This is a genomic window from Micromonospora sp. NPDC049175 (assembly GCF_043197345.1).
Lineage (GTDB): Bacteria > Actinomycetota > Actinomycetes > Mycobacteriales > Micromonosporaceae > Micromonospora.
Window position 1 is genome coordinate 1,407,411 of record NZ_JBICSY010000002.1, and the last position, 55,227, is coordinate 1,462,637.

General features: G+C 71.9%; 54 protein-coding genes (2 of these 54 running past the window's edge). 24 read left to right on the forward strand and 30 right to left on the reverse strand.

The genetic code is table 11. The features are described from left to right. The 4 genes from ACGFH8_RS13515 to ACGFH8_RS13530 form a co-directional block, all read right to left on the reverse strand. Positions 1 to 440: the 5' portion of a macro domain-containing protein gene (locus ACGFH8_RS13515; RefSeq protein ID WP_393366815.1), read on the reverse strand. 103 nt of this gene lie to the left of the window's left edge; the window shows 440 of its 543 coding nt (coding positions 1–440); its start codon is at positions 438 to 440; its stop codon lies off the left edge, out of view. Between the two features lie 85 nt (positions 441 to 525). Then, positions 526 to 1,491: an aminoglycoside phosphotransferase family protein gene (locus tag ACGFH8_RS13520; protein ID WP_393366817.1), complete on the reverse strand. Its 966-nt coding sequence runs from the start codon at positions 1,489 to 1,491 to the stop codon at positions 526 to 528. After that, entirely contained in the window at positions 1,488 to 2,948 is a 1,461-nt protein-coding gene (locus ACGFH8_RS13525) for a helix-turn-helix domain-containing protein (protein WP_393366819.1), read from the reverse strand. Before ACGFH8_RS13525 ends, ACGFH8_RS13520 begins: the two co-directional genes overlap by 4 nt. Before the next feature lie 112 nt (positions 2,949 to 3,060). After that, the gene (locus tag ACGFH8_RS13530; RefSeq protein WP_393366821.1) at positions 3,061 to 3,579 is read right to left on the reverse strand and encodes a flavoprotein; all 519 of its coding nucleotides are present in this window, start codon (positions 3,577 to 3,579) and stop codon (positions 3,061 to 3,063) included. 219 nt (positions 3,580 to 3,798) lie between these two features. Between ACGFH8_RS13530 and ACGFH8_RS13535 the strand changes: the two genes are divergently transcribed. The 3 genes from ACGFH8_RS13535 to ACGFH8_RS13545 all read left to right on the forward strand — a co-directional run bounded on the left by ACGFH8_RS13535 (position 3,799) and on the right by ACGFH8_RS13545 (position 7,093). Then, a complete protein-coding gene (locus tag ACGFH8_RS13535; RefSeq protein ID WP_393366823.1) occupies positions 3,799 to 4,905 on the forward strand; it encodes an FAD-binding oxidoreductase in 1,107 nt (368 codons plus the stop codon). A 269-nt stretch (positions 4,906 to 5,174) separates the two neighbouring features. Further along, positions 5,175 to 5,621, forward strand: a complete 447-nt coding sequence (locus ACGFH8_RS13540; RefSeq protein WP_393366824.1) for a hypothetical protein — start codon at positions 5,175 to 5,177, stop codon at positions 5,619 to 5,621. A gap of 107 nt (positions 5,622 to 5,728) precedes the next feature. Further along, positions 5,729 to 7,093, forward strand: a complete 1,365-nt coding sequence (locus ACGFH8_RS13545; protein WP_393366826.1) for an HNH endonuclease — start codon at positions 5,729 to 5,731, stop codon at positions 7,091 to 7,093. A 66-nt stretch (positions 7,094 to 7,159) separates the two neighbouring features. Here the strand turns inward: ACGFH8_RS13545 and ACGFH8_RS13550 are convergent, their stop codons facing one another. After that, positions 7,160 to 8,041: a fibronectin type III domain-containing protein gene (locus ACGFH8_RS13550; RefSeq protein WP_393366828.1), complete on the reverse strand. Its 882-nt coding sequence runs from the start codon at positions 8,039 to 8,041 to the stop codon at positions 7,160 to 7,162. A gap of 176 nt (positions 8,042 to 8,217) precedes the next feature. Here ACGFH8_RS13550 and ACGFH8_RS13555 point away from each other — a divergent pair, with 176 nt between their 5' ends. Then, positions 8,218 to 8,715, forward strand: coding sequence for a peptidase inhibitor family I36 protein (locus ACGFH8_RS13555; protein WP_393366830.1), 498 nt, complete (start codon positions 8,218 to 8,220; stop codon positions 8,713 to 8,715). A gap of 2 nt (positions 8,716 to 8,717) precedes the next feature. Here the strand turns inward: ACGFH8_RS13555 and ACGFH8_RS13560 are convergent, their stop codons facing one another. Continuing rightward, positions 8,718 to 11,213: a hypothetical protein gene (locus tag ACGFH8_RS13560; RefSeq protein ID WP_393366832.1), complete on the reverse strand. Its 2,496-nt coding sequence runs from the start codon at positions 11,211 to 11,213 to the stop codon at positions 8,718 to 8,720. Positions 11,214 to 11,598: 385 nt separating this feature from the next. Between ACGFH8_RS13560 and ACGFH8_RS13565 the strand changes: the two genes are divergently transcribed. After that, positions 11,599 to 12,489 carry a hypothetical protein gene (locus ACGFH8_RS13565; RefSeq protein WP_393366834.1) on the forward strand — a complete coding sequence of 297 codons (891 nt, stop codon included), beginning with the start codon at positions 11,599 to 11,601 and terminating at the stop codon, positions 12,487 to 12,489. 312 nt (positions 12,490 to 12,801) lie between these two features. Here the strand turns inward: ACGFH8_RS13565 and ACGFH8_RS13570 are convergent, their stop codons facing one another. Continuing rightward, on the reverse strand, positions 12,802 to 13,638 hold the full coding sequence (locus tag ACGFH8_RS13570; RefSeq protein WP_393366836.1) for a hypothetical protein: 837 nt from the start codon (positions 13,636 to 13,638) through the stop codon (positions 12,802 to 12,804). Between the two features lie 180 nt (positions 13,639 to 13,818). On the opposite strand from ACGFH8_RS13570, the gene ACGFH8_RS13575 reads away from it, so the two are divergent. Next, positions 13,819 to 14,448, forward strand: a complete 630-nt coding sequence (locus tag ACGFH8_RS13575; protein ID WP_393366837.1) for a hypothetical protein — start codon at positions 13,819 to 13,821, stop codon at positions 14,446 to 14,448. A gap of 25 nt (positions 14,449 to 14,473) precedes the next feature. On the opposite strand, the gene ACGFH8_RS13580 is transcribed toward ACGFH8_RS13575, so the two are convergent. The 5 genes from ACGFH8_RS13580 to ACGFH8_RS13600 form a co-directional block, all read right to left on the reverse strand. Then, entirely contained in the window at positions 14,474 to 14,842 is a 369-nt protein-coding gene (locus ACGFH8_RS13580; RefSeq protein WP_393366839.1) for a DUF4180 domain-containing protein, read from the reverse strand. After that, positions 14,835 to 15,284 carry a helix-turn-helix domain-containing protein gene (locus ACGFH8_RS13585; protein WP_393366841.1) on the reverse strand — a complete coding sequence of 150 codons (450 nt, stop codon included), beginning with the start codon at positions 15,282 to 15,284 and terminating at the stop codon, positions 14,835 to 14,837. Before ACGFH8_RS13585 ends, ACGFH8_RS13580 begins: the two co-directional genes overlap by 8 nt. Positions 15,285 to 15,396: 112 nt before the next feature. After that, positions 15,397 to 17,196 (reverse strand): FtsX-like permease family protein, encoded by a 1,800-nt coding sequence (locus ACGFH8_RS13590; protein ID WP_393366842.1) that lies wholly within the window; start codon positions 17,194 to 17,196, stop codon positions 15,397 to 15,399. Position 17,197: 1 nt separating this feature from the next. After that, a complete protein-coding gene (locus ACGFH8_RS13595) occupies positions 17,198 to 17,914 on the reverse strand; it encodes an ABC transporter ATP-binding protein (RefSeq protein ID WP_393366844.1) in 717 nt (238 codons plus the stop codon). Beyond that, the gene (locus tag ACGFH8_RS13600) at positions 17,911 to 18,450 is read right to left on the reverse strand and encodes a PadR family transcriptional regulator (protein ID WP_393366846.1); all 540 of its coding nucleotides are present in this window, start codon (positions 18,448 to 18,450) and stop codon (positions 17,911 to 17,913) included. The genes ACGFH8_RS13595 and ACGFH8_RS13600 overlap by 4 nt, the downstream gene beginning before the upstream one ends. A gap of 103 nt (positions 18,451 to 18,553) precedes the next feature. On the opposite strand from ACGFH8_RS13600, the gene ACGFH8_RS13605 reads away from it, so the two are divergent. Then, positions 18,554 to 22,090, forward strand: a complete 3,537-nt coding sequence (locus ACGFH8_RS13605; RefSeq protein WP_393366848.1) for an AAA family ATPase — start codon at positions 18,554 to 18,556, stop codon at positions 22,088 to 22,090. 109 nt (positions 22,091 to 22,199) lie between these two features. Here ACGFH8_RS13605 and ACGFH8_RS13610 read toward each other — a convergent pair whose 3' ends face one another. The 3 genes from ACGFH8_RS13610 to ACGFH8_RS13620 are packed head-to-tail and all read right to left on the reverse strand — an operon-like array spanning position 22,200 to position 24,653. After that, a complete protein-coding gene (locus tag ACGFH8_RS13610; RefSeq protein WP_393366849.1) occupies positions 22,200 to 23,057 on the reverse strand; it encodes an ABC transporter permease in 858 nt (285 codons plus the stop codon). Continuing rightward, positions 23,054 to 24,067, reverse strand: a complete 1,014-nt coding sequence (locus ACGFH8_RS13615; protein WP_393366851.1) for an ATP-binding cassette domain-containing protein — start codon at positions 24,065 to 24,067, stop codon at positions 23,054 to 23,056. The genes ACGFH8_RS13610 and ACGFH8_RS13615 overlap by 4 nt, the downstream gene beginning before the upstream one ends. Positions 24,068 to 24,095: 28 nt before the next feature. Continuing rightward, a complete protein-coding gene (locus ACGFH8_RS13620) occupies positions 24,096 to 24,653 on the reverse strand; it encodes an NADPH-dependent FMN reductase (RefSeq protein WP_393366853.1) in 558 nt (185 codons plus the stop codon). A 132-nt stretch (positions 24,654 to 24,785) separates the two neighbouring features. Here ACGFH8_RS13620 and ACGFH8_RS13625 point away from each other — a divergent pair, with 132 nt between their 5' ends. Next, positions 24,786 to 25,301 (forward strand): GNAT family N-acetyltransferase, encoded by a 516-nt coding sequence (locus ACGFH8_RS13625; protein ID WP_393366855.1) that lies wholly within the window; start codon positions 24,786 to 24,788, stop codon positions 25,299 to 25,301. A gap of 24 nt (positions 25,302 to 25,325) precedes the next feature. Here ACGFH8_RS13625 and ACGFH8_RS13630 read toward each other — a convergent pair whose 3' ends face one another. Beyond that, the gene (locus tag ACGFH8_RS13630) at positions 25,326 to 26,312 is read right to left on the reverse strand and encodes an aldo/keto reductase (protein ID WP_393366857.1); all 987 of its coding nucleotides are present in this window, start codon (positions 26,310 to 26,312) and stop codon (positions 25,326 to 25,328) included. Between the two features lie 83 nt (positions 26,313 to 26,395). After that, on the reverse strand, positions 26,396 to 27,148 hold the full coding sequence (locus tag ACGFH8_RS13635) for an SDR family oxidoreductase (protein ID WP_393366860.1): 753 nt from the start codon (positions 27,146 to 27,148) through the stop codon (positions 26,396 to 26,398). A gap of 102 nt (positions 27,149 to 27,250) precedes the next feature. On the opposite strand from ACGFH8_RS13635, the gene ACGFH8_RS13640 reads away from it, so the two are divergent. Then, complete coding sequence (locus ACGFH8_RS13640; RefSeq protein ID WP_393366861.1) at positions 27,251 to 28,093, forward strand: helix-turn-helix transcriptional regulator; 843 nt, start codon at positions 27,251 to 27,253, stop codon at positions 28,091 to 28,093. A gap of 67 nt (positions 28,094 to 28,160) precedes the next feature. On the opposite strand, the gene ACGFH8_RS13645 is transcribed toward ACGFH8_RS13640, so the two are convergent. Both ACGFH8_RS13645 and ACGFH8_RS13650 read right to left on the reverse strand, forming a co-directional pair. Continuing rightward, positions 28,161 to 29,012, reverse strand: coding sequence for an aldo/keto reductase (locus ACGFH8_RS13645; protein WP_393366863.1), 852 nt, complete (start codon positions 29,010 to 29,012; stop codon positions 28,161 to 28,163). A gap of 99 nt (positions 29,013 to 29,111) precedes the next feature. Next, positions 29,112 to 30,071 (reverse strand): LysR family transcriptional regulator, encoded by a 960-nt coding sequence (locus ACGFH8_RS13650; protein WP_393366865.1) that lies wholly within the window; start codon positions 30,069 to 30,071, stop codon positions 29,112 to 29,114. Positions 30,072 to 30,122: 51 nt separating this feature from the next. Here ACGFH8_RS13650 and ACGFH8_RS13655 point away from each other — a divergent pair, with 51 nt between their 5' ends. Next, the gene (locus ACGFH8_RS13655) at positions 30,123 to 31,109 is read left to right on the forward strand and encodes a serine hydrolase (RefSeq protein ID WP_393366867.1); all 987 of its coding nucleotides are present in this window, start codon (positions 30,123 to 30,125) and stop codon (positions 31,107 to 31,109) included. A gap of 155 nt (positions 31,110 to 31,264) precedes the next feature. Beyond that, entirely contained in the window at positions 31,265 to 32,242 is a 978-nt protein-coding gene (locus ACGFH8_RS13660) for an MBL fold metallo-hydrolase (RefSeq protein WP_393366868.1), read from the forward strand. Positions 32,243 to 32,281: 39 nt separating this feature from the next. Here the strand turns inward: ACGFH8_RS13660 and ACGFH8_RS13665 are convergent, their stop codons facing one another. The 3 genes from ACGFH8_RS13665 to ACGFH8_RS13675 are packed head-to-tail and all read right to left on the reverse strand — an operon-like array spanning position 32,282 to position 34,667. After that, positions 32,282 to 32,821 carry a DUF1697 domain-containing protein gene (locus ACGFH8_RS13665; RefSeq protein ID WP_393366869.1) on the reverse strand — a complete coding sequence of 180 codons (540 nt, stop codon included), beginning with the start codon at positions 32,819 to 32,821 and terminating at the stop codon, positions 32,282 to 32,284. Between the two features lie 29 nt (positions 32,822 to 32,850). Further along, positions 32,851 to 33,519 carry a response regulator gene (locus ACGFH8_RS13670; protein WP_393366871.1) on the reverse strand — a complete coding sequence of 223 codons (669 nt, stop codon included), beginning with the start codon at positions 33,517 to 33,519 and terminating at the stop codon, positions 32,851 to 32,853. Next, a complete protein-coding gene (locus tag ACGFH8_RS13675) occupies positions 33,516 to 34,667 on the reverse strand; it encodes a sensor histidine kinase (protein WP_393366873.1) in 1,152 nt (383 codons plus the stop codon). The genes ACGFH8_RS13670 and ACGFH8_RS13675 overlap by 4 nt, the downstream gene beginning before the upstream one ends. A gap of 169 nt (positions 34,668 to 34,836) precedes the next feature. Between ACGFH8_RS13675 and ACGFH8_RS13680 the strand changes: the two genes are divergently transcribed. The 3 genes from ACGFH8_RS13680 (at position 34,837) to ACGFH8_RS13690 (ending at position 39,221) form a co-directional block, all read left to right on the forward strand. After that, positions 34,837 to 35,604, forward strand: a complete 768-nt coding sequence (locus tag ACGFH8_RS13680; RefSeq protein WP_393366875.1) for an ABC transporter ATP-binding protein — start codon at positions 34,837 to 34,839, stop codon at positions 35,602 to 35,604. Continuing rightward, positions 35,598 to 38,027: an FtsX-like permease family protein gene (locus ACGFH8_RS13685; protein WP_393366877.1), complete on the forward strand. Its 2,430-nt coding sequence runs from the start codon at positions 35,598 to 35,600 to the stop codon at positions 38,025 to 38,027. Before ACGFH8_RS13680 ends, ACGFH8_RS13685 begins: the two co-directional genes overlap by 7 nt. Positions 38,028 to 38,222: 195 nt before the next feature. Next, positions 38,223 to 39,221, forward strand: coding sequence for a hypothetical protein (locus tag ACGFH8_RS13690; RefSeq protein ID WP_393366879.1), 999 nt, complete (start codon positions 38,223 to 38,225; stop codon positions 39,219 to 39,221). 60 nt (positions 39,222 to 39,281) lie between these two features. Here the strand turns inward: ACGFH8_RS13690 and ACGFH8_RS13695 are convergent, their stop codons facing one another. The 4 genes from ACGFH8_RS13695 to ACGFH8_RS13710 are packed head-to-tail and all read right to left on the reverse strand — an operon-like array spanning position 39,282 to position 42,320. Continuing rightward, positions 39,282 to 39,845 (reverse strand): SOUL family heme-binding protein, encoded by a 564-nt coding sequence (locus ACGFH8_RS13695; protein WP_393366881.1) that lies wholly within the window; start codon positions 39,843 to 39,845, stop codon positions 39,282 to 39,284. 32 nt (positions 39,846 to 39,877) lie between these two features. After that, positions 39,878 to 40,627, reverse strand: a complete 750-nt coding sequence (locus tag ACGFH8_RS13700) for a hypothetical protein (protein WP_393366883.1) — start codon at positions 40,625 to 40,627, stop codon at positions 39,878 to 39,880. A gap of 2 nt (positions 40,628 to 40,629) precedes the next feature. Then, complete coding sequence (locus ACGFH8_RS13705) at positions 40,630 to 41,427, reverse strand: ABC transporter permease (RefSeq protein WP_393366885.1); 798 nt, start codon at positions 41,425 to 41,427, stop codon at positions 40,630 to 40,632. Next, positions 41,424 to 42,320 (reverse strand): ABC transporter ATP-binding protein, encoded by an 897-nt coding sequence (locus tag ACGFH8_RS13710; protein ID WP_393366886.1) that lies wholly within the window; start codon positions 42,318 to 42,320, stop codon positions 41,424 to 41,426. The genes ACGFH8_RS13705 and ACGFH8_RS13710 overlap by 4 nt, the downstream gene beginning before the upstream one ends. A 132-nt stretch (positions 42,321 to 42,452) precedes the next feature. Between ACGFH8_RS13710 and ACGFH8_RS13715 the strand changes: the two genes are divergently transcribed. From ACGFH8_RS13715 to ACGFH8_RS13730, 4 genes are all read left to right on the forward strand, one after another. Next, complete coding sequence (locus ACGFH8_RS13715; protein ID WP_393366888.1) at positions 42,453 to 43,706, forward strand: sensor histidine kinase; 1,254 nt, start codon at positions 42,453 to 42,455, stop codon at positions 43,704 to 43,706. Next, positions 43,685 to 44,458 (forward strand): response regulator, encoded by a 774-nt coding sequence (locus ACGFH8_RS13720; RefSeq protein ID WP_393367107.1) that lies wholly within the window; start codon positions 43,685 to 43,687, stop codon positions 44,456 to 44,458. Before ACGFH8_RS13715 ends, ACGFH8_RS13720 begins: the two co-directional genes overlap by 22 nt. Before the next feature lie 101 nt (positions 44,459 to 44,559). After that, a complete protein-coding gene (locus ACGFH8_RS13725; RefSeq protein WP_393366890.1) occupies positions 44,560 to 45,984 on the forward strand; it encodes an ATP-binding protein in 1,425 nt (474 codons plus the stop codon). A gap of 145 nt (positions 45,985 to 46,129) precedes the next feature. Further along, a complete protein-coding gene (locus ACGFH8_RS13730) occupies positions 46,130 to 46,483 on the forward strand; it encodes a hypothetical protein (protein ID WP_393366892.1) in 354 nt (117 codons plus the stop codon). A 93-nt stretch (positions 46,484 to 46,576) separates the two neighbouring features. Here ACGFH8_RS13730 and ACGFH8_RS13735 read toward each other — a convergent pair whose 3' ends face one another. Next, complete coding sequence (locus ACGFH8_RS13735) at positions 46,577 to 47,356, reverse strand: D-Ala-D-Ala carboxypeptidase family metallohydrolase (protein ID WP_393366894.1); 780 nt, start codon at positions 47,354 to 47,356, stop codon at positions 46,577 to 46,579. Between the two features lie 314 nt (positions 47,357 to 47,670). On the opposite strand from ACGFH8_RS13735, the gene ACGFH8_RS13740 reads away from it, so the two are divergent. Both ACGFH8_RS13740 and ACGFH8_RS13745 read left to right on the forward strand, forming a co-directional pair. After that, positions 47,671 to 48,309: a DUF6642 family protein gene (locus ACGFH8_RS13740; RefSeq protein WP_393366896.1), complete on the forward strand. Its 639-nt coding sequence runs from the start codon at positions 47,671 to 47,673 to the stop codon at positions 48,307 to 48,309. 42 nt (positions 48,310 to 48,351) lie between these two features. Continuing rightward, a complete protein-coding gene (locus ACGFH8_RS13745; protein WP_393366898.1) occupies positions 48,352 to 48,816 on the forward strand; it encodes a PPOX class F420-dependent oxidoreductase in 465 nt (154 codons plus the stop codon). Between the two features lie 33 nt (positions 48,817 to 48,849). Here the strand turns inward: ACGFH8_RS13745 and ACGFH8_RS13750 are convergent, their stop codons facing one another. Next, entirely contained in the window at positions 48,850 to 50,082 is a 1,233-nt protein-coding gene (locus tag ACGFH8_RS13750) for a serine hydrolase domain-containing protein (RefSeq protein WP_393366900.1), read from the reverse strand. Between the two features lie 98 nt (positions 50,083 to 50,180). Between ACGFH8_RS13750 and ACGFH8_RS13755 the strand changes: the two genes are divergently transcribed. The 3 genes from ACGFH8_RS13755 (at position 50,181) to ACGFH8_RS13765 (ending at position 52,303) form a co-directional block, all read left to right on the forward strand. Further along, positions 50,181 to 50,774 carry a pentapeptide repeat-containing protein gene (locus ACGFH8_RS13755; protein WP_393366902.1) on the forward strand — a complete coding sequence of 198 codons (594 nt, stop codon included), beginning with the start codon at positions 50,181 to 50,183 and terminating at the stop codon, positions 50,772 to 50,774. Positions 50,775 to 50,974: 200 nt separating this feature from the next. Continuing rightward, positions 50,975 to 51,871: a hypothetical protein gene (locus tag ACGFH8_RS13760; protein ID WP_393366904.1), complete on the forward strand. Its 897-nt coding sequence runs from the start codon at positions 50,975 to 50,977 to the stop codon at positions 51,869 to 51,871. Positions 51,872 to 51,973: 102 nt separating this feature from the next. Beyond that, the gene (locus ACGFH8_RS13765) at positions 51,974 to 52,303 is read left to right on the forward strand and encodes a hypothetical protein (protein WP_393366906.1); all 330 of its coding nucleotides are present in this window, start codon (positions 51,974 to 51,976) and stop codon (positions 52,301 to 52,303) included. Between the two features lie 45 nt (positions 52,304 to 52,348). On the opposite strand, the gene dacB is transcribed toward ACGFH8_RS13765, so the two are convergent. Both dacB and ACGFH8_RS13775 read right to left on the reverse strand, forming a co-directional pair. Continuing rightward, positions 52,349 to 53,935 (reverse strand): D-alanyl-D-alanine carboxypeptidase/D-alanyl-D-alanine-endopeptidase, encoded by a 1,587-nt coding sequence (gene dacB, locus ACGFH8_RS13770; RefSeq protein ID WP_393366908.1) that lies wholly within the window; start codon positions 53,933 to 53,935, stop codon positions 52,349 to 52,351. Positions 53,936 to 53,998: 63 nt separating this feature from the next. Then, positions 53,999 to 54,715: an MIP/aquaporin family protein gene (locus ACGFH8_RS13775; RefSeq protein ID WP_393366910.1), complete on the reverse strand. Its 717-nt coding sequence runs from the start codon at positions 54,713 to 54,715 to the stop codon at positions 53,999 to 54,001. A 108-nt stretch (positions 54,716 to 54,823) separates the two neighbouring features. On the opposite strand from ACGFH8_RS13775, the gene ACGFH8_RS13780 reads away from it, so the two are divergent. After that, positions 54,824 to 55,227, forward strand: the start of a protein-coding gene (locus ACGFH8_RS13780; protein WP_393366912.1) for an NAD(P)-binding domain-containing protein. It continues 670 nt past the right edge of the window; the window shows 404 of its 1,074 coding nt (coding positions 1–404); the start codon lies at positions 54,824 to 54,826; the stop codon falls past the right edge of the window.

Consider the following 55,227-nt stretch of genomic DNA (forward strand, 5'->3'; position numbering starts at 1 on the left):
AACACCAGCACCCGTACGTGCGGGAGGGCAGCGAAGGCCCGTTCTATCAACGGTCGGATGTCGTCCCAGTCGAGGCCGCCGTTACCGCAGCCCAGCGCCGGCACCGCGACCGAGGAGATGTCGTGCGTGCGGACAACGCGGACGAGGTCGCTGAGCCCGGCCTGCACGTCTGTCACCTTCGAGCCGGTACGCCAGTGGCCCTTCGTCGGAAAGTTAATCACGTAGCGGCCTGATCCTGGACGAGCCGAATCAAAGAGAAACATTTGACCGAGCTTCACCTCTTTGGCAGCGCATGCTGCCCGGTAGGCGGCGTAGTTGGCCGGGTAGGCGCGCTTGAACTGGAGAGCGATCCCCTTGCCCATCACACCCACGGTGTTGACCGCGTTGACCAGAGCCTCGGCGTCAGCGGTCAGCAGGTTGCCCTGCGCGATGATGATCAAACTCGTGCCTTCCCCATGGTGATCCTTGGTACCAGTTGGGTCTGACATCGACGAGCACGGCGTTGAGGCTCGCGGCAGCCACGTCTCAGCACGTGCTGGAAAGGCCTTCGCCCTCAGGTGGTGATATCGGAGAATTCCGCTCGGGCTGAGGCGTGACGAGGTCGGCGAATGGCCGCCAGGGCTGGGCGTGGCTCCCTTTCTGCACTGAGTTGAGGCGGTTGACGAATTCCGCAGCCACGGCCGTCGAGGTCGTCAGGAGCGGCACCGCGGCTGCGATCATCTTCAACTCCCGTGCTTGCCGCAGAAGCGGCCAGGACGGGTCCGAGGTGACGTCGAAGCCGTACGTGGTGGCCAATGCGCGGTGTCCCCCTGTTCCTCCGAACCTTGCCTCGCCGACCGCAACCGCTGCTAGATCGACCTGCCAGGGGCCGATGCATGTCGCGTCAAAGTCACACAGGACCGTTCGGCCCGACGTCTCTCTGAGCAGGTTGCCTGCGTGGGCGTCCCCGTGGATCAGCGTCTGCGTCCCGCCCTCGATGAGGGTCGTGACTTGTGGCTCCAGGCGGTCACACCAGTCGACCAGGAAGTCCCGCTCGGGCTTGCTGAGCCCGTCGGCGTCGGCCAGCCTTCGCCGTGCGTCGCCAATTGGGTCCCAGATGGGCAGCGGGAAGGGTGGCACGCCGAGTGCGTGAAATTCACGCAGGACCGTGCCAAGGTCCTCCGCCGTGAGGGTAGGTGGTTGCGGCGGGAGGTATTGCCAGACCGAAGCGACGAGATCCCCGACTTCGATTGGCTGCTCGACGTCTCGCGCGAGACGGATCGTCGCGGCGTCGATCTCGGCGAACCAACGCGCAAGCCGGACCACCTTCCGCACCCTGTCCTGAAGCTGATGGGTCCGTGCGATACGGATGACGATTCCGGCCCGGGGCAGCGCGAAGACGGCATTGTTGGTCAGTCGCAGCAATTGTGCGCCGTCGGCCGAAACGCCCAGGGTGCTGGCGATGTGCCGCATAGCCGCCGTCATCGCCGCCTCGGAGAACCGTCCGCTCATGCGCCCAGCGCAGTCGCTGGGCTGAGCGAGCGCTCGAAGGTGGCCACCTCAGGAAGCGTTCTGTGCCGAGTGAGATCACGACGCAGGTTGACCACCCGATCAAGTACCCGCTTGGAGCTCATCGCCCGTGCCTGCGTCAGCACCCGCGCACCCACGGCGAGCGCCTGCTCAGGTTCATCGGCCAAGAACAGCGCGCTACACAGTCCGACCTCGTTGAGTACGGTGCTGCGGACGTTCGCGGCACCGAATGCCGCGACCGAATCCCTACCCCAGCGCACGGCCTCGGATGCGTGCCTGCGATCCCGCCGTGCCATGTCTCGATATACGCGCCCGTACTGAGCGAACAGCTCACCGCGGTCGTAGAAGCCCATCCACGCAGGCTCACGATCTTTGTTGATGCGCTCGAATTGGTCGCTAGCCTTTCCCAGGGTTCTCACGGCCGTCTCGTGGTCGCCGAGTGCCGCGATGGAGGCTGCCTCCGCGCCCCAGAGCAGGGCCTTGGCCGCCGGGGTTGCGTGCGGCCCCAACTGTGCGTGCGTGAGTTGCAGTGTCGCGAGGGCATCCCGGTTCTGCCGAAGGTGTTGGAGCTGCTTGGCCTGTGCGTATCGGATCATTGCGACCAGCGGCGCGTTTCCAGCAGTCAACGCCGCCCGCTCCCCGGCGACGAAGTGCCGTTGCGCGTCGCCGTGTCTGCCCGCGTCGAGCGCGGTCCAGCCAGCCAGTTGTCGTGCGGTCGCCACCGCCGCGATGAGGGGCGGCGTGAGCCCAGTCGGGTGCGACCAATCAAGCATCCGATATACCGACTCCGCGAACCGGGCCACCTCCCGATACAGCAGGCCGCCCCCGGTCTCGCGGTCCACCGACCGATAAAGCTCCAGCACCGCGTTCAGTCGAACGATGTCCGCCGTGCCGATTCTTCGGGGCTGGACCCGCTCGCTGCCGCCGAGCAGACCTGCTCCCGCAGCGACGGCGGCGATACCGGCCAGCAGGGCCCGCCGCCCCTCGTCCGGCTCAGCACCCTGTGGACCGGTTGCGGTGCGGGCGCTCTCGGCCTTGCCCATTGACCGGTGCGGCTGTCCAGGGAGGGCGAACCATAGGCAGGGACCTGGTATCCCGAGAAGCTGTGCCCAGTGCGCCAGTCGATCCAGGTGCACCAGCGGCGGGCCGTTCTCCACCCGACTGAGCTGCGCCTGCGTGATCCCCAGCCACCCCGCCACCACGCTCTGCGGCAACGCGACCCGACCGTGGTACGGGTGGCAGCGGTACGCCCGGATTACCCGCCCGAGATGCCGCTCCAACAGGGCAAGTCGCACCGGCTCGTGCTCCCAGAAGCTCGCCGGCACGACCGGCGGCGCGCTCAACCGGTCCCGTTCGGCGGCCTGGCACGGCGTACACCGGCCGCTGTCGTTGTCCCGGGCCAGCCGTCCGCCGCACCGGGGGCAGTTCGCGTGGGTCACCGGCGGCTCCGTCCGTCTAGCCTGATCGAGCCTATCCATTGAACACGCTGCGTGCAGCGCTGGTATACGCACGACGCATATCCCAAGGACCGCCCAACAAGGGAGCAGATGCTCAGGCGGGACGAAGCAACCGCAGCGCCTCGATGACCATGGCCCACCGACCCTTCTCATCCATCGGGTCGAGCACCTTTCCCTTGGCGACGATCACACCGGCGCCGCGCAGCACCGCCAGGTGACCCGCGTACGCCGGATGGGCGGCCAACTCCGCCTTCACGTGGGGAAACACAAGGATCGGCAGTCCCGCCCCCAGCGACTCGTTGAGGACACCGAGCGCCAACGTGTCGTTGATGCCCAGCGCCCATTTCGTCACCGTGTTGAACGTGATCGGGGCGGCCACCACCACATCCGCCGGGGGGTGGGGCTCCGGGTCGCCGGGCATGCGCCACTCCACGCGTACGAGATGGCCGGTCTTGTCTTGCAACGCCTCCCGGTCGAGCCACGGGGCGGCGGTCGGGCTGACGATCATGCACACCCGCCACCCGGCGGCGATCAGCAGGTCGACCAACTCGTCGATGTGTTCCGCCGGCCCCGCGGCGCAGACGACCAGATACAGCACCGGACGTTCCGTCATGCCCGCAGTCTGCCCGACGGGGATGACGTCATCGACCGCATACCTGCCGCGCATGCTGCCGACGATCACCACGGCATGCCGTTGTCCCTGGTCAGCCGCGAGAGTCGACGCATGGCCCGGGGCGGGTGCCTTGTCCCGGAGTTGCGCCGGCCCTCAACGGCGCAGCTCCGTCCCCGCCCGCCCCGGTGCCGCTCGATCCGTCAACGTCTCGGAGCCGGCATGCCCACCCTGATCGACGACGACCATCCGTCTCCCGCGAGCCTGGCCGCTGCCTGGGCGTCGGTCGACGTGCGGGCTGCCGGCGACTTCTGGTGCACGCTCGAAGACCGCCGACCCGGCCTGCTCCGGCACCGCGACGCGCCACTGTTCTTCACCGCGCTGGGCCAACTCATTGTCGGCGGCGACGACCCGGCGGGCCGATCCGCGCTGCTCAACGTGCTCGGCCGCGCGTACCGTCACTTCGACCTGCTCCCGCACTCCACCACCATCGGCGACGCGCTGCTCGCCACCGTGGCCCGGCACGCCCGCCCACTGTGGACACCACGGCTCACCCTTGTCGCGGAGCGCGCCCTGTGCCGCGCCACGCATGCCGTCCGCCAGGCCGCCGCGCGGGTCGGCGACGGCCGGGCCTGGTGGCACGTCCAGGTGATCGGCCACGAGCGGCCGTCGCCCGACATCGCCATCCTGACGGTACGTCCCTGGCGGCGACTGCCCTTCCAGCCAGGTCAGGCGGTCCCGGTGTGCACGCCGCGCCTGCCGGGGCGTTGGCGCTGGCTCTCACCGGCCAACGCCCCGCGCGCCGACGGCACCGTCGAGCTGCACGTCCGTGCCGTCCCCGCCGGCACCGTCTCCCACCGCCTGGTCCACGAGGTACGCCCCGGCGAGCAGCTCTGGCTCGGCCCACCCGGCGACATCGGGCTGAGCCTCGACCCGTCGCGCGCGAACGATCTGCTGCTCGTCGCCGGTGGCACCGGGCTGGCGCCGCTGCGCGCCCTGGTCGAACAGGTCGCCGCCGCACCGGACGGCAGGCGGGTGACGCTTGTCGTCGGTGCCCGCAGTTTCACCGACCTGTACGACGCGATCACCCTCGACAAGCTGCAATGCGCCCACCACTGGCTGACAATCGTGCCGGCGTTCTCCGCCGATCCCTGCGCGGAGCCGGCCGAGCAGGGCGACGCCCTGACCATCGCCCTCGACCACCACCGGCCCGGCCAGGACATCTACCTGTGCGGCCCACCCGCGATGCTGGCCGGTGCCCGGTCACGGCTGCTGGCCCTCGGCATCCCCGCGGCTCGCATCCACCTGCCCAGAGGCTTCACCTACTGATGGCTGCGCCTTCTCATTGATCGATCGACATGAGAGGCTTAAACGCCTGAGCGTGTTCGTCTCAGTGCGGGGGGTAAGCAGTGGGTGATGCTGGCGGTCCGTCCCGATGGTCAGTAGAGAAGTTTGGGCTGCCGCTGGCAACCACCCTGCGCACCGCGATCCCAGCGGCGTTGCGCCGCGCGGTCGAGCTTGCACAGGACGCTCGCGATGCATCGGAGTTGGACACGGACCATGCCTTCGGCCCTGTCCGATGGAAGCAGCAGTACGAGGTGCTGCACGAGTACCTGCGTGACCTCCCCGACGTGGCGGACGTACATCCACCGGGTGCCCAGGTGCGGGTCACCATTTGCAGGGGGCATCTTCTGTTGCCTTGGCGATACGCGACCCGGAGCGACCTTGACATGCGCGACGCCCGCCCCGGAAGGGACCTCAACCGGCTGATCCGAGACCTGTTGATCCTCTTTGGGCCTGAGCCAGGTCATGAGGAGGTCACTCTGCCGCTGATGCCGCTCACCCCGGAGGAGGCCCGCGACCGGTCAGCTCTTCGGGAGGCTGTGGAGCAGTTGGCCGACGAGCCGAGGGTGCTGCTCGTCGGGTTCGCCTGCAACTCCGACGAAGGCCTGCTGCGGGTCTCGTGGGGTGAGGCGGCTCTGCTGGGCGGAACCGAACTCAAGTGGGGCCACGTCGAAGACCTGCCAGTCGCAAGAGCACGATGATCCTCGACCGGCCTGGGCGCGCAGCGTGGGGGTTGCACGGTGAGCAGCGGTGCCCCTGATAGCTCCGCGGTACCGCGAAAAATGATTCAGGTCAGTAGCGTCTGGGCGTGTCCGACACTCCCTCCGGTGATCCGCTGTCCGGCTTCAGCCCGGCTCGGCCCTACACACGGGACGCCGCCCGTGCCGCTCCGCCAACGCCCGGTGTGCATGTGGTTGTCGAGAAGGGCGTGGTCGTTTACGTCGGTTCGACTGGGGATCTACGTCGGCGTCTGCGCCAGCACCTGACCGGCAATCGGGGCTCATCGGTACTGCACGACCAGGTCGGCCGGCTGCTCGACCAGGGCGGTGCTCCGGCGGCGGCTGCTGACATCGCCGATTGGTTGGCTCGCTGCGACCTCCGCTGGCTCAGGACCGACGATGCGCAGGAAGTGAAGGAGGCGCTGGTCGCGACCCTTGGACCTCGATTCAACAGGCATGTGCCGAAGGAGTCGGAGTTACCCGAGGTCTCCGCAAAGCAGCGGCAGTTCGATCGCCTGAAGTCCGGCCGATACTACGGCGGGGTGCTCGACGCGGTCCGCGCGTACTTGCACGTCTCCGTGCCCGATGCCGCTGACAAGGAGCGGAAATACTGGGCGCTGTCCTGCCTGCCGGCCACAACTGCGGGGAGGCTCGCCGCAGTCAGCATGAAGCGGATGGAGACGTTCGTTCTGGCCGAGCCCGCCGAGCCGGCTGAACACTCGCTGATCGCCGGGTTTGTCATTGTCAGCTGGTCTGCCCTGCGTCAGCACTGGCCGACGTTCCAGGCGTTCACTGACGCCTTCCCTAATCTGACCATCCACCACTCCGACTATGCGGATCCGGGGCCGGACCAGGCCCGGGTCGATGGCTGGCACCACGACCTGATGGCGGCTTTCCGCGACGAACGCTTCGCCGCAGCCGTGCGTGATCTCACCGAGCCGCTGCTTAAAGTTCGAACGCTGCATGCCGCGGGACACAACGACCAACTCGCCGAGCAGGTGTTGAAGGTCGACGACCTGCCGAAATTCCCGGACGACAGCGGGGCGATCGAGCCGGAGCCCGCGTCCGAGGGGCGGCGAAGGAGGCTAGCCGAGGTCACCGCGCGGCAGGGGCAGGCGGACTTCCGTAGCCGATTGATGAAGGCGTACGGCAACCGCTGCGCTATCACCGGCTGTGATACCGAGGCCGCGCTCCAGGCTGCACACATCGACCCGTACGACGGGCCGGCCACCAATCAGGTCAACAACGGCCTCCTGCTCCGCGCTGACCTGCACAACCTGCTCGACCGAGGGTTGCTCTGGATTGACGAGTCGTACGTCTTGCATGTGGTGGCGGGCAATGCGCACTACTCCAGCTATCACGGCCAGCGAATCCGCCTACCGGCGAGGACCGAAGACCTGCCAGACCCGGAAGCGCTGCTTCGGCACCGACGGGACGTGGCACGCATTCCTTGACGTCGTGGGACGCCACGAGCCAGAGCCCGGCCCGATGCCCGCTCGCGCCGGTTGGTCGTCGTGCGGTCAGGAGACGTCGCCGAACTCGCGTACGCCGTCGACGTCCAGCGTGATCCGGGTGTTCTCGGCCCACTGACTGGTGGCGGCGAGCCAGCTCGGGTCGTCGCGCTCGTCGATGTCACTCCAACTGTGCCGGTGATGCCGTAGTTGGATCGGCCCGGTCGACTCGCCCGGCTCCAGCGTGCCGTCGGTGAAGGTCAGCTCGACCCAGCCGAAGACCGGCGTACCCGGGATCGGGTAGCCCGGTGGTGTGGGTGTGGTCAGCGGGGGCGGCCCGGCCGGTGGGATGAAGAACTGCACGGTCTGCCGGATCCGGTCGCAGCCCAGGACGGCCCAGTCGCAGTTGGGCACCAGCGAGGTGTTGGCGCCCTCGAAGCGCAGGTGGTATCGCACCCGCGCGGTGCTCAGGTCGAGCGGCCCGGTGCCGGTGTTCGTGACGTTCAGGGTGTGCTGGATCTGGTTGTTGGTCGGGGACCAGTCGAGGTTGAGGTAGCTGACCGTCGCGCGGCCGGTGGCGGTGCGCACTGTGGTGACGGGCGAGGGGTCGGAGAAGCCGCCGAGCGCGCGGGCGGCAACCGCGATCTGGTACGTCGTGCCGGGGGCCAGGTCGGTAAGCGTGATCGTGGTGTCGGTCGACGTGCCGAGCCAGCGGTACGTGTGCGGACCCAGCGGAACCTGCACCTCGTAGGTGATCGGCTGCTCGGCGGCCGGATCGCCGATCCAGGTGGCGGGCGCCCAACTGAGGGTGAGCTGGTGTGGTTGGTTGACCATCACCGTGGGGCTGCCGGGGGTGCTGATCGCCGGGCCGTCGGCGCGGGCGGTGTCGACGGCGAGCAGGCTCGCCAGCGCGGCGAGGGCGACGACGGCGGTCAATCGGCGAGCAGGCATGGCCGAATGGTAGCGGCAATGCATGCGGATCAATGTAATGTCTCACGTGCTGGCGGGGGATGCGGTGCGGCGCGTCCCAATAGCGCATTGTCAGGATTCTGCATCTATTCGCGCTGGCGATCAATCTGGTGCCCTCAATACGCTGAGCGGGCGGTCCATCCATCGCGAGGTGTCGAATGGTCATTCCCCGTCCCGTTGTCGCGGCGCTCGCGGCCGTACTCTGCTGGTTTTTGATCGTTTTTCCGACGCCTGGTCCGGCCGGCGCTGCCTCGTCGGGACGTCAGGAAATAGCCGATTATCTGGCAACCCATCCGGGCGGCAAGGCGATCAACGACAACGAGATCAGTTACGACGGTGGGGCGTTCGTCGTGACCCTGCGAAGGCCGATCGGGACGCTCGCCGTCGCCGACTGTCCGTCGGGGTGGTACTGCTTCTACGAGTGGCCCAACTACGGTTATCCCCGGGGTCGGCTCTCCGACTGTGGGCGGCAGAGCCTCGCCACCTGGTACTGGCAGTTCCGCGTCGAGTCGGCGCACTACAACCTCACGAGCGGTTCGGTCTCGTTCTACTACTACGACACCAGGCTCTTCGACGTCGGCGCGGGAAACCGGGTCCGCGGCGACGCGTCGCCCTATCGCAACTGGCCGAACTACGTGCAGCGTCGCTGCGGGTGACGTCAGGCGCAGCCGTTCCCGGTGGTCCGGTCGGCCCGCTCCTTGCGCACGAACAGCACATAGTCGAGGGTCTGGTTGTCGGTCACCGTGGTCGTCGCGTGACTGAGCAACTCGCCGGTGTGCGGGTCGAACTGCACCGTCTCCCGGCGGTCCTGGGCGTCGGCGCTGAAGGCCAGCCCGGGTCGGTCGCCCCAGTCCGGGTACGCGCCCCGGTCCTGGATGCCCGGTGTCGCCGCCAACTCGAACAGCAGTGCCGAGATCTGGCCCGGGCTGAGCAGGTGGTAGCGGAAGACTCGACTGACCACGTTCACCATCCCGGCGGCGGTGCGCAGCTCCGGCGGTAGCTCGCCCAGTTGCGCGGCGAGTTGGCGACGCAGCTCCGACGGGTCCACGGAGGGGACCGGCGGCACCTCGGTCAGGTCGCCCTGGCCGTACCGGAACGAAGCGGGCGCGCCGGAACGACGACCCTTCGTGGTGGTGGTGACGACCCGGCGACCGGACAGCGCGGGACTCCACCACAGGTGCTCGTCGCGGTAGCTGTTCCGATCGACCCCGGGCGCCAGGTCCGCCGGAGCCCAGACCCGCAGGCAGGACAGGGTGTACGCCCCGTCGGCGGTGCTCGGGGCGATCCCGGCGACGGCCAGCGCGAGGTCGGCGAGGCGCTGTGCCCTGCCGGCGTACCCCGAGGTGTTGCTCGGCGACGGCACGGTGCCCGGGGATGCCTCGCTCGTCGGTGCGACCGGGGTCTCCCCGCGCCCCCGGACCGTGGCAGCGCCGACCGCCACCAGCGACGTCAGCGTCACCCCGCCGCCGAGCAGGATCACCAGGACCGCCAGCAGCTTGGGTGGCAGCCGGCTGATCCGGCCCGGGGGCGCCGGCGGTGCCGGAGGGTTCGTGCCCGAGGGGCGGCGGGGCCGCGGAATGGCGTTCGTCCGGGTGGCGACGAGGTGCCGGGGGACCGACCGGTTCGCGCGTCGGTTCCCGTCCCGGACCGGAGGCCGCCCCGACGCGCTGCTGCTGACGCTGGCGCTGGCCGCCGTCCCCGTCGCCGGGCCGGGCCGGCCGCCGACGGGCGCAGTCCCGTGCCAGCCACCGGGCACCTGGCGCTGGGGGATCGCCACCGCCCCCCACCGCCACGGCGGCGCGTCCGGGGTGGACGGACGCCGCGCCTGGTCGAGGTGTGCCCGGTCCAGTGGGGCTGGCCGGTTCTGCTGGCTCGGCTGCGCGCCCACCGCGTCGAACCGGGCCGGCCGGTCGTTGCCCGGGAACGCGGGCTGCGGGTCCACGACGGCGACCGGCACGGTGACCAGGCCGGCAGCGGCAGGTGGGACGACATCGGGGCGGAACTCCCGCTGGTAGGCGAGCGCCGCGTGGGCGGCCAACCGGAAGTACCAGGCCCGACCGGCGCGGCCGGCGTCCTCGTAGGTGCAGCAGACCAGCGCCTGGCTCAGCAGGGAGAGCAGGTACTGCGCCCGCCAGTTCACACCCCAGTTGCCGTCCCTGGCGACCGCCAACCCGACCGCGTAGCTGGCCTTGATCACCTTGGCGGGCAGCGGCGGCAGCCGGTCCGACGGGCGTTCGCGCGGGTCGACAAGCAGGGTACGCAGGGCGTCGGCCTGCACGGTGCGGGTGCCGGCCGCCAACTCGGCGAGGACGGCGTCCAACAGGAGGCTGACCAGGTCCCGGGTGAGCGGCGCGTCGACCGCGAACCGGTCGGTGTCCACCAGGCAGAACCTCTTGACGTGCACCGACCACGCACCGGAGGACGGAAAGAGAGCGTTACCCCCGTGCAGATCCCCGTGGGACACCCCGCAGAGCTGGTCGAGCGGATCGCCCTGGAACAGTGAGCTGCCGTCGCCGAACCGGAGCGGGTTGGGGACCACCGTGTTGGTGGCCGGGTCGAGCAGCCAGTCGGCGTCCAGGTCACGCAGACCGAGAGCGCCCGCCACCGTGTACACCTCGGAGGTGGCGCCGGCGTCGGCCAGCTCCCGGCGGACGAACTCGCCGACGCTGGTCCGGCCGCTCCGCCGCCCCGCGCGGTGCCAGGAGTTCCACACCCCGTCGAGCAGCGTGCGGTAGGCGTCCTTGAGCTGGTCGTCGCCGACCTTGGCGAGCGGGACGACCAGCTCCGCGCCGTGCGCGATGTCCTGGAACATCAGGTACCGGCCGTCGCCGACCGGGTATCGCGGGTACGGCTGGCCGACCAGGTGGCGCTCGGCGAAGCCGGCGTCCACGGCGACGGCCGCCGCGTGCCGGGCGGCTTCCTCGATCGCCTGCCCGGCCGGCAGCACCTTGACGTACAACTGCTCGGCGTCGCGGCCGTCCCGTCGCTGGACGATGACCGGGATCAGCTCCGCGCCGCTGCGCCCACGACGTCGGGTGGCATGGCACGGAGGGCGGACGGTGGCATCACGCCCGGCCGCCCACTCCCGCAGCGCGACCGAAACCGTCGCATCCTGTATGTACCGTTCGAACTCGTCAACGGGACCGTCGCCCATGTCCGCCGTTGGACCTTCCACGAAGTGGTGAAAGTGGACGCGGACGGCAGGGGTGGCACGTCCGAGTGAGGGATGCGCGGTAAACGCGAACGTCAAGCTACCGCAACTTTCGGGCGAACGCGGTATTTATTCGCAGCTTCCCCCCGCATCTACCCAAAAGTAATAAAGGGTCACCTTCCGCTCTCGCCGTATCGCAATCGGTGACATCCATGACAGCGGATATGGGCTGCCGGGGTGGATCGCAGGCCCGACGGTCCGTTACGCGACGTAGTCGGTTTGAAGATAACGCCTGGTGGTGCAGTTACCTACCGTTAACCCGTCACCACGAACGGCCCGACGTCGGCGTCGTCACGCTCACCGTCGGGCCCCAGACGGGAGAAACACCATGCGTACCACCACACAAGCCCGAGCGTTCGTACTCGTGCTCGGTCTCGTCGCGACCGGGGCGGTGCTCGTCCCGGCGAGCCCGGCGTCCGCCGCGGTCCCCGGTTTGGTCCGGATCGCCGCGACGAGCGTCAGCAGCTCGGCCGACTTCCACAGCGCCACGGCCACCTGCCCGGGCGCCAAGGTGCTGACCGGCACCGGCTACGAGCTGAACGGCGTCACCGGCGAGGGCGTCGTCGACGACCTGCGCCCCAACGGCGGCGTGGCCACCGCCCCGACATCCGTGACCGTGGGCGCCTACGAGACCGAGGCGTTCGCTGGCAACTGGTCGGTCACGGCGTACGCGATCTGCGCCAACCCGCTGCCCGGCCTGGTGCGGATATCCACCGTCAGCGTCAGCGACTCGGCCGACTTCCACTCCACCACGGCCACCTGCCCGGGCAGCAAGGTGCTGACCGGTACCGGCTACGAGCTGAACGGCGCCACAGGTGAGGCCGTCGTCGACGACCTGCGCCCCAACGGCGGCGTGGCCACCGCGCCGACGTCCGTCACCGCCGGCGCGTACGAGGCGGACGCCACAGCGCTGAACTGGTCCGTCACCGCGTACGCCATCTGCGCCAACCCGCTGCCCGGCCTGGTGCGCGCGTCGACGATTGGTGCCAGCACCTCACTCGACTTCCGCAGCGTCGTCGCGGGCTGCCCGGCCGGCAAGGTGCTGACCGGCGCCGGCTACGAGCTGAACGGTGTCACGGGTGAGGGCATCGTGGACGACTTCCGTCCCAACGGCGGCGTGGCCACCGCGCCGACGACAGTCGACTCGGGTGCCTACGAGGAGGATGCCGTCGCCAACAACTGGTCCGACACGGCGTACGCCATCTGCGCCACGGCGTAACCAGTCACCAGGTGTTGCCGCCCCGCGAAAACGGGGCGGCAACACCCTTGACCGGTCAGCTCACGATCCGCCCTGGCGTTGGATCCGCCCATCGCCCGAGACCTTGGCTCGACCCAGGTCGCGCTCGGTGCCAGCGGACCCGGTCGCGGTACGGCGGTGACGTTGGTCAGGCGAGTGCTCCACGGTCGAACCCTGACGGCCCGGAGCGCCGCTGCCCGGATGCCGCCGACCTCGCGCCGATTCGCCGCCGCTGTCGTGTTTGTTCTGCTTGTGGCTACCCATGGATCGGGCGTACCCGGTCAGCGAGCGGCCTCACGGATTCCAGTAGACGAGGACGCTGGCCTCGTCGAAGCGCCGTTCCCTCAGGTCGGCACGCTGGATCACCCAGTGGATGCTCGCGCCGCCCTGTCTGCCGCCGTGGAACTCGGCCAGCAACACCCAGTCAGCAGCGTCGGTTGGCCCGTCCTCGCCGGCGTTGCCCGAGCGGTTGGCGCCCAACCAGGCGGGGTTGAAACCGTTGCAGTCAGTGCCGTAGCCGCCCAGCAGCAGCGGCGTCGTGTGGCCGTCGTAGGAGAAGGCGCCCTCCGGCACGTCGCCCAGGACGTCCTGCCACACCTTGGTCAGCTCCTCGAACGGAGGATCGCCCGGTAACGGCGGAGACCACGGCGGCCCTGGGATCGTCTTGACGTAGGGCAGGGAGATGTCGACCGTGAGGTGCAGATCGCCCTCCGGGATCTCCGCGTAGACCTCGGCACACTCCTCGTCGTCCGGAGAGAAGCCCGGCGGATGCCGCTCCCGCTCCTCGACGGCAACGCCCGCCGGCACGTACATCACCTGGCCGTAGCCGTCCTCCTCGGGCCAACCGAACAGCAGCAGGTGGCCGTCGGCCGGTAGCGGAAGGTCGGTCACGTCTGCCGGAAGGGCAGCGCAGTCGATGGTGGCGATCAGGGGGAACGTGGGGTTCTTCGCGTCGGCGGGAAGCAGCACGGGCCCACGGACGACGCCCACGACCGGCCCATCACCCTGCTGCATCAGGAGCGCAGACGGGCGGGCGAGCCCCAGCCAGCGCTCCACCTCGGCGGCGGGGATGTCGCGGCGCAGCGCCTCGGCACGGACCTGATCGAGAATCTTCTCGTTTCGGGGAAGCACGCGGACACCGTAGATCAACCGTGCGACGTTCTCCGCCCCTGCCGAGATGCGGTGTCGCCAGAAGGCAGGCCCCAGGCAACCGATACCGCGATTTCCCGTCGGCGGGCGGCAGGTGGGAGCGCCGGTCCATAGCGTCCGAACCACGGAGTTCCGCGAGCGCGCGATCTGAGGGAGGCCGCCATGACCGACGTTCTGGTGTTACCGGGTGAGCGGGCACCGGTCACCGTGGACATCAGCCGCTGGCGGGCCGGGCTGCCGCCGGACGCGTGGCCCGACGCGCTGCCGGCGAGCGGCGAGGTCTGGCGACGCGACGTCTTCGCGGTGGCCGACGCCTACCGGGCCGGTTCCGCGAGCGCACGCCACCTGCTGACCGCCGTGCTGGTCTGGGCTTACGGACCCATCGGGTACGGCCCGTGGCGCGCCACCAGGTCACTCGACGCCGACCCCAACGGCAAACGCCTGGCGTACGCGCTGGAAGAGGTGTCCACGCCAGCGCCCGACGAGGACGCGCTGCGCACGGCGTACCGCCGCTTCGGCGACCCCGACCACGCTCGCCTGCCCTGGTTGGGGCCGGGCCTGTTCACGAAGGTCCTCTACTTCGTCGGCTACCGGCGCGGGGTGGGCGGCGTGCAGCCCTTGATCCTCGACCGTGTCGTGGCCGGTTCGCTCCCCGCCGAGGCGGGTGTCGGCCGGCGCAACGGTTGGTCTTGCGAGGAGTGGCTGGCCTATCTGCGGTGGGCTGCCGAGCAGGCCCAGGCGCGGGCGGTCGAGGCGGACGAGGTCGAGATGACGGTTGCCGGCGGGGGTTGAGGTGGATCGCGCCGCGTGGTGGTGGCTATCGCGCGGCGCGGAGACGGGCGTCGAGCGCGTCGAGGTCGGGGAGAAACCAGATGTGCCCACCCTGGTTCGACTCGTGCACCAGGGCGCGCAACGCGGCACTCTCCGCGAGCTGTGCCGAGATGTCGCCGACGACGGCCAGCCGCAGCCGGTAGTTGACGAACTTCTGCATCACGTCGCCGGCGAAGCGGGTGCCCAGCGCGAAGAAGCGTTCGTCGAGTCGGTTGGCCGGTACGGCGACCACCTGGGCGCCGAGGAACGCCGCACCGATCAGGTCCAGCGCGTCCTGCTCGGTGGCCAGGGGTGGGCCGGTCGGGTCGCAGACCAACACCTGCACCCCGGCGCGTTCCTGGATCTCGTCAGGCATCGTGGACCTCCCGGTCGAGCAGGCCGTTGTCGGCGTTGAGCACGGCGTCGAGCAGGTGCAGCAGTTCGGCGGTGTCGGCCGGGGCGCCCAAGATGATGATCTTCATGCGGTGGCGTTGCTCGTCGTACACCGTCTGCACCCGCAGCGGGTTGGCCTGGTCGTGGGCGGTGTTGGCGCTGGTGAGCACGAGCGTGCCGAGCCGATCGGCGGCGGCCCGGTCGACACCGTCGATCTGCACGATGCTCGACACCTCCGCCAGCCCGGTGGCCGTGGGGCCGCGGGTCTGCCCGGTGAGCGCGTCGAGGTCCGGGGCGGCGATCCGGTACTGCTTGCCAATGCGCACGGCGCGCAGGCGCCCGGAGCGGATGTAGCCGCGCACCGTCCGCACGTGCAACCCGAGTCGGTCGGCCACCTGCTCAACCGAGTACATTTCTTCCGTCATCGCTCCCCATGATAGCGACATGGGGAAGCTTAGGGTGTGATGGGGCCGCTCGGCGGACAGCGCCAGGCACACCGGGGCTCTGCGCCGCCCGGGGAGCGGTCGTCGGCCGTTGTCAGGTCGCCGCGGACCGCAGGGTGTCCGCGACCGGACGGCGTGCGGCGGCCAGCGCGGGGATGGCGGTGAGCGCGACGACGGCGAGCAGCACTCCGCACGCCGCACCGAGCATCCAGGAGGCGGGTGCGTACCGGTTGTCGTCCCCGGCGAAGTAGCTGACCAGTCCCACGAGGATTCCACCGGCGACGCCCGGTATCGCGGGAAGTAGCTGTGCCATCGCCAGACCCATCCCGGCCTGCCCCGGTGTCGCGCCGAGCGCGCGGGCGATCGCCAGCGGATGCCGCGAGTCGAGGACCGCGGTCCAGGTGCTCACGACCGTGTTGAGCAGTGCCAGGACGCACACCACGCCGACCACGAGGAGCATGGCCTGGGTGGTGCGCTCGTCGCGGGTGTCGGGAAGCGCCGAGTAGCCGAGATTCAACGGGTCGCGACGCTGGGCCAGGGCCATCAGCACAACGGCGATCGCGGTCGTGGCGATCAGGGTGTTCACCGTGACGAGCCGGGCGCGGCGCGGTCGGCGCGCGTTGATGCGTACCCCGATCAGGAGGGCCGTGGGCAGCCGGCGCGACAGCCAGATGGCCCACCCACGGCGTCGCGGTGGCGTCGCGGCGTCGGCCAGCGCGTGGATGGTGCTGGTGGTGGCGGCACGGACCACCGACCCCAGGGTCGCCGCGACCGAGATTCCGAGGGCGAGCGCGGTCGCCGCGAGGACTGTGCGCAGCGGTGGCGGGTGGACGCCGACCGAGCCGATGAGCCCGACGGCCGGGCGGAACAGCGCGGGCGCGGCGACCCAACCGGCGGCGAGACCCGTCCCGGCGGCGGCGAGCCCGATCACGAGGTACTCGACGAGGTGACTGATGGCGATCATGGCCGGCCCAGCCCCGACTGCCTTGAGCAGCCCCACCCGACGGCGCTGGCCGATGGCCCGGCCCGCGACGATGCCAGCCACGCCGGTCACCGCGAGGGCGGTCAGCAGCCAACTGCCGATCAGCAGGGCCTGCCGCGCCGGGCCGTTCAACCTGCTGCTGGCCTCGGCGATCTGCCGCTCGGTGCTGAAGCGCCAACCGTGGAACCTCGGATCGTGCTCGGTGTCGCCGAGCGACGGTTCGATCGCGGCGACGCCGCGTCCCGGGTGGGTCAGTGTGAGGTTCAGGGTGTACGCCAGTGGCTGCTCGCCGGCGAGCGAAGCGATGTCGCCACGGTCGACCCAGACCAGGCCGCCACCCTCGGTCAGCACGCTGCCCGGGAGGTGCCACCCGGGTCGCGGGTACGCCGGTCTGGCGGCGGTGATCGCGATCCCGGCCACCTGCAACGGGTGGCCGTCGACGGTGATCGTGTCGCCGGTGTGCACGTCGAGAGCCTCGGCGAAGGTGCGTTCGACGACGACGCCGCCGGGGCGTACCCAGGTGCCGTCGGTCACCGCGGGCCTGTCGACGGCGGCGGGTGCCTGATCGCGGCCCTCGACGATGACCCGGACGGTGGTGTCGCGGGCGGTCAGTGCCAGGAAGGCCAGCGGGAAGGGTCCGCTGTGCTCGGTGACGCCGGGCAGGGTCGCCAGCGGGGCGAGCGCGTCGAGGGCCTGCGGACCGGTGAAGCCCGGCTCCACCACCAGGTCGGGCCCGGCGGTGGCGGCCTGGGTGCGCTCGTACGGGCGGGTGACGAGCTCGTTGAGGGCGAGGCCGAGAGTCAACGTCGCGGTCGCGGCGGTGATGGCGACCAGCAGCAGCACGTTCTCGGTCCGGTGCTGACGCAGGCCCCGGATCAGCAGCCGCCAGATGAGCAGCAGACGGCCAGCCACGTCAGCGCACCCCGCCGTAGACGGTGCCGGTGAGGAGGCTGTCGTCGGCGAAGGCTCCGTCCCGCATCGAGATCACCCGGTCGGCGACCGCGGCGATGCGGGCGTCGTGCGTGACCACCACGAGGGTCTGCCCGGTGGTGCGCAACTCCTCGAACAGTCGCAGCACCTCCAGGGTGGCGGCGGTGTCCAGATTGCCGGTCGGCTCGTCGGCCAACACGACCTGCGGCTCGTTGCTCAGAGCGCGGGCGATGGCGACGCGTTGGCGCTGGCCGCCGGAGAGTGCCGAGGGAAGGTGCGTGGCGCGGTCGGCCAGCCCGACCTGGTCGAGCAGGTGCAGGGCGCGCCGCCGAGCGCGACCCGGCGACCACCCGGCCAGCAGGGCGGCCATCTCGACGTTCTCCACCGCGGTGAGTTCGTCCATGAGGTGGAAGGACTGGAAGACGAGACCGATGGTGTCGCGCCGCAGTCGGGCGAGGGCGCGCTCGCTCATCGTGTCGATCCGGCGGTCGGCCAGCCACACCTCGCCGTCGGTGGGGCGCTGTAGCCCGCCCAGCAGGTGCAGCAGGGTCGACTTACCGCACCCACTCGGACCCATGATCGCCAACGTCTGGCCGGCGGGCACGTCCAGGTCGACCTCGTCGACCGCGCGTACCAACGCGTTGTCCCAGCCGTACCACCTGCTCAGCCCACGCGTCCGCACGGCCATCGACCCGCTCATGCCCCCGCCTTCCGTCCAGTTCGATCACGTTCGGACCACATGCGCTCACACGCCTCCAGCCACTCCAGATCAGCCCGCAGCCGCAACACGACGCCCTCCAGCAGCAACCCGGCCGTCGGATCGACCGACCGCTCCAACGCCGCCCGTTGCGCGTCACGCAGCCGGCGCAGCACCTCACGCCGTTGCGCGTCCACCAACGCCACCGGATCGGCCAACCGGGCAGCCGCGGCGGCGACCAGTTTCAGGTGGAACTCGGTGAGGTCCGGCTTGGGCCAGCTCACCTCGGTCAGCCAGCCGGCCACACGCTGCTGTCCGGCCGGGGTCAACGCGTAGACCCGCCGGTCGGGCCGGTCCGGCAGGCCCTCGGCCTGCTCGGAGGTCACCAGGCCGGCCTTCGCCAACCGGGCCAGCGTCACGTAGACCTGCCCCGCGTTCATCGACTCCCCGAGCGGGCCGAGCGCGTTCCGCATCCGGCTGCGCAGCTCGTACCCGTGCGCCGGCTCCTTGGCCAGCATGGCCAGCACCACGTCCTGCACCCCGGCACACCCCTCGAATAGACCGCTAATAGATAACCGCTAGCTATGGCACTGTCAAATCTCGACGCCCGGTGTCGGAGGGTTCCAGTACCGTCTGGGAACCATGGACGCGCGGCGCGGCGACGCCATCATCGGGCGGGATCACCCCGCGGGTCTGCTGCGCGCCGAGCTGGACCGGGCCGCCACCAGCCACGGCGGCCTCGCCCTGGTCACCGGCGAGCCGGGCATCGGCAAGACGACACTCGTCACGTCGGCGGCGCGGGAGGCCCGGCAGCGTGGCGCGCTGGTGCTCGGGGCCGCCTGCTGGGATTCCGACAGCGCCCCCGGCTACTGGCCGTGGGTGCAGGTGCTGCGCGGCCTACGGCGCTCCGCCGACGACTGGGCGGTGGCGCGGCAGGCCGCCGAGCCGGCCCTCACGGCGCTGCTCGGCGAGTCCGACGCCAGCAAGGAGCAGGCCGAGCGCCTGACCGGGTGGGCCGGCGTCGACGCCGGCCCGGACGTCGCCGACCAGGAGGCGTTCGCGCTGTACGACGGGGTGACCGCCGCACTGGTCGCGGTCTCCCAGCACCGTCCGGTCGTGGTCATCCTCGACGACCTGCACTGGGCCGATCCGGCCTCACTGCGGCTGCTGAGCTTCGCCGCCCAGCACACCTGGTTCGAGCGACTCCTGCTGATCGGCACCTACCGCGACGCCGAGGTCGAGTCGGGGGAGCACCCGCTCCGTCCGCTGCTGATGCCGCTTGTCGCGAAGGCCACCACCATCACCCTCACCGGGCTCTCCCGGGACGAGGTGGCCGCGCTCATCACACGGACCGCCGGGCGGGAGCCGGACGCCGGCCTCGTCGACGAGGTGCACCGGCGCACCGGCGGCAACCCGTTCTTCATCGAGCAGACCGCCCGGCTGTGGCACGCCGACGAGGCCGCGGACACGATCGCGCCCGGCGTACGGGAGGCGGTGCGGCGTCGCCTGGCCCAACTGCCGTCGCCCGTGGTCGAGGCGCTCACCGTCGCCGCCGTGCTGGGTCGCGAGTTCCACCGCCAGGTCCTCGCGGCCTGCGTGAGCGCCCCCGTGGCGCAGGTCGACAGGCTGCTCGACCGTGCGGTGACCGCCCGGTTGGTGGTCGCCCGGGGCGGCGGCCGGTTCGCGTTCGCCCACGACCTGGTCCGCGAGACGCTCTACGACGGTCTGGCCGACGACGACCGGCAGGCCCGGCACGGCACCGTGGTCCGGGCGGTCGACGACCTGCGGGAGCTCACCGACCTGCTGATCCCGGCCGACCTCGCCCGGCACGCCTACCTCGCCGGCCCGGCGCTCGACCGGGCCCGGGTGGCCACGCTGCTGGTCGCCGCCGGCCGCGAGGCGTTCGCCCGGCTCGCCACCGACGAGGCCGCGGTGCACTACCGCCGGGCGCTCGAGGTCGTCGAGGACCCGCCGCAACGGGTACGGATCCTCGTCGAGTTCGGTGAGGCGCAATACCACCACGCCGGCCGGGAGGAGGCCGGACGCCTGCTCACCGAGGCCGGGACGCTGGCCCGCACCCTCGACGACCCGGCCCTGCTGGCCCGGGTCGCGCTCATCGTCAACCGCGCCCGTCAGGTGGAGACCGCCGACTCGATCGAGGCGGCCGAGTTGGTCCGCGAGGCGTACCGGCGGCTGATCGGCGAACCGGGCCCCGACGCGTCGGTCGGCGCGCTGATCGCCGACCTGATCACCGCCACCGAGTCGATCGCCCGTCGGGGACGCGACGACGAGGCGCTCACCTTCAGCCTCTGGGCCCGCCACGACACCACCTGGGGTCTGGGCACCGCGGCGACCCGTTCCGCGCTGACCGCCGAGATCCGCGACGTGGCGCGCCGGACGGGAGACCGCGAGACGGAGTTGTGGGCCACCTCGCTGCGCTGGGTGGCGTTGCTGGAGTTGGGCGATCCCCGCTTCAACGAGGAGTTCACCACCTTCGTCAGCGTCGACCGGCGGGGCGACCTTGCCCGGCACCGGATGGCGGCGACCGTCGACAGCGGGATCATCGCGGCCTTCCGCGGGGACTTCGTCGAGGCCGACGAGAGGTTCGCCGACCTCACCGGCGTGGGCGATGCCGAGTTCGGCTTCATGGGCCATCACCTGCGGTGGTCCCGGCTGCTGCTGCAGGGCCGGCACGACGAGGCGGACACCCTGCTGGACGGCCTGGCCCCGCTCGACTACCCCTACCGGGAGTTGCTGCGGGCGATCACCGCGGCGGAGCGTGGCGACGACGAGACGACGGTCCGGCTCACCGCCGGCATCGAGGCCGCCTCCATCAGATACCCGCGCCCCGTGTCGCCGCTCTGGCTACGGCTGCGCGCGCAGGCGGCCGCCGCGTCCGCCGACCCGCACCGCTGCGACGCCGCGCGGGCCGCGCTCGCCCCGCACCGCGGAGAGTGGACGGTGGGGTTGTTCGGCTGCGACATCAGCGGACCCGTCGACCACTGGCTGGCGCTCGTTCACGCCGCCGAACAGCGCTGGGACGACGCCATCGAGGGCTTCACCGCCGCGCGTGACTCCGCCAACCGACTGGGCTCCCGCCCCTGGTCGCTCATCGCCCGCGCCGGCCTGGCGAACGCCCTCGCCGGGCGGGGTGACCCGGCCGACGCCCCGACGCTTGCCGCGCTACGCGCCACCACAGCCCGGGAAGCAACGGCTCTCGGCATGACGCAGGTGCTCCACCGGCTCGGCGCGACCTCCACCGACGCGGCCGGGAGGCCCACCACACACCAGGTCGTCGCCCCGGGCCAGGCCATCGCCCCGACCGCGGCCGCCGGGCCAGGCCAGCGTGTCGCGCCGGACCGGGGTGACGGGCCAGGCCAGGATGTCGCGCCGGGCCGTGGCGTCGGGCCAGGCCAGGGTGTCGCGTCGGACCATGTCGTCGGGCCAGGCCAGCGTGTCGCGCCGGGCCATGGTGTCGGGCCAGGCCAGCGTGTCGCGTCGGGCCATGGCGTCGGGCCGGGCCAGGGTGTCGCGCCGGGCCTCGGCGTCGGGCCGGGCCGGCTTGTCGCGTCGGACCCGGGCGTCGGGCCGGTCGGTGCGGGCCGGGCCGCAGTAGACGGGCCGGCCGACGAGGGGTACGAGTTTCGGCGCGACGGGCCGGTCTGGCAACTCGGGTACGCCGGGGCGGTGGTGCACCTGCCCGACGCCAAGGGCCTGCGTGATCTACACCTGTTGCTGGGTCGGCCGGGCAGCGACGTGCCGGCGGTGGAGTTGCTCGACCCGGCGGCGGGCCCGGAGTTGGTCGCCGCCCGCCGGCTGGGCGCCGATCCGGTCCTCGACGACGAGGCGAAGGCTCGTTACCGGCAACACCTGGCACGTCTCGACGAGGAGATCGACCGGGCCGCCGCACGCGACGACGACCGGAAGGTGGCCGCGCTGGACGGTGAACGGGGTGCGTTGCTCGACGAGCTGCGCGCTGCGGCGGGGCTGGCCGGCCGGACCCGCCGACTGGGCGACGAGGCCGAGCGGGCCCGCAAGACGGTGACCGCGCGGATCCGGGACACGCTGCGCAAGCTCGACGAGCGGCACCCGGCGCTCGCCAGCCACCTGCGCGAATCCGTCTCCACCGGCACCACCTGCCGCTACCTGCCCTCCGAGCCCCTGCCCTGGCGGCTCTGACCCCAGCCTCGCCCGCCGCGATCTTGCACTTTCTGTCGTCGACTCAGGTGGATTCGTCACCCTTGTCGGGACAGTAAGTGCAAGATCGCGAAGGGCGATGGGGGCGAGGTCAGCGGCGGTTGTACTTGTACATGGTCAGGGTGCCGAAGACGAGCACGAAGCCGGCGCTCCACAGCAGCAGCCACATCGTGGCCGTCGGGTCCGACTCGCCGCTCATCGCCCCGCGGATCGAGGCCACCAGCTGCGTCACCGGGTTGACCTTCACGAACGCCTGGAGCCAGCCGGGCATGGTGCTCGGCTCGACGAAGACGTTGCTCAGGAACGTCAACGGGAACAGCACCATCATGCTGACCCCCATCACCGACTTCTCGCTGCGCAGGATCAGCCCGAAGAACGTCCACACCCAGGAGAACGCGAACGAGAAGACCACGAGCAGCCCGATCCCGACGGCCGCACCGACCACCCCGCCGGCGGGGCGGAACCCGAGCGCCAGCCCCAGGCCCAGGATCACCAGGGCGGCGAGGATGTAGCGCAGCACATCGCCGAAGATCATGCCGACCAGGGCGGCGGGACGCCAGACGGGCAGCGTCCGGAACCTGTCGAAGATGCCCTTCTCGATGTCGGTGTTGAGGCCGACACCCGTGTACATGGTGATCATCACGACGCTTGTCACCATGATGCCGGGCAGGAAGAACTGCAGGTACTCGCGAGGACTGCCGGCGAGGGCGCCGCCGAACAGGTACGTGAACATCAGCACCATGATGATCGGGAACGCGGTCACGTCGAAGAGCTGCTCCGGGACGTGCTTGATCTTCAGCATGGCCCGCCAGCCGAAGGTGAGCGACGCGCCCAGCGCGCTCGGTCGGTCTGGTCGGGCACCGGGCGCGAGCACTGTCGCCAGCGCCTCGGCGGACGGGACGTAGACAGTCGGCGCCCGTTCGGTGGTGGTGGTCGTGGTGTCGCTCATCGGGCGGCCTCCAGCTCGTTGTCGCGCTCGTCGGCCGGCACGGCCGGGTGGTCGGTCAGGGCCAGGAAGACCTCGTCGAGGCTCGGCTGGCCGAGGGAGAAGTTGTCCACGACGATGCCGGCGCGGGCCAGCTCGCCGAGCGCGCGGGAGGCCTGGGCGCTGGCATCGAGGTCGGTGCCGGCCTCGCCGACCCGGGCGGTCAACGCCATCGGATCGGCGGCGAGCTGCACCGGCACGCCGAGGGCCTCCCGCAGCAGCTTCTCCGCCTCGGGCCGCCGGCCGGGATCGCGCAGTCGCAGGTGGACGGTGCCGGAGCCGATCGACGACTTCAGCTCACCCGGGGTGCCCTCGGCGATCACCCGGCCGTGGTCGACGACCGCGATCCGCCCGGCGAGCTGGTCGGCCTCGTCGAGGTACTGGGTCGTCAGCAGCACAGTCGTGCCGTGCGACACCACCGCCCGGATGATCTCCCACACCTGGTTGCGGCTGCGCGGGTCGAGGCCCGTCGTCGGTTCGTCGAGGAAGAGCAGGTCGGGGGTGTTGAGGATGCTGGCGGCGATGTCGATGCGCCGCCGCATCCCACCCGAGTACTTCTTGACCTGCCGGTCACTCGCCTCGGTCAGCCCGAACGCGGCGAGCAGGGCCGCCGCGCGCTCCCGGGCGGCCGGCTTGCGCAGGCCGAGCAGCCGGCCGAGGAGCACCAGATTCTCCGTACCGGTCAGGTCCTCGTCGACGGAGGCGTACTGGCCGGTGAGGCTGACCCGGGAACGGACCTTGTCGGCATCGGTGACCACGTCGTGGCCGAACACCCGGGCCGAACCCCCGTCCGGGCGCAGCAACGTCGCGAGCACCCGGACCGCTGTGGTCTTGCCCGCCCCGTTCGGGCCGAGCAGGCCGTAGACCGTGCCGGCGGGCACCTGGAGGTCGATGCCGGCCAGCGCCCGGGTGTCCCCGAACGAACGGGTCAGTCCCTCGGCCTCGATGGCCAGGCCGGTGGTGCGTCTACTCATGATTCGTACCTTTCGGTGTGGATGTTCTTCAGGAGACGTAGGGGCGGTTGGCCCGGCCGTCGCGCAGGGCCAGACCCCACCAGCGGAGCTGGTCGAGCAGGACGCCGGCATCGCGGCGCACCTCGTCGGTGCACTGCGGCGTCGGCTCGTCGGCGAGCAGGTCGATCCCGACGACGTCACGTACCGTCATCGCGTGCAGCGCGGTGAAGACCACGCGTAGCTGGTCGACCGCGTGCCGGCCGGTGGACCGACAGCCGTACGCCACGAAGCCGACCGGTTTGGCCTGCCACTCGTCGTACGCGTAGTCGATTGCCTGTTTCAGGGGTGCCGGGAAGCTGTGGTTGTACTCGGGGGTGACCACGACGAACGCCTCCGCCCGGCCCACCTCGCGGACGAACGCCCGGATGGACGGGGTCGGCTCGGCGGGGTGTCGGCCCGGGAAGTCGTACTCGGACAGGTCAACGACGGTCACCGCCAGGTCGTCGTGCCGCACGGCCTGGTCGACGAACCAGTGGGCGACCCGGTCACCGGCGCGCCCCTCCCGGGTGCTGCCGATGATCACGGCGACCCGCAACGGTGTCGTCATCGCCACCTCCTCCCACCCACAGGGCGCGAGACAGTCGCCAGCCGCCCGCTAGATCCGATCTAGCGGGCGGCGTTTCGGGGTGGAATGTCGGTGGGGATCGGCTTGACTGGGGTCGACGAACAGGGGAGTGGGATGGCTCAGGTACGCATCGACCCGTGGCGCGAGGAGGATCTCGACCTGCTGCGGCGGCTCAACACCCCGGAGACGCGCAGGCACACCGGCGGCCCGGAGACCGACGAGCAGGTGCTCGCCCGGCACGAGCGTTACGTGCACTTCGCCGACGGCGGCCAGGGTTGCATGTTCGTCATGGTCCTGCCGGACGGTGCGCGGGTGGGCAGCGTCGCCTACTGGTCCCGGCAGTGGCGGGAGCAGCAGGTCTACGAGATGGGCTGGGCGGTGCTGCCCGCGTACCGGGGGCAGGGGCTGGCCACGGCGGCGGTGCGCGCGGTGGTCGACGTGGCCCGCGCCCGGCGGACCCACCGCCACGCCCACGCCTACCCTTCGGTCGACAACCCCGCCTCCAACGCGGTCTGCCGCAAGGCCGGGTTCACGCTGCTCGGCGAGACCGCTTTCGAGTACCCGCCGGGGCGGATGATGCGTGCCAACGACTGGCAGCTCGACCTGACCGCCCCACCGACCGGAAGTTGAGGTCGGCGGGCGGCCGGTGACAGGTCACCAGGTGGTGTCGAGGCGGTGCCGTTGCTCGGCGGTCAGTTCCAGGTCGACAGCCGCCAGGCTCTCCTCGAGCTGGGCCACCGAGGAGGCGCCCACAAGCGGGATGGACGGCAGGTCACCGCCCAGCAACCAGGCCAGGACCACCTGGTTGACGGTCGCGCCGGTCTGCCCGGCCACCTCCCGCAACACGGCCAGCCGGCGGGGAGCGCTCGGCAGGTCGTACGCGTCGGTGAGCGGCTTGTCCGCCCGGGTGAACGCCCCCTTGAGCAGCGGCGAGTACGCCACCAGGGTCAGCTCGGGCTCGGCGCGCAGATAGCTGAGCAGGTCACCGCCGACGCCTCCCGGCTCGCCGTCCGGATCCAGCTCGCTGGCCAGGTCGGTGCGGTTGGGCAGGTAACTGCGGTGGTACTGGAGCACCTCGTACCCCGGCAGGCCGGCGGCGGCGGCGAGCGCGCGGGCCCGCTCCACCCGCCACGCGCGGTGGTTGCTCGCGCCCAGCAGGCCCACCGTGCCCTCGGCGACCAGCTCGGCGAAGCCCTCCACGGTCTCCGCGAGCGGCACCGTGCGGTCCTCGATGTGCGCGTAGAGCAGGTCCAGCCGGTCCACGCCGAGCCGGTCGCGGCTGCGCTCCGCCGACTCGCGGATCACCTTCGCCGACAGGCCCTCGGCGTTGTCCAGGTAGCTGGTGCCGGGGGCCAGCGGGCGGGCGCCCAGCTTGCTGGCGATGACGATCTCGGTGCCGACGCCCCGGCTGCGCCGCCACCTGCCGAGCAGCTCCTCACTCTGGCCGCCCTGCGACCCGTCCACCCAGAACGCGTAGTTGTCCGAGGTGTCGATGAACGTGCCGCCGGCCTCGACGTACCTGTCGAGGATCGCGTACGAGGTGGCCTCGTCGGTGGCGCTGCCGAACAGCATGGCCCCGAGGCTGAGCACGCTTACCTCGCGGCGGGTCGCCGGGTCGGTGCCGATCGTGCGGTACCGCATGGGGATCTCCTTCCGTGCGCCCTGCCGGTGGGCGCCCGAGGATCACCCTGACGGCTGGAGTGCGCTCCAGGTCAAGCGTTCGGTCACCAGGGCAGCACCCCGTAACCACCGCCGGCGTCCATCTGGAAACCCCAGAGCAGCCCGCTCGGGCCGTCGGCCGGCAGTGTCGCCAGGTGCGTGCTCACCTCGGCGCCCTGCTCGGCGCTTCGGAAGCCGTGGTGGCTGTTGAAGTCGGTGGCGCAGTAGCCGGGGTTCGCCGCGTTCACCTTGATCGGGGTGTCCCGCAGCTCCTTGGCGTACATCGCGGTGAGCATGTTCAGCGCCGCCTTCGACGACGGGTACGGCACGGAGGTCAACGCGAACAGCGCGCTCGCCGGGTCGGTCATCGCCGCGATCGAGCCGACCTCGCTGGAGACGTTGACGATCCGGGCCGCGGGGGCCCGGCGCAGCAGCGGCAGCAGCGCGTTCGTCACGGTCACCACCCCGCCCACGTTCGTCTCGTACACCCGCAGCAGCGTCGCCACGGTCGTCTCGCTGGGCAGCCCTCGCTCGCCGTCGGCGAGGACGATGCCGGCGTTGTTGACGAGGACGTCCAGTCGGCCGTACTCCGTCTCCACACGTTTCGCGGCGGCGGCCACCGACTCGGCGTCGGTGACGTCCAGCGGCACGAACCGCGCGTCCGCGCCGCCGTCGCGCAGCTCCCGTTCCGCCGCCCGGCCGCGTTCGGCGTCCCGCGCGCCGACCAGCACGGTCATCCCGAGGGCGCCGAGCTGGCGGGCGGTGGCGAAGCCGATCCCCTTGTTGGCCCCGGTGATCAGGGCGATCATGTTCGTCATGCCGTCGAGCCTGTCCCCGCCGGCGGTTTCCGGGGAGGGACTCCCCGAGGCTGGTATCAGCGGTACCACCCTTGTGGACCCGGTCCGGTGCATGCTGGGGGCATGTCGAGCAACGGCCTGCGGCGCGACGCACTGGCGGCGTTCCTGCGCGCCCGCCGCGCCCGGCTGAGCCCCGCCGAGGTCGGCCTTCCCGACGGGGTACGCCGACGCACTCCCGGCCTGCGCCGGCAGGAGGTCGCCCAGCTCGCCGGGATGTCGATCGACTACTACATCCGGCTGGAGCAGGGCCGCGGGCCGCACCCGTCCCGGCAGGTGCTCGCCTCGATGGCACGCGCGCTGCTGCTGAGCCGCGACGAGCGCGAGTACCTGTTCCGGATCGCCGGGGAGAACCCGACGCCGGTGCGTGGGCCGAGCCGGGAGGTGCCGCCCGGCCTGCAGCACCTGCTCGACGCCATGACCGAGACTCCGGCGTACCTCGTCGACGCCGCGTACCACGTGCTGGCCTGGAACCGCCTGGCCACGTACTTCGTGGGGGATCTCGCGGCCGTGCCGGACGCGGACCGCAACATGATCCGCTGGACGTTCCGGCAACCGGCGACCAGCGCCCACTGGACCGATGCCGAGGTGATCCGATTCGTGCGCGGCACGGTCGCGGACCTGCGGGCCGCCTACGGGCGCTACCCTGCCGACCCGGCGATCCGCGACCTGGTCACCGAGCTGCTCGGCACCTCACCCCGGTTCGCTCAGCTCTGGGCGGAGCACGACGTCGAGGAACGCCGCCCGGTCGTCAAGCGGGTGCCGCACCCCGACCTGGGGCCGTTGGAGTTCGAGTGCCGGGTCCTGCTGGTGCCGGAGACCGACCAGCGGATGATCGTCTACGTCGCCGAGCCCGGATCGTCGACCCACGCGGTGTTCCGCCGGATCGCCGAACGCGTCGGGTCCTGACCTCGCCGGTGAGCGCCATACCGCAGAGCCACGTCATGGCCCTGCGGTATGGCGCCGGCGGCTCGGGTCAGTTGGGCAGGTAGGCGAAGGTGTCCGGGTTCGGGCCGGTCCGCCCGGCCTCGCCCTTGTCCAGTGCGGTGATCCGCTCCATCGCCGTGTCGTCCAGCTCGAAGTCGAAGATCCGGGTGTTCTCCTCGATCCGCTTCGGGGTGGTCGACTTCGGGAAGATGATGTCGCCGCGCTGCACGTGCCAGCGGAGCACCACCTGCGCCGGCGTCCGGCCGATCTGCTCGGCGATGTCGACGACTGTCGGGTCGTCGAGCACCTTGCCCTGCGCGATCGGCGACCACGCCTCGGTGAGGATGTTGTGCTCGCGACCGTAGGCGCGGACCTCCTCGTTGACGAAGTAGGGGTGCGCCTCGACCTGGTTCACCGCCGGCACCACGCTCGCCTCGTCGGCCAGCCGCCGCAGGTGGGCCACCTGGAAGTTCGACACGCCGATCGAGCGGGCGCGGCCGTCGCGCTGGAACTCCTCCAGCACCTTCCAGGTCGAGACGTAGTCACCGTCGTACAGGGTCGGCAACGGCCAGTGGATCAGGAACAGGTCGATGTAGTCCATCTTCAGCGCCGCGAGCGTCGAGTCGAACGCCCGGCGGGCGTCGTCGGGGCGGTGGAAGGCGTTGTTCAGCTTGCTCGTCACGTAGACCGAGCCGCGGTCGAGGCCGGACACGCGGACCGCCTCGCCGACCTCGGCCTCGTTGCCGTACATCTCGGCGGTGTCGATGTGCCGGTAGCCCGTCTCCAGGGCCGTGGTCACCGCCGCGACGGTGTCCTTCGGCTCGATCTGGAACACGCCGAAGCCGAGCTGCGGAATCGTGGTGCCGTCGTTCAGGCTGATGTCGGGAATCGTGTTGGCCATTGCGGCTCCTTCGCGTCGTCTTCGTTGCCTGTCATCCATACCCGAGCGCGGGCCGATCCACCGGCCAACCCGGGGTGACGAGGGCAACGCCCGACCCGTTCACCCGGTCGTGTCGAAGAGCACCGGCCAGGGCCGGGCCGCCGGCACCGGCGCGGGCGCGGGCGCGACGGGCTCGGCGTCGGCGAGCACCTCGGCGGCGAGCTGCCCGAACATCGACGCCGCCGGGTGCGCCGACCGGTCCGGCCAGGCCGCCGAGGTACGCCTGACCAGCGACGCGCCGGCGACCGGCAGCCAGGCGATCCGGGGTTCCCGACGCGCCACCGTCGCCGGTTCCACGGCCACCGCACCTCCGGCGAGCACCAGCCCGAAGAGGAACTCCGGGTTGCGGGCCGGCCGGACCCGGGCCGGCCGCCAACCCTGCTGGCGGCACACGGTCAGCAGGTGGTCGTGCCAGCCGGGCGCGGTCGCCCGGGGCGCGGTCACCAGATCCAGATCGGCAAGCGCCGCCAGCGCCACCGTACGGCCGCGGGCCAGCGGCGAGGCACGCGGCAGCAACACCCCGAGGGGTACGTCCACCGGAGTGCCGAAACGCAGCCCGTCCGCCGTCACCGGGTGGTGCACGAGCCCCACGTCGAGCGTCCGCTCGCCGAGCATCCGGGCCTGCTCGGCGGTGGTCAGCTCGTGCAGCTCCACGTCCAGGCCGGGCGCCCGGGTGGTGAGCCCGTCCAGCAGCGCGCGCAGCGTCACCGCGGGCGTCTCCGGCGGCACCCCGGCCCGGAGTACGCCCAGCTCACCCGCGCGGACCTGCCGCATCAGATGCCGCAATCGACCCGCGCCGGCGAGCAGTTCCTCCGCCTCACCGAGGAGCAGCTCACCGGCCGTGGTGAGGCGTACCTGGCGGCGGGACCTGTCGAACAGCTCGACGGTCAGCTCCCGTTCCAGGCGCTGGATCGACTGGCTCAGGGGCGGCTGGGCCATCCCGAGCAGCTCGGCGGCCCGCCCGAAGTGCAACTCGTGTGCGACCACCACGAAGTGCCGCAGGTGCCGGAGCAGATCCACGGCCGGACCCTACGCCAGCGCCGGCCCGGCGCCGCTGGATACCGTGCTGGCGTGGACGTCAGCGAGCGCATCGAGGCCATCTTCGCCGCCGTGGGGGTGACGGCCAGCCTGCACGCCGTCGACCTGGACGCCGCGGACCTGACCGTCGGCGGCGGCAGCGGCGACGGAGGCGGCGTCGGCAGCGGCGACAGCGGCGACGGCGAAGGTGTCGGCAGCGGCAGCGGCAGCGGCGGCGGCGGTCCGGAGGTCGGGGTGCGGGCCGACGAGCAGGTGGTGATCGCCTCGATCTTCAAGATCCTGTTGGTGCTGGAGTTCGCTCGGCAGGTCGAGGCCGGCCAACTGGACCCCACCGAACGGATTCTGGTCACCGCCGACGACCGGCTGGGCGGGTGGGGCCTGGCCGGCTGCGCCGACGACGCCGAGGTGTCGCTGCGCGACCTCGCGTACTTCGCCATGTCGGTCACCGACAACACGGCCGCCGACCTGCTGCTGCGCCGGGTCGGACCGGACCTGCTGCCGATGCTCGCCGCCGAGCTGGGGTTGACCCGTACCCGTGTCCTCGGCGGTCCCCGGGAACTTGTCGAGATGATGCTCACCGACGTGGGCGCGCGGACTGAGGCGGACTTCGCCCGGATCTTCCCCACGTTGTCGGCGGACCGGGTCCGGGCGATGCGGGTCTTCGACCCCGCGCGCACCACCTCCAGCACGGCCCGGGAGATCACCCGGCTGCTCACGTTGATCTGGCGGGACGAGGCCGGGCCGGCGGCGGCGTGCGCGATGGTCCGCACCTGGATGGCCCGGCAGATCTTCTGGACCCGGCTCGCCGCCGGGTTCCCGCCCGGCGTCCGGGTCTCCGGCAAGACCGGCACGCTGCCCGGCCTGCACCTGGAGGCCGGGGTCGCGGAGTACCCCGACGGCGGCCGGTACGCGATCGCCGTCTTCGCCCGCGCCGACCGGTTGGCCTCGCGCCGCATCGACGTGGACCTGGCGATGGGGGAGGCCGCCCGGACGGCGGTCGAGGCGCTGCGCGGCGACTGATTTCACACCCGCCGCAGCCTCGGCGCGCCGAGCCTGAGCTGGCCCGATATCCGGCGACGTATCGGAGCCGACCGCCTCTGATCTTGGACCGGAGCCGGGCGGCGCTGGTTGGCTCGTGCTCGACGAACCGCCCGACCATGGGGGAGCAGAACCGCATGCCCAGTCTCGACCGCCGTCGCTTCCTGCGCGACGCCGCCGCCACCACCGCACTCGTCTCCGCCGGGGGCCTCGCCGCCGCCACCCCTGCCCAGGCCGCCACCCCGGCCACGACCCCGGCCGCCGCGCCCAGCGCCCGCCGCAGGGGCGCGGTCAGCTTCCGCTGGTGGGGTACGGCCGGCTGGCGCGTCGACATCGCCGACCGCACAGTTCTCGTCGACCCGTTCCTCAGCCGGATCGACACCGGGCTGTTCACCGGGGCGTTCAGGACCGATACCCCGTTGACCGTGCGCGCCGACGTGATCGATCCGCGCGTCGACAAGGCCACGACGGTGCTCGTCACGCACACGCACTGGGACCACTTCATGGACGTGCCCCACATCGCCAAGCGCACCGGCGCACGGGTGTTCGGCACGCTCACCGCGTACCACCTGGGGTTGGCCTACGGGGTGCCGTCGACGCAGCTCAGCGCCGTCAAGGGTGGGGAGGTGCTGGACTTCGGCGACCACAGCGTCGAGGTGGTCGGCTCGCTGCACAGCCGCAACCCGTCGTACTCGGTGGCCTTTCCGGGGGTGCGGGTGACCCAGCCGCCGCAGCCGGCGACAATCGCGGACCTGCCCGAGGGCGACACGCTCGGCTACCTGCTGCGGGTCGACGGCGGCCCGTCGGTCTACTTCACCGGGGCCAGCGACGTCGCCGAACGTAACCTCACCGGGCTGGCGCCCGACGTGGCGATGGTGGCCATGCAGAGCGCCACCACCACCGGCGACTACCTGCCCCGGCTGCTGGCCGGCCTGGACTACCCGAAGGTCATCGTGCCGGTGCACTACGACAACTTCGAGACGCCGCTGGAGAACCCGCCGACGGTCGCCGAGACCGACCGCACCCGGTTGACCGAGATGATCGCGGCGGTGCGCCGGATCTCGCCGCGCAGCCGGGTGCTGGTGCCCGAGTACGAGACCGCGTACCACTTCTGAGCAGCACCGGTGGGGTCGCGAGACCGCGGCCCCACCGGGTCAGGCGGCGGCCAGCTCCGCCAGGGCGCGCACCGACTTCCAGTTGCGGGTGGTGGCCACCACGCCGAGCTTCTTCTCCAGGTACGCGTTCGTGAACTTCGACCGCCCGTAACCGCCGTCGACGAAGTGCAGGAAGACCTCCCGGCCGGTCACCGTGAACGACACGTTCTCCCCACCGGGCACGGCGAGAGCGTCCACCGTGGACTTCTTCGGCTCGGTGGCGAGGAACGCCACCAGCAACCTGGTCGGGTCGTCCTCCCGATCGGCGTACGGGTTGCCGCCGACCACCGCCGCCAACTCCCGGCCGCTGCGCACCAGCACCGGCACTTTCAGTGCCAGCTCGTCGGCGAGCGCCCGCTCGATCCCGGTGGCCAGCTTCCCCGCGTCCCGCACGGTGCTGCCGAAGGCCACGTTGCCGCTCTGCAGGTACGTCTTGACCTCCTCGTGCCCGAGGTCGGTGACGATCCGGCGCAGGTCGGCCATCGCCAGCCGGGTGGTGCCGACGTTTACCCCGCGCAGCAGGGCGACGTACCGGGTCATTGCTCCTCCTCGGGTGCGGGTCGACCGGCTCAGCGTAGGCCGCCCGGCCCCACCAGCCCCGTCTCGTAGGCGACGATGACGAGTTGCGCCCGATCCCGCACCGCCAGCTTGGTCAGCAACCGCCCGACGTGCGTCTTGACCGTCGCCGGGCTGAGGTTGAGCCGCGCGGCCAACTCCGCGTTCGACAGGCCACGGGCGATGAGCGTGAGCACCTCCCGTTCCCGCTCGGTCACCCCGTCCAGGTGGCGCGGCAACGGTCGGGTCGGCTCCGCCCGCCGGGCGAACTCGTCGATCAGCCGGCGCGTCACCGTCGGCGCGAGCAGGCCCTCACCCGCGGCGACCACCCGGATCCCGGTCAGCAGGTCCGCCGGTGGGGTGTCCTTCAGCAGGAACCCGCTGGCGCCGGCGCGCAGCGCGCCGTAGACGTACTCGTCCAGGTCGAACGTGGTCAGGATGATGACCCGGGTGTCGGCCGTCGCCGGGTCGGCGCAGATCCGCCGGGTCGCCTCGATGCCGTCCATCTCCGGCATCCGGACGTCCATCAGCACCACGTCCGGACGATGCTGGCCGGTCAACGCCACAGCTTCCACGCCGGTGCCCGCCTCGCCAACCGTTGTGCAGTCCCCGGCGAGATCGACGAGCAGCCGGAAGCTGCCGCGCAGCAGCGCCTGGTCGTCGGCGATCAGCACCCGGATCATGCGACCACCCGGTAGGGCAGGCTGGCCGTCACCGCGAAACCGCCGTCGGAACGTGGACCGGCCCGGAACTCCCCGCCGTGCAACGCCACCCGCTCCCGCATGCCGATCAACCCGTGCCCCTCGCCGCCGAGCAGGACCGGACGACGGCCGTCGTCGGTCACCTCCACCCGTACCTCGTCGGGGGTGACTGTCACCAGGGCCCGGCAGGCGGCAGGCGCCGCGTGCTTCACCACATTCGTCACCGCCTCCTGCACGATCCGGTACACCGCGAGGCCCACCGACTCGGGCACCGTACCCTCCGGTTCGTCGCGTCGGACGTCGAGCTGGACGTCGACGCCGCCGATCGCCGCCTGCCGGGCGAGCGCGGGCAGCTCGTCCAGGCCGGGCGTCGGCGCGTACGGGGTGTCCTCACGCAGGATGCCGAGCACCCGGCGGACGTCGGTGAGCGCGTTGCGGCCGGTCTCCTCGATCACCCGCAGGGCGGCGCCCGCCTCCCGGGGATCGGCCTCGGCGACGTGGTTGGCGACGGCCGCCTTCACCACGATGAGGCTCAGCGTGTGCGCCACCACGTCGTGCAGCTCGCGCGCCACCCGCAGTCGTTCCTCGGTGGCGGCCTGATGGACCCGCTGGTCACCCTGGAGGGCGGCGAGGGCGCGCCGCTCCCGAAGCAACCAGCCGATCAACCAGGCGGGCGCGATCATGACGGCCGCGTAGGCGACGCCCCCGGCCCGGGACCACAGGTCACCCGCGGTCAGCACCAGGCCGACGCTGACCAGAGCGAGACAACCGGCCGCGCAGAGCACCGACCGGCGCGTGGCCGTCGACACCGCCACCGTGTAGAAGGACAGGCCGATGGCGAACGCCGGCGCGGCGGCGGCGAAGTTGGGAATCACCCCCGTCACCAGCGACACTGTGGTGCCGCCGCTGATCACCACGGCGACGGTGATCGGCCACCGGCGTCGGACGGCCAACGGCAGCCCGAGGGCGAGCCCGGTCAGGATGGACACCCAGAGCGGCTCGCGTACGCCACCGTGCGACTCCAACGCCGCGTACGGGCAGAGGAACCCGCCGACGGCCAGGGCGAGCACGGCGTCCACCAGGTACAGGTCCACCGGCCGCAGTCGCCGGGTCAGCAGGAGGGTGGTCACCCGCCCGACGGTATCGGCCGGCCGGGCCGCCCGCGTCCACCCGTGGGTGGTCATCACCGAGGACGACGGGCGGGTGTTTCCGGGCCGCCACCTCCACCCGGAGGACTGTGGGAAAGTGCCCGCTCCGGCACGACGCGCGACACCCCGGGCAACCGGCACCGTAGCGGTCATGACCACACACACGGTGACCCTGACGGGGCTGCGCGCGGTGTACGGCGCCGGAACCCGCCGGGTGACGGCGCTCGACGGCGTGAGCACAAGCTTCGCGAGCGGCACGTTCACGGCGGTGATGGGCCCCTCCGGCTCGGGAAAGTCCACCCTGCTGCACTGCGCGGCGGGGCTGGACAGCCCGACCGAGGGGGTCGTCACGATCGACGGCACGCGCCTGAACGACCTCGGCGAAGACGAGCTGACCCGGCTGCGGCGCGACCGGATCGGTTTCGTGTTCCAGGCGTTCAACCTCGTGTCCACGCTGACCGCCGCGCAGAACGTCGAGTTGCCGTTGCGCCTGGCCGGCCGCCGCCCACCGGCCCGGGACGTGACCGCCGCGCTCGACGCCGTGGGCCTGGCCGACCGGGCCGGGCACCGGCCGAGTGAGTTGTCCGGCGGCGAGCAGCAGCGCGTCGCCGTGGCCCGCGCGTTGATCACCCGTCCGGCCGTGGTCTTCGCCGACGAGCCGACCGGCGCGCTGGACAGCGCCGCGTCCCGTCAGGTGCTCCGGCTGCTGCGCGCGCTCGTCGACGACCACGGGCAGACAGTCGTGATGGTGACCCACGATCCGGCCGCCGCCGCGTACGCCGACCGGGTCCTGTTGCTCGCCGACGGCCGCGTCGTCGACGAGCTGGACGGCGGGATCACCGCGACGGTCGTCGCCGCCCGGATCGCCGAGCGGGAGACGAGCCCGTCCGCCCACGCGCCCGCGGAGCAGTCGTGGTGAGCATCCGGCGGTCGGCCAGCGCGTTCGTGGCTGTCGCCATCGGGGTCGCGCTCGTCGCGGCGGCCACCCTGCTGCTCGCCTCCGGCCGTCCACAGGTGCCGGACCGGTTCGCGCGGGCCGCGGTCGTCGTGCAGAGCCCCGAGGCGGGCGCGTCGGCCGACTCGTTCCTGCCGACCCGGCCCTGGTCGGCCACCGCGACGGCGGGACTCGTCGACCGGCTGGCCGCCCTGCCCGGTGTCGCGGTGGCGGTGCCGGACCGGACCTTCTACGCCCAGCCGCTCATCGACGGCCGACCCTCGGGCGCCGACACCCGGCGGGAGGACGCCCACCAGGGACACGGCTGGTCCAGCGCCCGGCTGGGCGGACTGCGCCTGACGGCCGGCGGGCCGCCCACCCGGGCCGGCGAGGTGGTCGTCGACCAGGCGCTCGGACTGCGTCCCGGTGCGCCGATCACCCTGCTCACCGCGGCGGGACCGGAGCCGTACACCGTCAGTGGTCTTGTCGACGCGCCCGGCGTCCAGGTCGCGGACGAGGTGGCCGCCGCGCTCGCGCCAGGTGTCCGGGCCATCGGGCTGGTGCTCACCCCGGGGACCGATCCCGAGCGGGTCGCCGCCGCGGCGCGCGGTGTCGTCGGTCCGGACGGACGGGTGCTGACCGGCGACGCGCGTGGCGCGCTGGAGCCGCGAACCGACGCCCGCACCCGCTGGATCGGGATGCAGGTGCTCACCGCCACGGCGGCTCTCGCCGGCTTCGTCACGGTGTTCGTGGTCGCCTCCACCTTCGCGTTCACCATCGCGCAGCGCCGCCGTGAGCTGGGCCTGCTGCGCGCCGTCGGCGCCACCGGACGCCAGGTCCGGCGCATGGTGTACGCCGAGGCGCTCGTCGTCGGCGTCGCGGCGGGGGTCGTCGGGCTGCTGGTGGGCGCGGTGCTCGCCCCGCTTGTGGGTCGGCTGCTCGTCGATGTCGGCTTCGAACCAGCGACCTTCCGGGTCCGGTACAGCCCGTGGCCGATCGCGCTCTCGCTGGTCGCCGGGCCGGTGATCGCGTTGCTGGCCGTCTGGTCGGCGTCGCGCCGGGCGGCGCGGGTCCGACCGATGGAGGCGCTGCGCGAGGCGGCGGTGGAGCAGCGGCCGATCGGGCGGCTGCGGGTCGGCGCCGGCGCGCTGCTCGTCGCGGCGGGGATCGCCCTCAGCGTCGGGACGGCGACCGCCGACGAGGCTCGCATCGCGGCCCAGTACGCCCTGTACGCGGTGATGGCCCTGGTGGCCGGTGCCACGGTGCTCTCCCCGGCGGTGGTCGGGCCGGTGGTGCGGCTGCTGCGCTCTCCGATCCGGCGGCGTGGTGGCGCGATCGGGATGCTGGTCCGGGGCGGGGCGCTGACCGCGACCCGGCGGACCGCGTCCACGGCTGCCCCGGTGCTGCTCACCATCGCCTTCGCGGTGCTGGTGTCCGGGATGGTGCGGACCACCACGGCCGCGTACGCGGCAGGTCGGGCGGACAACGTGAACGCCGGCTGGATCGTGCTGCCCGACCGGGCGCCGGGCCTGTCGGACCAGGCGGTCGCCGCGACAGGTGGCACCGCCCTCCTGCCGACCACCGTCTTCCGTACCGACCCCGCGACGGTGCCGGCGGACCAGCCACTGACCGCGCTCGGTGTGGACCCGGTCGGCTTCGCCGCCGCGAACCGGGCGCTGACAGTCGTCGCCGGCTCGCTCGACGACCTGCGCGGCGACGACACGGTGGTGGTGACCGCCGCGGCGAACCTGCGGCCGTCCGAGCCGTACGCGGTGGTCTTCGCCGACGGGGAACTGGTGTCGCTGCGCGTCGTCGCCGTGGTCACCGACGACTCGCTCCCCGGCGATCTGCTCGTGCCCCGCGCGGTGGTGCGTACGCACGACCCGTCGGCCCTGACGTCCACGGTGTACGTCCGGGACCGGATCGATCCTCCGGTCGGCGCGCGGGTCGTCGACGTCGCCACCTGGGCGGCCGAGGCCGACGCCGCGGAGGACCGCCTCGTCTGGCTCTTCACGCTGCTGCTGATCGGTGTGTCGGCCGGCTACGGGGCCATCGCGGTGGCCAACACGGTGTTGCTGGCCGCTGCCGGCAGGGCCGCCGACCTGCGGCTGATCCGCCTGGCCGGGGCGACCCGGCGGCAGGTCATCTGGTTGGTCACGGCCGAGTCCGCCCTGGTGGTGCTGATCGGCGCGCTGCTCGGTGGGACCGTCGCCTTCGTCGGTCTGCTCAGCATCCGCGCCGGCCTCGCCGAGCAGGTCGGCGCGCCCGTCGACCTGGTGGTGCCGTGGCCGGTGATCGCCGGGGCGGTGGGGCTGTGCCTGCTGCTCGCCGCGTTGGCCAGCATCCTGCCGACGTGGCGGCTGCTGCGGCACCGCCCCGCACGGTCACCTGTCGGCCTCGCCGGATGACGGCGGCACCGGCCCGCGCGGGCACCGGTCGGCACCGCACGGCGTCCCCGCCCCCGGTCCCCGGTCGGCACCGCGCGGCGTCCCCGCCCCCGGTCCCTGGTCGGCACCGCGCGGCGTCCCCGCCCCCGGTCCCTGGTCGGCACCGCGCGGCGTCCCCGCCCCCCGGGAGAGCGACCGGGCCGCTACCGTCCACGGATGCGATCCGCGCGGCCGCTCGGGCTGCTGCTCTCCTGCGCCGCCGTCGTGCTCTGGGCGTTCGGCGTGACCGTGCTGCAACCGCTTACCGAGCCGATCGGCCCGTGGTCGGAGCGCCTGCCCGGCAACAACACCTACTGGGCGCGCGACCTGCGGTTCATGGCGATCATGGCGGTGGCGCTCGGGCTGGTGCTGGCCGGTCGGGGTCTTCGGCACTGGAGCCGGACGGCCGTGGTGCTCGGTGGTCTGTGGGTTGCCGCCGACCTCGCGATCGACCGGGTCGATCCGATCGGCGTCCAGGCGACGGTGCTGCTCGCCGTCGGCGGTTGTGCGGTTCTCGGGGTGCTGACGGTGGCCCTGGTGGGCTGGGAACGCGGCCTGCCCCCGGCCGTCGATCGGAAGGTCGTGACCGGCGCGGCGTGTGTGGCCGGGGTGCTGACGATCGTGGCGGCCGGCATCGAGTCGCCCACGGACCGGGAGCCGGAGTTGAACCAGGGCGCCCTGGCCACCGCGACGCTGCTTGTCGTCCTGACCGTCGCTGCCGCGCTGGCGGCGGCCCCGGCGCGGTCGGGGCCCCGCGTCGGGCTGGCGGCCGGCCTCACCGTCGCGGCGCTGCTCGGCGTGGGGCTGGTACGTTCCGTCCCGCCCGAGTCGCGACTGCTGCCGGAGATGGCCCTCGGGGCGGTGCTGCTCACCGGGGTCACCCTGCTGGCCTGGGACTGGCCGGGCGGTCGGCCGAGCTGGCGGCACCACGCTCTGGCCGCCCTCGCGGCGCTGGCGGGACCTGTGGCCTTCCTCCTGGTCACGGCCCTTCCCATGCTGGTCCTGCTGCCGATCGGGGCGACGTTCACCGCGCTGGCCGGCAACAGCCCGATCAGCTCGGCCGACTCCGACCTGCTGGTCTCGCTGTGCGGGCTGCTCTCCGGACTCGGGATGGCCCTGTTGCTGGCCTGGCCGACCACCGACAACCGGCCGGTAGTCCGGACAACCGGCCGGTAGTCCGGACAACCGGCCGGTAGCCCGGACAACCGGCCGGTGGCCCGGACGGCCGCCGGCGGCTCACTCGACGACCGGCAGCACGACCTCGTTGCGGCGCAGGAACCACGGCTTCCACGGCAGGTCGAAGCGCACGTACCGGATCGCGCCTGTCGGTTGCAGCCCGGCCGCGGTGACCGAGCGGCCGAGCATGGTGGCGCGTTGGCTGAACGCCTGCTCCGTCCACCGCCCGGAGAACCGCATCGCCGCCGCCAGTTGTGCCGGCACCTCGCGGGTCCGCACCCTCGGGTCGACAGGTTCGGGAAGGGTGGCGGCGGTGAAGGCGACAGGCATCACGAACTGGATCAGGTACGCCCCCGGCCGCTCACCCTCCACCTGGACCACCGGAACGGTCATCGCGATCTTCTCCGAGCCGCTGGCCGCGGGCAGCGCCGGCGCGGCAGTCCCGATCGGGTGCCGGGCGCGGTTGGCGCCGCCGAGGTACGCGGCCAGCGGCCGGAACGCCTCGATCGGCGCCCGGCTGAACGACGCCTGGATCTGCATCTCGGCCACCAGGTGGGCCGGATACCGACGCAGCTCGAAGCCGGGGTGTCGGGACACCACCCGGTACGGCTGCTGTTCGGTCATCGCGCGGCTCCCAGGGTCTCCTGGGACAGACGCTACCGCTCGTCCGGCTCCCGCTCGGCCGAAGTCGGCTGCTCGGACCCGGCGGCGACGGCCCGCGGGGTCAACCGCCAGTACTGCCGCTTGCTCTCGTCGCGCAGCACCACCCCGAGCCGGCCCACCTCGCGGCGCAGTTCCCGGGCGTCGTCGCGGCGGTCCCGCTCGATCGCACGTTCGCGGGCGCGCAGCAGCGCGTCCGCGCCGGCGGGCAGACCGGGCAGGTCGGGCACCCACAGCCGGTACGCCGACCGGTGCGGGTCGTCGTCCGCCCAACCCCAGCCGTGGGTGCGGAACGCCTCGGCCAGTGTGGCGGCCGGCAGGTCCGTCGACTCCCGGACCAGTTCCGCGCCGTCGCCGTCGAGCAGCACCAGGTGCTTGTCGGCGAGGAAGACCATCCGGGCGTCGGCCCGCGCGACCGTCTGGTCCTGGCCGGAGCGGCGCAGTCGGACCTGCGCCGCGTCGACGGTGACGATCAGTCGTTCGGCGGTGCCGATCCCGGCGACGACCAGGCCGGCCAGGACGCCCACCGCGACCGCGCCGGCGGTGGCCTGCGGCTCGGGCAGCCGGTCCAGCCACTCGACCAGGTCACCGAACGGCACCCAGGGCAACCGGGCGAGCCAACCGGTCGTCGCCGCGAGGAGCCATCCGAGGCCCGCGCCGACAAGCGGGAAGCCGCCCCACATGACGGCCAGCTCTGTCGCGCCGCCGCTGACGACGGTGCGTGGTCGATTGCCGGCCATGTCCATGGTCAGGACACCTCGCGGCGCAGCGTCCGGAACAGACCGGCGGCCAGCGGAAGGACCATCCAGGCCAGCAGGGACACCACGATCCGCCCCCACTGCCCGCCGGTGACGGCGTCGCTGCTGAACAACGGTTCCATCGTCTTGCTGGTGTCCAACCACTCGGACGGACCGCGCAGCGGCTTGACCATCTCGCCGAGCACTCCCCAGAGGGTGGGCAGCAGGAAGTAGCCGACGATCGCCAACGGCGGGTTGAGCAGCAGCAGGCCGAAGGCCGCGCCCATCAACACGCTTGTGACCTGGATGACCACCGCGTTCAGCAGCAGCGACCAGTCGAACGCCCAGGTGCCCGCGCCACCGGTGGCGGACGCCACGAGCGTGCCGACGGCGGCGAAGACGAGGCTGGCCAGCACCGAGGCGAGCGCGGTCAGCATCACGGCGATCAGTTTAGCGACGACCACCCGTTCCCGGCGGGGCACCAGGGCGTAGGTGGTGAGGGCTGTCCGCTGCGACCACTCGCTGGTGATCGACAGGATGCCGAGCACCGGCAGCAGCACCGACACCGGCAGCAGCGAGGGGACGAAGAAGTTGAGGAAGGTCTGTTCGGCGTCCTTCGAATAGATCAGTTGCAGGGTGACGATCAGGGCGGTGGCCAGGCCGATGGTGATCAGCAGCCAACGGCCGGCCCGGGTGTCGACGAGCTTGCGCACCTCCACGGCGGAGAGCCGGAGCAGCGACGGACGGCGTACCGGGCTGTGGTGCCGGGGCGCGACGGCGCCGGCGGCGGGCGCGGTGGTGGTGGTCATCGGACGGCCTCCTTGGTGGATTCGCCGGCGGTCAGGGTGAGGAAGAGCTGTTCGAGGCCACCGCCGCTGGCGGGCCGCAGCTCGGCCAGCGCGACGCCGGCATCGGCGGCGGCCTGGCCGACCGCCTCGGCGTCGGCCTGCACGAGCAGCCCCTCGGAGCTGTCGGCGGCGCTCAACCCGGCCGTCTCCAGCGCCCGGCGCAGCGCCGCGTCGTCGCGGGCCCGGACCACGGTGCCGCCACCGGCCAGCAGCTCGTTCTTGTTGCCCTGGGCCACGATCCGGCCGCCCCCGATCACCACCAGCCGATCCGCGACCGCCTCCACCTCGCGCAGCAGGTGGGAGGAGAGCAGCACGGTGCCGCCCCGGTCGGCGAAGTCGCGCAGCAGGCCGCGCATCCAGAAGATCCCCTCCGGGTCCAGGCCGTTGGCCGGCTCGTCGAGGATCAGCACCCGAGGGTCGCCGAGCAGCGCCTGTGCCAGCCCGAGCCGCTGGCGCATGCCCAACGAGTACGCCCGTACCCGACGCTTCGCCGCCACCGCGTTCAACCCGACCAGGTCCAGCTTCGCGGCGACCTCACGCCGGTCCAGACCCATCGTGTACGCGGACAGCGTCAACGCCTCGCGGCCGGTGCGCCCGGCGTGCTGGGCGGAGGCGTCCAGCAGCACGCCGACCTCCCGCCCCGGGTTGGGCAGCTCCCGGTACGGGTGTCCGGAGACGGTGGCGCGGCCGGCGCTCGGCGCGGTGAGCCCGCAGATCATCCGCATGGTGGTGGACTTGCCGGCGCCGTTGGGGCCGAGGAAGCCGGTGACGGTGCCCGGCTCGCACTGGAACGACACGTCGTCCACGGCCGGGTGTGGCCCATATCGCTTGGTGAGGTTCTCTACCGTGATCATGCGGATGAGCCTGCCCGCGCCGCCCGGCCATCCGCTGCGGCCACCGGTCGGTGCCGCGTCGACCTTGGTCGAGGAAGGGGTCTCGACTTTGGTAGCTGGTCGTGGTGCCCGTCGGCTGCCTAGCATGGGGCCGTGACCAGCCTCGCCGTCCCGGAGCACCCCTGGCTGCTGCCGGGGGAGCTGGTGGTGCCGGCTGACCACGGGCGTGGGCGTCCGCGCCGCACCACCCGCGACTGGATCGTGGACAGCGTCGCGTTCCTGGTCTGCCTGCTCTGGGTGTTGTTCGCCACCGCCGATGCCCTGGAGCCCCACCCGACGATCGCCCTCCCGCTGCCGCATGGCTGGATGACCGCCGCGGACGCGCTGCTCGGGCTGGTCTGCTGCGGGCTGCTCTGGCTGCGCCGCCGTTGGCCGCTCGGGCTGCTGGTGGCCACGACGCCACTGTCGCTGTTCTCGATTGCCTCGGCCATCCCACTGTTGATCTTCTACTTCACGGTGGTGGTCCACCGGCGGACCGCCATCGCGATCGCGGTCACCGGCGCCGGCCTCGTCACCAACCTGGTCTTCAGTTGGCTGCGTCCGGACCCGAACATGTCGTACTGGGCCACCGCGTCGTGGGGCGTGGTGCTCAGCTTCGCCGTGCTGGCCTGGGGGATGTTCGTCCGGGCTCGCCGGCAGTTGATCGTGTCGCTGCGCGAGCGCGCCGAGCGGGCCGAGGCCGAACAGCAGCTCCGCGTCGCCCAGGCCCGCCACCTCGAACGCACCCGGATCGCCCGGGAGATGCACGACGTGCTGGCGCACCGGATCTCGCTGCTCAGCCTGCACGCGGGCGCGCTGGAGTTCCGCCCGGACGCACCGCCCGACGAGGTGGCCCGTGCCGCCGGGGTGATCCGGGGCAGCGCGCACGCCGCCCTCCAGGACCTGCGGGAGGTGATCGGGGTGTTGCGAGCCTCGGGCAGCACCGACGGCGATGCCCCGGAGCCACCCCAGCCGACCCTCGCCGACCTGCCGGCCCTGATCGCCGAATCGCGCTCGGCCGGCGTCAACGTCAACGTCAGCGACATCGTCGACCGGTCGGGGGAGGTGCCGGCGGCGCTGGGCCGGGCCGCGTACCGGATCGTGCAGGAGGGGCTGACAAACGCCCGCAAGCACGCGGCCGGCGCGGCCGTCACCGTGGACGTGGCCGGCGGGCCGGGCAACGGGCTGACCGTGGCGATCGGCAACCGGTGGCCGGTCGGCACACCGGCCGGCGGCACACTGCCGGGTGCCGGCACCGGCCTGGTGGGCATCAGTGAACGGGTCACCCTGGCCGGCGGTCGGCTGGCCTACGGTCGGGACGACGCGGGCGACTTCCGGCTGGCCGCCTGGCTGCCGTGGCCGGCGTGACGGGGCCGTCGGGCGTGGCTGGCCCGTCAGGTGTGACGGGCCCCTCGGGTGTGGCCGGGCCGTCGGGGCCGGAGTCGGTCGTGCCGTCGGTGCGCGTGCTGATCGTCGACGACGACGCCCTGGTCCGGGCCGGCCTCTCGATGATCCTCGGCGGCCTGCCGGACCTGACGGTGGTCGGCGAGGCGGCCGACGGCAGCGAGGTCCCGGCCGCCGTCGCCGCGTACGCCCCGGACGTGGTGCTGATGGACATCCGGATGCCACGGGTGGACGGGCTGACCGCCACCGAGGCGCTGCGCGCCCAGCCGCACCCGCCGGAGGTGCTGGTGCTGACCACGTTCGACGCCGACGAGCAGGTGCTGCGGGCGCTGCGCGCCGGGGCTGCCGGTTTCCTGCTCAAGGACACCCCGCCGGCGGAGATCGTGCACGCCGTGCGACGGGTGGCGGCCGGGGAGGCGACGCTCTCCCCGACGGTGACCCGGACGCTTATCGCCCACGTGACCGCCGCCACTCCCGGCCCGGTCGGCCCGGACCCGCGCCGGGAGCGGGCGCTGCGGTTGCTCACCGGGCTCAGTGAACGGGAGCGGCAGGTGGCGGTCGCCCTGGGGCGGGGGCAGACCAACGCGGAGATCGCGGGGGAGCTGTTCATGAGCGTGGCGACGGTGAAGGCGTACGTCTCCCGGCTGTTGACCCGGCTCGACCTGAACAACCGGGTCCAGGTGGCCCTGCTCGTGCACGACGCCGGCCTGGTCTGAGCCTGCCGCCGGTCGTACCGGGGCAACCGCCGATCGCGACAACACGTATGAGGTTACACTCAAACTTGGTTGTTTCATCGTTGGTTGTCTCAGGGGTGGTCGTGGACGGTTTTGTCGGTCGGGACCGTGAGCTTCAGCTCCTGAGCGGCATGCTCGCTCGGGTGCAACGGGGCGGCAGGGCTGGTCGGCCGGGTCGCGCACTCCTCATGCGCGGTCGCCGACGGGTGGGCAAGTCCCGGCTGGTTGAGGAGTTCGTGGAGCGCGCCGAGGTGCCGTACCTCTTCTTCACCGCCTCCGCGCAGCCGAGCGTCGCCGCCGACCTCGCTCTCTTCGTAGAGGAGGCGGCAGCCTCGACGCTGCCGGGCGCACAGCTCCTTCGCGAGCAGCAACCACAGACCTGGGATGCCGCGCTGAGCCTGCTCGCCGCCGCGCTGCCGATCGACCGGCCGAGCGTCGTCGTCCTCGACGAGATGCCGTACCTCATCGCGGGCGACCCGGGCTTCGAGGGGACGCTGCAGAAGATCTTCGATCGTGAGCTTTCCCGACGGCCGGTCCTGCTGATCTGTGTCGGATCGGATCTGGCGATGATGGAGGCCCTGAACGACTACGGTCGGCCGTTCCACCAGCGGGCCACCGAGATGGTTATCCCGCCGTTGAGCCCGGCCGACGTTCGCGACATGCTGGACCTGTCCGCCGCCGACGCGTTCGACGCCTACCTGGTGTCAGGTGGTTTGCCGCTGATCCTCGACGAGTGGCCGACCGGCGTGTCGGTGCATGACTATCTGGCCGACGCCGTACGGGACCCGACCTCGGCCCTGTTGGTCAGCGGCGAACGGGCGCTGGCTGCGGAGTTTCCGCCCCAGTCTCAGGCGGGTCTGGTGCTGCGGACCATCGGCTCCGGTGAGCGGACCTTCTCGCTGATCGCCCGCGCGGCGGGGGATCTTCCGCAGGCGTCGCTCAACCGCGCCCTGCGCCTGCTGACGCAGAAGCGGGCCGTGGAGGTCACGGTTCCGTTGTCCACCAGGCCTTCGCGGGAAACCCGGTACACGGTGGCTGATCCGTACCTGCGCTTCTGGCTGTCCTTCCTGGGCCCACACCTTTCCGAGATCGAGCGGGGACGGGGTGATCTAACCCTGGCCCGGATCCTCCGGTCCTGGACGTCCTGGCGAGGGCGGGCCATCGAACCTGTCGTTCGTGAGGCGCTGCGCCGGCTGCCCGGCGAGCACCTGCCGGCGGAGGCAGCGACGGTCGGTGGCTACTGGACCCGGACAAACGATCCGGAAATCGACATAGTCGGTGCCGACCGGGAGCCCGTCGCTCGGCGCATCAGCTTCGTCGGGTCGATCAAATGGCAGGAGAACCGGCCGTTCGACGCGCATGACCTCGGCCGGCTGCTCCTGCACCGGTCCCAGCTGCCCGGTGCCGACGAGTCGGTACCCACACTTGCCGTGGCGCGCAGCGGCACCTCCGTCGACGGGCTGAACGTTTTGTCGCCGGAGGATCTGCTTAGCGCGTACCGGGATTGAACTTTCGTCGGGTGCCGGCCGTACCCATGGCCGAGGATGTCGGTGCGGTGAGTCCGCCGTACCGCTGCCGAGCTGCGGGAGGCCTGCCGTGCGAGTTGGTGAGCAGTCGACGGATCCCATCGATCAGGTACTGGGGGAGGTGCCAATGCCGGCACCGCTGACCCCGGAGGACGTTCGGCTCGCGGTCCGGGCGGTGGTCGTGCACACCGCCGAGGAGTGGCCCACGGGGCCGCTGTGCCGCAACGACGGCGCCTCCTACCCGTGCCGCCTGCACCGCTGGGGGCGACGGGTGTTGGAGACACACGGGCTCAACGAGCGGCAGATCGAGGCGGTGATCCGGCACGGCAACCCGTTCGTGCACGTGCCCTTCCCCTTCACGGCGACCGGGCCGTCGCGGCAGCAGGCCGCGCGGGCCGTCCCGCCCGGAGTACGGCCCGCCGCCGCTGGCCGGCCGGTGACCCGCCCGGTCACCGCGCCGCGCTGGCCCCGGGCGAGCTGAGCACCCGTCCGCCCGACCCCGGGGCGACAGGACGCCGGCCCGGCGCGAAGATCCCCTCCGCGTCGGGCCGACGTCACGCGCGTGGCGGATGGCTCAGTTGCCGACCCCGCAGTCCGGCGCTGACCAGTTCGTCGTGTTGGAGGTGTCGTCGCTGTTGTTCTCTCGACGCGAGTCGACGTGCACGTGGTCGTCGTGATCGGGATAACCCGGCCCGTAGATCCCGCTGAAGCCGTTGCTGCGGGCGCTGCGGGCGGCCTGGCACAGCGTGGACGACCGCGGGGTGACGTCAGCCGCGTTGCCATAGAGGTGCTGGCTGTCGGACGCGCCGCCGACCTGGTTGTTGCAGGCACGGCTGCGGAAGCCGCTGGACACGTCGAGCGGTTTGTCCCCGAGGCTCTTGCGCAGCGCCTCCAGCTTCCACATGGTGCGCAGCGCGTTCTGCCGGGTCTGGGCCGCCGAGAGCGGGCCACCGCTGTAACCGGACCCGCCGCACCCGTCGTCCAGTTCGCTGTGGCTGAAGTGCGCGGGCGTGCAGTCGTTGTCCTGTAGCTGGTACAGCTTGGTGTAGGTCTGCGGGCCGGCGACGCCGTCGGCACGCAGCCCGTACGCCTGCTGGAACCGCTTGACCGCGGCGGCGGTCTTCGGTCCGAAGAGGCCGTCGTTCTCCACGATGTCGCGGTAGCCGGCCCAGCCGGCGATCCGGATCTGCAACTGGCGGACATCGTCGCCCGAGCGCCCCTGGTACAGGTTGCGGTTCCAGGTGTAACAGCCGTCCGCGTGTGCCGCCGGCGCGGCGACCACCGTGGCGATTGCTGCCCCGGGCAGCGCCAGGGCGAATGCGACGGCGACTCGCTTCAAGGTGTTTACGCGCACAGAAGTCCTCCCGATAGGAGAGCGAATGGGGTGGCTCCAGGACATCGACCGAGAAGTCCCGCGATTTCCACCCTGACACTCATCGGGGCCGTTGGAGGTGATTAACGAGAATCGTCCTCACAAACTGTCGTCCCTGGGTATTGGCTGGCAATTAGGCTGATTTACGAAACAGCCATTCCCCACCGATCGCCCCTGCCGGGCCCAACCATGACCAAGCACACCGAACGTCGCAATCAACGACACCGAGGGTGATGTTCCGTGGCCATCGGCGGGCGGTAACGTCAGCCCCGGACGGCGGACTGGCGGAGGTGCACGTGGCACGCGGTGGCGTCTTCTGCGTCGAGGGTCAGTGGCACCGGGACCTCAACGAGCGGGGTTCCGTGTTGCCCACCCTTGAGCTGCTGGAGCGGCTCGGCAAGATCCGCTTCATCCACAAGGACGCGGCCACGCGCGACGAGCTGTTCTACTTCCTGGACCGCTGGCTGCTCAAGCAGTACGCCGACCACCGGGTGGGCTTCTTCGCCATGCACGGCGAGCCGAGCCGGCTCTGCCTCACCGACTGGCAGTCCGTGGAGCTGAACGAGGTGGCCGACCTGATGGCCGGCCGCGCCGAGGGGCGGCGACTCTATTTCGGCAGCTGCTCGGTGCTGCGCGCCTCGGACGCGGTGTTGCGCGAGTTCCTGGAGGTCACCGGGGCGGCGCTGATCTGCGGGTTCAGCCGCGAGGTGGACTGGGTCGAATCGGCGGCCTTCGAAACCGTCCTGCTCGACGTGCTCGCCAACGGTCAGCGGCACAACGCCGCCGAGCTGCGGATGGGCTCCGCCCACTGGGCGCCGCTCGCCTCGTACCTCGGCTTCCGGGTGATCTATGCCAACGGCCGTTCCTGGCGTCCCTCCGGCCGCCCCCGGGTGCCCACCCAGGCGGCGCGCCGCTCCACGGCCCGGCCCCACTGACCCGCCGCCGCCGCTCCGCCCGCGCCCTGGTAGGAACGGGGGATGGCGCGCAGCATCGCACGGAACACCCGGGTCGACCGGGACAGCCTGCTCGACTTCCTCCGGCCGCGGCACCGCGTCGTGCTGATGACCACCCGGGCCGACGGTCGCCCGCAGTCCTCCCCGGTCTCGGCGGGGATCGACGGGCAGGGCCGGCTGGTGGTCTCGACCTACCCCGAGCGGGCCAAGGTGACGAACATCCGCCGCGATCCGCGGGTCTCGGCGTGCGTGCTCAGCGACGACTGGAACGGCCCCTGGGTGCAGATCGACGGCACCGCCGAGGTGCTCGACCTGCCCGAGGCGGTGGAGCCGCTCGTCGACTACTTCCGCAGCATCTCCGGCGAGCACCCGGACTGGGACGACTACCGGGCGGCGATGGTGCGCCAGGGCAAGTCACTGATCCGGGTCACCATCGACGCCTGGGGCCCGATCGCCACCGGAGGCTTCCCGGCCCGCCTCGCCGACTGAGGCCGGCGCCGAGCGGCTCGGCGGTCGTACCGGTCAGTCGACCAGGGCGGCGTAGACGAGTTGGCGCAGCTGGGAGCGCAGCGGGTGGGTGCTCGACGGCATCAGCTGGGCGAACAGCAGCGCGGTGACCTCCTCGGCCGGGTCCACCCAGAAGGCGGTGCTGGCCACCCCACCCCAGTAGAACTCGCCGACGCTGCTCGGCACCCGGCTGGGGATCGGGTCCTCGACCACCGCGAACCCGAGGCCGAAGCCGATCCCGTCCAGGGTCGTCTCCGCGAAGCCGCCGGTGGACAGCGTGCCCAGGTCCTGACCACCGGGCAGGTGGTTGCGGGTCATGAACCGCACCGTGCGCGGCCCGAGCAGCCGGACCCCGTCCAGTGTCCCGCCGCGCAGCAGCAGTTGGGTGAAGCGGTGGTAGTCGGCGGCGCTGGAGATCAGACCGCCACCGCCGGAGAACAGGGTCGGCTTGCGGTACGCGCGCGCCCCGACGCTGTCGTGGCGGACGGCCCGGCCGCTGCGCGGGTCCGGTACGTAGAGCGCGGCCAGCCGCCCGGCCTCGTCGCCGTCCACCCACCAGCGGGTGTCGGTCATGCCCAGCGGGCCGAAGATCCGGTCGGCGAAGAACGCGTCGAGGCTCTGCCCGGAGATCACCTCGACGAGCCGGCCGAGCACGTCGGTGGCGACCGAGTAGCCCCAGGCGGAGCCGGGCTGGAACAGCAGCGGCAGCTCGCCGAAGGCCGCACACGCGCCGGCGAGGTCGACGTCGTCCGGCGGGTGCAGGTCGTAACCGGCGGCCCGGTAGAGCCCGTCGACCACCGAGGTCTGTAGGAAGCCGTACGTCAGCCCGGCGGTGTGGGTGAGCAGGTGCCAGACCCGGATCGGCTCGGTCGCCGGCACGGTGAACGGCTTGAGTGTCGACCCCTTGGAGTAGACCCGCAGGTCGGCGAACTCCGGCAGCCAGCGGCTGATCTCGTCGGTCAGCTCGAACCGGCCCTCCTCCCACAGCATCATCGCCGCGACCGAGGTGACCGGCTTGGTCATCGAGTAGATCCGCCAGAGCGTGTCGGCCTCGACCGGCGCGCCCGACTCCCGGTCGGCCAGCCCGTACGTCGAGGAGTGCGCCACCTCGCCACGACGGGTGACCACCACCTGCCAACCGGCCAGCCGGCCGTCGTCGACGTACCGGCCGAAGTGCTCGTCGATCCGCGCCAACCGCGTCGGGTCGAAACCGATCTGATCCGGGTCCGTGCTTCGCGCCACACTCACGCCGCCGAACCTACTAGCCGGTACGCCGAGACCGGAAGGGGGCCGCCACCGGCCGCACCCGCGCACCTGTCGACGCCTGTGCCGATTAGCCTGGCCGGATGCCGGAGCTGACCGAGGACGTGACCTTCCGCAACGAGGACTGGTACGGCGAGGAGTTGGTCGACAGGCACTTCGTGGGTTGCGAGTTCTTCGGTGTGGACCTGACGGAGGCGGTGAGCCGGGGCGCGGTCTTCACCGGCTGCACGTTCGGCAACGTGCTGTTCAACGCCTCCCGGCACGTCGACTCCGCCTTCACCCGTTGCGTCTTCCGGCGGTGCAACTTCTTCGAGGCCGAGTTCGTCGGCTGCAAGCTGGTCGGCAGCACCTTCGTCGAGTGCGACACGCGTCCGATGGTGGTGGACGGCGGTGACTGGTCCTTCGTCGCGCTGCCCGGCGCCGACCTGCGCGGTGTCCGGCTGACCGGGGTGCGGATGCGCGAGGTGGACCTGACCCGGGCCAATCTCACGGGCGCCACGGTCACCGGCGTCGACCTGTCCGGAGCGCAACTGCTCAATGTCCGGCTCGGCGGCGCCGACCTGCGTGGCAGCGACCTCACCGCGCTCGACCCGACGGTCGTCGAGCGGGAGGGCGCCATCGTCGACGCCGAGCAGGCCATCGTGATCGCCCAGTTGCTCGGCTTCCGGATCGGCTGACGCGAGAGGCGCCGGCGATCCAGTCCGTACCCCGTTCGAGCGGGCCGGGCCGTCCGACAGCGTCCGGTCGCGGGCTGGACACGTCCGGCGCTCCGGATCTAGCGTGTCGTCCACACCGGTGCACACGTGAAACGACCCACAGTGGACGGCACGGCTCGCGACGGTCGATGGCAGCCGGGGCGGTGGAGGTGGAGGGGTCGGTGGCGGACGACGACCACACGAGGACGCAGACCCGCGCCGGGCTGCGCCGGGTCGCCCGTGCCCGGCAGCGGCGGCGTTGGGCGGTGGAGGGCGGCGCCGTACTCGTCTGCCTGGTGCTGTTGGTCTCGTACCTCGCCAGTCGGTCCGACCCGGAGCCCGGCGACGACCAGGCGGGCCGCGCGGGGGAGGTGCCCGCCGGCGCCGCCCGTTCCGCCGCGCACCCGGCCACCGACGGGCGCACCGGTGACGCGGGGCCGGCGATGCCGGGTCTGCTTCCGCGTCAGCGCCCACCCTCGCCCGACCCGCCTCCCCCCACCAGCGCGTCCGCCGCGCCGCCCGCGTCACCCGGGTCCCCGGTGCTGTCGGTGACCCAGGCCGATATGCCCGCCGAGGTCGACCTCACCGCCGTGGGCGCCCGGGACTGGATGCACTGGGGGTCCCGCGGGGGCACCTCGACGGTCCGCAAGCGCGCCGGCTCCGGGGAGATCGTCGACGCGGGCGGCGCCGGCACCCGGGTCGGCTGGGACGGCAACCAGGAGTACGTCCGCTGGTCCGACGGCGCGTCGCAGCGCTCGGCGAACGACAGTTCCGAGGGCGTCTACACCTGCGGCGCCGGCAACGGGTTCAGTCTCGCCGTCGCCGGCAGCGGCGAGCCGCGCACGGTCCAGGTCTACGGCGGCACCTGGATGGCTCGGGGTCGGCTGGTGGCACGCCTGTCCACGGGTGGGCCTGCCAGCACCGCGGTGCTGGAGGACCCGTACACCAGTCGGAGCGCCCAGTTCACCGTCCGGTTCGCCGCGCCGAAGACCGCCCGACTGGTGCTGACCTGGACCGTTGACAAGGTCTTCACCCCGCACTGCGGCAACGTCGGCCTCCAGGCCGTGGCGGTGCGCTGACCGATCGATCGCACAGCGGGACAGTTTGTCCGTCGCGCACTGTCGAAGAGGTCGTAACTTTCTGCTGTCCCCATCCGACTATCCAGTGTGGAGGCAGCGGAGATGAGCAGCAGCACCGTCCACCGCGTCCGTCGCGCCGCCAGGTCCGGTGCCGATGAAGTGTCCGGGGAGGTGCTCCGCGACATTCCCCTGCCGCCGTACGTGACCTGCGAGGACACCCAGTTCGCGGTGCGGGCGGTGGTGGTGCACGCCCCCCAGCGGTGGTCCGGCGGAGTGGTCTGCCGCAACGATGCCAGCCCGCACCCGTGCCGCCTGCACCGCTGGGGCACCCAGGTGCTCACCCTGCGCGGGCTGCGGGCCGCCGACATCGACGCGCTGATCGAGCGGGGCGACCCGACGGCGGTGGTCCCCCCACCGGACCGTCCGGCCTGACCGTGCGGCCGGCCGGGAGGCGCGGATACGCCTCCCGGCACTCGCTCAGCAGGTGATCGGCTTGACCCAGGAGCACTCGACGCCCTCCGGGGTCCGGGGCGTCTCCGGCACCGCCGGCGGTGCCATCCGTGCCGCGCTGGCCGCCCCGTCCTCGCGGTATCCCGCCAACGCCACGGCGATCTGGTCCTCCAACGGCTTGACCGACGCCGCCAGGTAGTTGTTCAGCAGGATGGAGAACGCCAACAACCGGCCGTCGGCGCTCGTGACGTAGCCGGAGAGCCCGGAGACACCTGTCAGACTGCCGGTCTTGGCGTGCACGTTGCCCGCCGCAGGCGTGTTCGCCATCCGGCTGCGCAGGGTGCCGCCGACGAACCGGTCGGGTTGGCCGGCGATCGGCAGTGCCGAGTACCAGGTGGCGAACCACGGTTCGGCGCGGATGGCGCTCAGCAGGTCGACGAACTCCGTCGCGGGGACCAGGTTGCGCCGGGACAGCCCGGACCCGTCGCGCTGGCGCAGTTTCCCGGTGTCCAGGCCGGCGTCGGCCACGTACTCGCTGATCGCGGTCAGTCCGGCCGTCCAGGTGCCCGACCCCGAGCGGACCCGGCCGATCTCCTTGGTCAACACCTCGGCGTGGCCGTTGTTGGAGAGCTTGAGGAACGGCGTCATCAGCTCACCCAGACTCATCGACTCGTGCCGCGCCACCGGGTCGGCCGTCTCCGGGGTGGGCTGGCCGAGCACGGTCCGGCCGAGCACCCGGACGCCGTGCCGGTGCAGCGCCGCCCGGAACACGTCGGCCGCGTAGCCGGCGGGCTCCTCGACTGTCACCCAGTCGCTGACGGGCTCGTTTCCGACGGCGATCTGACCGCTCACCACGATCGTGTTGTCGCCGTGTACGCGCTCGATCGAGATCGAGGTCGCGCCGTCGGTGACCGTGCGGGCGCGGTTGTCGATGCGGACGTACGCGGTGGGCGGGGTGGTGCTGATCACCGGTGCGGCGCCGGGCCGCGTTGCCGGGGTGGCGCTCACGATCACGGTGCCCGCGTCGTAGTCGGTGCTCGGCGCGACGGTGAGCGCGGACACCTGGGCGGCGTAGTAGTAGGGCTCGTCGTCCCAGGTCCAGTCGGGGCCGAGCCGGGTCTGGTCGTAGCGGGTGTCGTCGGCGACCAGGTTGCCGGCGACCACGCGCACGCCGTCGGCGGCGACCTGCGCGGCGAGCGCGTCGTAGTCCGTGGCGAGCATCGTCGGATCACCTCCGCCGCGAAGGTAGAGGTTGCCGGAGAGCAGGCCCGCGCGGCGCTTGCCGGTGGCGCGTACGTCGGTGCTGAAGCGGTGCCCGGGGCCGAGCAGTTCGAGGGCCGCCGTCGAGGTCAGCAGCTTGGTGTTCGAGGCCGGGATCAGCCGGCGGTCACCGTTGCGGTCGTAGAGCGTCTGGCCGGTGCTGGTGTCGAGCACGACCACCGACGCCTGCGCGCCGGCAAGCCGGGCGTCGGCGAGGATCGTGTCGATTGTGGCGTTCAGTCGGGTCGTCGCGGGCGTGGGCGACTCGGCCGTGGCGCCGGGCGCTCCGGCGGTGGCCGCGACGGCGGCGAGCGTGAGCAGCGCGAGGGCCCGGGAAAAGTGACGGCGATGCATGCGCCGATGCTGTCATGAGGTGTGTTCGCCGGAGAAGGGCATCGGGCGCCGGTCCTCGCCGGACTACGTCGGCCGGCCGACCGACTTGTCGTGACCACCCCAGTAGTGCCGCTGGGCACCCATCACCATCGGCGCGACAAGCGCGGCGAGCGCCCCACCGAGAAGCGGGAAGACGATGAACACCCAGAGCTGCCGCAGCGCCACGCCACCCTCGAAGACCGCCGGGCCGAACGCGCGGGCCGGGTTGACCGCGGCGCCGGTGAGCGTCACGCCGATCAGCTGGGTCGCCGCGAGGGCCAGCCCGATGGCCAGACCGGCGGTGCCCGGATTCTCGCTACGACTGGTCACCACCAGGACGACAAGCACGAAGAGGAAGGTCAGGACGACCTCCAGCACCGCTGCCCCGCCCCGGTTGATGTGCGCGCCGTAACCGTTCGTGCCCAGCGCCCCGGTCTGGTCCGCGACGTCACCCCAGCGGGTCAACGCCCAGAGCACGAAGCCCGCCACCGTCGCACCGACGAACTGCGCGATCCAGTACGCCACCGCGCCGATCACCGAGATCTTTCCGGAGAGCAGCACACCGAGCGTCACCGCCGGATTGACGTGGCTTCCGGACAGTGGGCCGATCGTGTAGACGAGGGCGACCATCACGAAGCCGAAGGCCAGGGCGACCACCACCACGCCGCCCTGGACCCGAGCCGCGACCGCACTGCCGACCCCGAAGAAGACCAGCAGCAGAGTGCCGAGGAACTCGGCCGCGTACCGACGGAAGTCGCTCATGAACTCAGCGTAGGCGCAGGTCAGATGGCTGTTGCCGGAATGGCTGTCTGTGATCGACACGACGGCAGGTACGGGCACAGCGGTGCTCACCGGGGCGTTGCACCCGAGGTGGACACCCACTCCGCGGACGTCGTGGTGATCGGCGCCGGCCAGGCTGGCCTGAGCGCCGGCTACCACCTGCGTCGTACCGGCTTCGCGCCGGGCAGCGGCTTCGTCATCCTCGACGGCGACAACGGACCCGGCGGTGCCTGGCAGCACCGCTGGCCGACTCTGGTCTTCGACCGGGTGCACGGCTTCCACGATCTGCCCGGCCTACCGCTGCCGCCCGCCGACCCGCAGCGCCCGGCCGCCGAGCAGGTGAGCGCCTACTTCGCCGCGTACGAGAGGGCCTTCGACCTGCCGGTACGGCGACCGGTGCGGGTCCGTGCGGTGCGCTCCCGCCCGGACGGGCGGCTGGACGTCCACACCGACGCGGACCGGTGGACCGCGCGGGCGCTGATCAACGCGACCGG

Excerpts from the sequence above, each read along its gene's own strand:
- ACGFH8_RS13585 (WP_393366841.1), bottom strand. The coding sequence starts at position 15,284 with ATGACGGAAGAAATGTACTCGGTTGAGCAGGTGGCCGACCGACTCGGG.
- ACGFH8_RS13755 (WP_393366902.1), top strand. The coding sequence starts at position 50,181 with ATGCCGGAGCTGACCGAGGACGTGACCTTCCGCAACGAGGACTGGTAC.
- ACGFH8_RS13695 (WP_393366881.1), bottom strand. The coding sequence starts at position 39,845 with ATGACCGAACAGCAGCCGTACCGGGTGGTGTCCCGACACCCCGGCTTC.
- ACGFH8_RS13555 (WP_393366830.1), top strand. The coding sequence starts at position 8,218 with ATGGTCATTCCCCGTCCCGTTGTCGCGGCGCTCGCGGCCGTACTCTGC.
- ACGFH8_RS13665 (WP_393366869.1), bottom strand. The coding sequence starts at position 32,821 with ATGACCCGGTACGTCGCCCTGCTGCGCGGGGTAAACGTCGGCACCACC.
- ACGFH8_RS13620 (WP_393366853.1), bottom strand. The coding sequence starts at position 24,653 with ATGACGACACCGTTGCGGGTCGCCGTGATCATCGGCAGCACCCGGGAG.
- ACGFH8_RS13730 (WP_393366892.1), top strand. The coding sequence starts at position 46,130 with ATGCCGGCACCGCTGACCCCGGAGGACGTTCGGCTCGCGGTCCGGGCG.
- ACGFH8_RS13625 (WP_393366855.1), top strand. The coding sequence starts at position 24,786 with ATGGCTCAGGTACGCATCGACCCGTGGCGCGAGGAGGATCTCGACCTG.
- ACGFH8_RS13630 (WP_393366857.1), bottom strand. The coding sequence starts at position 26,312 with ATGCGGTACCGCACGATCGGCACCGACCCGGCGACCCGCCGCGAGGTA.
- ACGFH8_RS13745 (WP_393366898.1), top strand. The coding sequence starts at position 48,352 with ATGGCGCGCAGCATCGCACGGAACACCCGGGTCGACCGGGACAGCCTG.
- ACGFH8_RS13705 (WP_393366885.1), bottom strand. The coding sequence starts at position 41,427 with ATGACCACCACCACCGCGCCCGCCGCCGGCGCCGTCGCGCCCCGGCAC.
- ACGFH8_RS13700 (WP_393366883.1), bottom strand. The coding sequence starts at position 40,627 with ATGGACATGGCCGGCAATCGACCACGCACCGTCGTCAGCGGCGGCGCG.
- ACGFH8_RS13660 (WP_393366868.1), top strand. The coding sequence starts at position 31,265 with ATGCCCAGTCTCGACCGCCGTCGCTTCCTGCGCGACGCCGCCGCCACC.
- ACGFH8_RS13635 (WP_393366860.1), bottom strand. The coding sequence starts at position 27,148 with ATGACGAACATGATCGCCCTGATCACCGGGGCCAACAAGGGGATCGGC.
- ACGFH8_RS13575 (WP_393366837.1), top strand. The coding sequence starts at position 13,819 with ATGACCGACGTTCTGGTGTTACCGGGTGAGCGGGCACCGGTCACCGTG.
- ACGFH8_RS13535 (WP_393366823.1), top strand. The coding sequence starts at position 3,799 with ATGCCCACCCTGATCGACGACGACCATCCGTCTCCCGCGAGCCTGGCC.
- ACGFH8_RS13765 (WP_393366906.1), top strand. The coding sequence starts at position 51,974 with ATGAGCAGCAGCACCGTCCACCGCGTCCGTCGCGCCGCCAGGTCCGGT.
- ACGFH8_RS13520 (WP_393366817.1), bottom strand. The coding sequence starts at position 1,491 with ATGAGCGGACGGTTCTCCGAGGCGGCGATGACGGCGGCTATGCGGCAC.
- ACGFH8_RS13645 (WP_393366863.1), bottom strand. The coding sequence starts at position 29,012 with ATGGCCAACACGATTCCCGACATCAGCCTGAACGACGGCACCACGATT.
- ACGFH8_RS13690 (WP_393366879.1), top strand. The coding sequence starts at position 38,223 with ATGCGATCCGCGCGGCCGCTCGGGCTGCTGCTCTCCTGCGCCGCCGTC.
- ACGFH8_RS13670 (WP_393366871.1), bottom strand. The coding sequence starts at position 33,519 with ATGATCCGGGTGCTGATCGCCGACGACCAGGCGCTGCTGCGCGGCAGC.
- ACGFH8_RS13595 (WP_393366844.1), bottom strand. The coding sequence starts at position 17,914 with ATGAGCGGGTCGATGGCCGTGCGGACGCGTGGGCTGAGCAGGTGGTAC.
- ACGFH8_RS13775 (WP_393366910.1), bottom strand. The coding sequence starts at position 54,715 with ATGAGCGACTTCCGTCGGTACGCGGCCGAGTTCCTCGGCACTCTGCTG.
- ACGFH8_RS13565 (WP_393366834.1), top strand. The coding sequence starts at position 11,599 with ATGCGTACCACCACACAAGCCCGAGCGTTCGTACTCGTGCTCGGTCTC.
- ACGFH8_RS13550 (WP_393366828.1), bottom strand. The coding sequence starts at position 8,041 with ATGCCTGCTCGCCGATTGACCGCCGTCGTCGCCCTCGCCGCGCTGGCG.
- ACGFH8_RS13580 (WP_393366839.1), bottom strand. The coding sequence starts at position 14,842 with ATGCCTGACGAGATCCAGGAACGCGCCGGGGTGCAGGTGTTGGTCTGC.
- ACGFH8_RS13710 (WP_393366886.1), bottom strand. The coding sequence starts at position 42,320 with ATGATCACGGTAGAGAACCTCACCAAGCGATATGGGCCACACCCGGCC.
- dacB (WP_393366908.1), bottom strand. The coding sequence starts at position 53,935 with ATGCATCGCCGTCACTTTTCCCGGGCCCTCGCGCTGCTCACGCTCGCC.
- ACGFH8_RS13680 (WP_393366875.1), top strand. The coding sequence starts at position 34,837 with ATGACCACACACACGGTGACCCTGACGGGGCTGCGCGCGGTGTACGGC.
- ACGFH8_RS13560 (WP_393366832.1), bottom strand. The coding sequence starts at position 11,213 with ATGGGCGACGGTCCCGTTGACGAGTTCGAACGGTACATACAGGATGCG.
- ACGFH8_RS13615 (WP_393366851.1), bottom strand. The coding sequence starts at position 24,067 with ATGAGTAGACGCACCACCGGCCTGGCCATCGAGGCCGAGGGACTGACC.
- ACGFH8_RS13530 (WP_393366821.1), bottom strand. The coding sequence starts at position 3,579 with ATGACGGAACGTCCGGTGCTGTATCTGGTCGTCTGCGCCGCGGGGCCG.
- ACGFH8_RS13640 (WP_393366861.1), top strand. The coding sequence starts at position 27,251 with ATGTCGAGCAACGGCCTGCGGCGCGACGCACTGGCGGCGTTCCTGCGC.
- ACGFH8_RS13605 (WP_393366848.1), top strand. The coding sequence starts at position 18,554 with ATGGACGCGCGGCGCGGCGACGCCATCATCGGGCGGGATCACCCCGCG.
- ACGFH8_RS13610 (WP_393366849.1), bottom strand. The coding sequence starts at position 23,057 with ATGAGCGACACCACGACCACCACCACCGAACGGGCGCCGACTGTCTAC.